General features: G+C 60.1%; 51 protein-coding genes, 2 tRNA genes and 2 pseudogenes (1 of these 55 running past the window's edge). 34 read left to right on the top strand and 21 right to left on the bottom strand.

Going from position 1 to position 57,473, the window contains the following annotated elements; all coding sequences use genetic code 11:
- Positions 1-215 precede the first annotated feature (215 nt).
- On the top strand, positions 216-758 hold the full coding sequence (locus tag ACN0SO_RS04640) for a flavin reductase family protein (protein WP_417675061.1): 543 nt from the start codon (positions 216-218) through the stop codon (positions 756-758).
- A gap of 126 nt (positions 759-884) precedes the next feature.
- Here the strand turns inward: ACN0SO_RS04640 and ACN0SO_RS04645 are convergent, their stop codons facing one another.
- From ACN0SO_RS04645 to ACN0SO_RS04660, 4 genes are all read right to left on the bottom strand, one after another.
- Positions 885-1,778 (bottom strand): hypothetical protein, encoded by an 894-nt coding sequence (locus tag ACN0SO_RS04645; protein WP_417675063.1) that lies wholly within the window; start codon positions 1,776-1,778, stop codon positions 885-887.
- Positions 1,779-1,796: 18 nt separating this feature from the next.
- A complete protein-coding gene (locus tag ACN0SO_RS04650; RefSeq protein ID WP_417675065.1) occupies positions 1,797-2,438 on the bottom strand; it encodes a hypothetical protein in 642 nt (213 codons plus the stop codon).
- Positions 2,439-2,536: 98 nt separating this feature from the next.
- Positions 2,537-3,253 carry a protein rhiA gene (locus tag ACN0SO_RS04655; RefSeq protein ID WP_417675067.1) on the bottom strand — a complete coding sequence of 239 codons (717 nt, stop codon included), beginning with the start codon at positions 3,251-3,253 and terminating at the stop codon, positions 2,537-2,539.
- Between the two features lie 143 nt (positions 3,254-3,396).
- The gene (locus tag ACN0SO_RS04660; RefSeq protein ID WP_417675069.1) at positions 3,397-3,771 is read right to left on the bottom strand and encodes a helix-turn-helix domain-containing protein; all 375 of its coding nucleotides are present in this window, start codon (positions 3,769-3,771) and stop codon (positions 3,397-3,399) included.
- 234 nt (positions 3,772-4,005) lie between these two features.
- Here ACN0SO_RS04660 and ACN0SO_RS04665 point away from each other — a divergent pair, with 234 nt between their 5' ends.
- Positions 4,006-4,704: a hypothetical protein gene (locus tag ACN0SO_RS04665; RefSeq protein WP_417675071.1), complete on the top strand. Its 699-nt coding sequence runs from the start codon at positions 4,006-4,008 to the stop codon at positions 4,702-4,704.
- Between the two features lie 793 nt (positions 4,705-5,497).
- Positions 5,498-7,213, top strand: a complete 1,716-nt coding sequence (locus ACN0SO_RS04670; protein ID WP_417675073.1) for an MASE1 domain-containing protein — start codon at positions 5,498-5,500, stop codon at positions 7,211-7,213.
- A 98-nt stretch (positions 7,214-7,311) separates the two neighbouring features.
- Here the strand turns inward: ACN0SO_RS04670 and ACN0SO_RS04675 are convergent.
- Positions 7,312-7,556, bottom strand: a pseudogene (locus ACN0SO_RS04675) (transposase); the annotation flags it as partial.
- A gap of 503 nt (positions 7,557-8,059) precedes the next feature.
- On the opposite strand from ACN0SO_RS04675, the gene ACN0SO_RS04680 reads away from it, so the two are divergent.
- A complete protein-coding gene (locus ACN0SO_RS04680) occupies positions 8,060-9,214 on the top strand; it encodes a hypothetical protein (RefSeq protein ID WP_417675075.1) in 1,155 nt (384 codons plus the stop codon).
- 334 nt (positions 9,215-9,548) lie between these two features.
- Here the strand turns inward: ACN0SO_RS04680 and ACN0SO_RS04685 are convergent, their stop codons facing one another.
- A complete protein-coding gene (locus ACN0SO_RS04685) occupies positions 9,549-10,541 on the bottom strand; it encodes a hypothetical protein (protein WP_417675077.1) in 993 nt (330 codons plus the stop codon).
- A gap of 93 nt (positions 10,542-10,634) precedes the next feature.
- Here ACN0SO_RS04685 and ACN0SO_RS04690 point away from each other — a divergent pair.
- Positions 10,635-11,176 (top strand): annotated as a pseudogene (locus tag ACN0SO_RS04690) (IS5 family transposase); the annotation flags it as partial.
- Positions 11,177-11,269: 93 nt separating this feature from the next.
- Positions 11,270-11,638: a hypothetical protein gene (locus tag ACN0SO_RS04695; RefSeq protein WP_417676427.1), complete on the top strand. Its 369-nt coding sequence runs from the start codon at positions 11,270-11,272 to the stop codon at positions 11,636-11,638.
- 106 nt (positions 11,639-11,744) lie between these two features.
- Here ACN0SO_RS04695 and ACN0SO_RS04700 read toward each other — a convergent pair whose 3' ends face one another.
- The 3 genes from ACN0SO_RS04700 to ACN0SO_RS04710 all read right to left on the bottom strand — a co-directional run bounded on the left by ACN0SO_RS04700 (position 11,745) and on the right by ACN0SO_RS04710 (position 13,906).
- On the bottom strand, positions 11,745-12,872 hold the full coding sequence (locus tag ACN0SO_RS04700; protein WP_417675079.1) for a hypothetical protein: 1,128 nt from the start codon (positions 12,870-12,872) through the stop codon (positions 11,745-11,747).
- Positions 12,873-12,935: 63 nt separating this feature from the next.
- Positions 12,936-13,139, bottom strand: a complete 204-nt coding sequence (locus ACN0SO_RS04705) for a hypothetical protein (RefSeq protein ID WP_417675081.1) — start codon at positions 13,137-13,139, stop codon at positions 12,936-12,938.
- Positions 13,140-13,306: 167 nt separating this feature from the next.
- On the bottom strand, positions 13,307-13,906 hold the full coding sequence (locus ACN0SO_RS04710; RefSeq protein ID WP_417675083.1) for a hypothetical protein: 600 nt from the start codon (positions 13,904-13,906) through the stop codon (positions 13,307-13,309).
- 119 nt (positions 13,907-14,025) lie between these two features.
- Between ACN0SO_RS04710 and ACN0SO_RS04715 the strand changes: the two genes are divergently transcribed.
- A complete protein-coding gene (locus ACN0SO_RS04715) occupies positions 14,026-14,928 on the top strand; it encodes a hypothetical protein (protein ID WP_417675085.1) in 903 nt (300 codons plus the stop codon).
- Between the two features lie 56 nt (positions 14,929-14,984).
- Positions 14,985-15,227 carry a hypothetical protein gene (locus ACN0SO_RS04720; RefSeq protein ID WP_417675087.1) on the top strand — a complete coding sequence of 81 codons (243 nt, stop codon included), beginning with the start codon at positions 14,985-14,987 and terminating at the stop codon, positions 15,225-15,227.
- Here the strand turns inward: ACN0SO_RS04720 and ACN0SO_RS04725 are convergent.
- From ACN0SO_RS04725 to ACN0SO_RS04745, 5 genes are read right to left on the bottom strand one after another with little or no spacing between them, the layout of a single operon-like run.
- Positions 15,187-15,681, bottom strand: coding sequence for a hypothetical protein (locus tag ACN0SO_RS04725; protein ID WP_417675089.1), 495 nt, complete (start codon positions 15,679-15,681; stop codon positions 15,187-15,189). The two genes, ACN0SO_RS04720 and ACN0SO_RS04725, sit on opposite strands and share 41 nt — an antisense overlap.
- Entirely contained in the window at positions 15,681-16,667 is a 987-nt protein-coding gene (locus tag ACN0SO_RS04730; RefSeq protein ID WP_417675091.1) for a DUF4424 family protein, read from the bottom strand. The genes ACN0SO_RS04725 and ACN0SO_RS04730 overlap by 1 nt, the downstream gene beginning before the upstream one ends.
- Before the next feature lie 18 nt (positions 16,668-16,685).
- Positions 16,686-17,246: an SH3 domain-containing protein gene (locus ACN0SO_RS04735; RefSeq protein ID WP_417675093.1), complete on the bottom strand. Its 561-nt coding sequence runs from the start codon at positions 17,244-17,246 to the stop codon at positions 16,686-16,688.
- A gap of 11 nt (positions 17,247-17,257) precedes the next feature.
- Positions 17,258-17,977, bottom strand: coding sequence for a hypothetical protein (locus ACN0SO_RS04740; protein WP_417675095.1), 720 nt, complete (start codon positions 17,975-17,977; stop codon positions 17,258-17,260).
- A gap of 45 nt (positions 17,978-18,022) precedes the next feature.
- On the bottom strand, positions 18,023-23,098 hold the full coding sequence (locus ACN0SO_RS04745) for a hypothetical protein (RefSeq protein ID WP_417675097.1): 5,076 nt from the start codon (positions 23,096-23,098) through the stop codon (positions 18,023-18,025).
- A gap of 147 nt (positions 23,099-23,245) precedes the next feature.
- Between ACN0SO_RS04745 and ACN0SO_RS04750 the strand changes: the two genes are divergently transcribed.
- Complete coding sequence (locus ACN0SO_RS04750) at positions 23,246-23,851, top strand: hypothetical protein (RefSeq protein WP_417675099.1); 606 nt, start codon at positions 23,246-23,248, stop codon at positions 23,849-23,851.
- 90 nt (positions 23,852-23,941) lie between these two features.
- Here the strand turns inward: ACN0SO_RS04750 and ACN0SO_RS04755 are convergent.
- Positions 23,942-24,031 (bottom strand) — tRNA-Ser (locus ACN0SO_RS04755).
- A 393-nt stretch (positions 24,032-24,424) separates the two neighbouring features.
- Here ACN0SO_RS04755 and ACN0SO_RS04760 point away from each other — a divergent pair.
- The 19 genes from ACN0SO_RS04760 to fdhF all read left to right on the top strand — a co-directional run bounded on the left by ACN0SO_RS04760 (position 24,425) and on the right by fdhF (position 43,527).
- The gene (locus ACN0SO_RS04760; RefSeq protein ID WP_417675101.1) at positions 24,425-25,048 is read left to right on the top strand and encodes a 50S ribosomal protein L21; all 624 of its coding nucleotides are present in this window, start codon (positions 24,425-24,427) and stop codon (positions 25,046-25,048) included.
- A 49-nt stretch (positions 25,049-25,097) separates the two neighbouring features.
- Positions 25,098-25,367, top strand: a complete 270-nt coding sequence (gene rpmA, locus ACN0SO_RS04765; protein WP_190293707.1) for a 50S ribosomal protein L27 — start codon at positions 25,098-25,100, stop codon at positions 25,365-25,367.
- A 129-nt stretch (positions 25,368-25,496) separates the two neighbouring features.
- Positions 25,497-26,102: a GNAT family N-acetyltransferase gene (locus ACN0SO_RS04770; RefSeq protein WP_417675103.1), complete on the top strand. Its 606-nt coding sequence runs from the start codon at positions 25,497-25,499 to the stop codon at positions 26,100-26,102.
- Positions 26,099-26,680, top strand: a complete 582-nt coding sequence (locus ACN0SO_RS04775; RefSeq protein ID WP_417675105.1) for a GNAT family N-acetyltransferase — start codon at positions 26,099-26,101, stop codon at positions 26,678-26,680. Before ACN0SO_RS04770 ends, ACN0SO_RS04775 begins: the two co-directional genes overlap by 4 nt.
- A complete protein-coding gene (locus tag ACN0SO_RS04780; protein ID WP_417675107.1) occupies positions 26,677-27,198 on the top strand; it encodes a GNAT family N-acetyltransferase in 522 nt (173 codons plus the stop codon). Before ACN0SO_RS04775 ends, ACN0SO_RS04780 begins: the two co-directional genes overlap by 4 nt.
- Positions 27,199-27,237: 39 nt before the next feature.
- Positions 27,238-28,284 (top strand): GTPase ObgE, encoded by a 1,047-nt coding sequence (gene obgE, locus ACN0SO_RS04785; RefSeq protein WP_417675109.1) that lies wholly within the window; start codon positions 27,238-27,240, stop codon positions 28,282-28,284.
- A gap of 14 nt (positions 28,285-28,298) precedes the next feature.
- Entirely contained in the window at positions 28,299-29,441 is a 1,143-nt protein-coding gene (proB, locus tag ACN0SO_RS04790; protein WP_417676379.1) for a glutamate 5-kinase, read from the top strand.
- Between the two features lie 40 nt (positions 29,442-29,481).
- Positions 29,482-30,762 carry a glutamate-5-semialdehyde dehydrogenase gene (locus ACN0SO_RS04795; protein WP_417675111.1) on the top strand — a complete coding sequence of 427 codons (1,281 nt, stop codon included), beginning with the start codon at positions 29,482-29,484 and terminating at the stop codon, positions 30,760-30,762.
- Positions 30,759-31,388: a nicotinate-nucleotide adenylyltransferase gene (locus tag ACN0SO_RS04800; protein ID WP_417675113.1), complete on the top strand. Its 630-nt coding sequence runs from the start codon at positions 30,759-30,761 to the stop codon at positions 31,386-31,388. Before ACN0SO_RS04795 ends, ACN0SO_RS04800 begins: the two co-directional genes overlap by 4 nt.
- A gap of 174 nt (positions 31,389-31,562) precedes the next feature.
- Positions 31,563-31,973: a ribosome silencing factor gene (gene rsfS, locus ACN0SO_RS04805; protein ID WP_417675115.1), complete on the top strand. Its 411-nt coding sequence runs from the start codon at positions 31,563-31,565 to the stop codon at positions 31,971-31,973.
- Positions 31,974-32,029: 56 nt separating this feature from the next.
- Positions 32,030-32,512: a 23S rRNA (pseudouridine(1915)-N(3))-methyltransferase RlmH gene (gene rlmH, locus ACN0SO_RS04810; RefSeq protein WP_417675117.1), complete on the top strand. Its 483-nt coding sequence runs from the start codon at positions 32,030-32,032 to the stop codon at positions 32,510-32,512.
- 140 nt (positions 32,513-32,652) lie between these two features.
- Positions 32,653-34,089 (top strand): murein hydrolase activator EnvC family protein, encoded by a 1,437-nt coding sequence (locus ACN0SO_RS04815; RefSeq protein WP_417675119.1) that lies wholly within the window; start codon positions 32,653-32,655, stop codon positions 34,087-34,089.
- Positions 34,086-35,426, top strand: a complete 1,341-nt coding sequence (locus ACN0SO_RS04820) for a S41 family peptidase (protein ID WP_417675121.1) — start codon at positions 34,086-34,088, stop codon at positions 35,424-35,426. The genes ACN0SO_RS04815 and ACN0SO_RS04820 overlap by 4 nt, the downstream gene beginning before the upstream one ends.
- 171 nt (positions 35,427-35,597) lie before the next feature.
- A complete protein-coding gene (locus tag ACN0SO_RS04825) occupies positions 35,598-36,644 on the top strand; it encodes a divergent polysaccharide deacetylase family protein (RefSeq protein WP_417675123.1) in 1,047 nt (348 codons plus the stop codon).
- A 19-nt stretch (positions 36,645-36,663) separates the two neighbouring features.
- Positions 36,664-37,194: an RNA pyrophosphohydrolase gene (locus tag ACN0SO_RS04830; RefSeq protein WP_417675125.1), complete on the top strand. Its 531-nt coding sequence runs from the start codon at positions 36,664-36,666 to the stop codon at positions 37,192-37,194.
- A gap of 68 nt (positions 37,195-37,262) precedes the next feature.
- Positions 37,263-38,033 (top strand): SDR family NAD(P)-dependent oxidoreductase, encoded by a 771-nt coding sequence (locus ACN0SO_RS04835; RefSeq protein ID WP_417675127.1) that lies wholly within the window; start codon positions 37,263-37,265, stop codon positions 38,031-38,033.
- Positions 38,034-38,077: 44 nt separating this feature from the next.
- The gene (locus ACN0SO_RS04840) at positions 38,078-39,001 is read left to right on the top strand and encodes a LysR family transcriptional regulator (protein ID WP_417675129.1); all 924 of its coding nucleotides are present in this window, start codon (positions 38,078-38,080) and stop codon (positions 38,999-39,001) included.
- A gap of 84 nt (positions 39,002-39,085) precedes the next feature.
- Positions 39,086-40,762, top strand: a complete 1,677-nt coding sequence (locus tag ACN0SO_RS04845) for an NAD(P)H-dependent oxidoreductase subunit E (protein ID WP_417675131.1) — start codon at positions 39,086-39,088, stop codon at positions 40,760-40,762.
- A complete protein-coding gene (gene fdhF / locus ACN0SO_RS04850; RefSeq protein ID WP_417675133.1) occupies positions 40,759-43,527 on the top strand; it encodes a formate dehydrogenase subunit alpha in 2,769 nt (922 codons plus the stop codon). The genes ACN0SO_RS04845 and fdhF overlap by 4 nt, the downstream gene beginning before the upstream one ends.
- 263 nt (positions 43,528-43,790) lie before the next feature.
- On the opposite strand, the gene ACN0SO_RS04855 is transcribed toward fdhF, so the two are convergent.
- The 4 genes from ACN0SO_RS04855 to ACN0SO_RS04870 form a co-directional block, all read right to left on the bottom strand.
- Positions 43,791-45,269, bottom strand: coding sequence for a hypothetical protein (locus tag ACN0SO_RS04855; protein WP_417675135.1), 1,479 nt, complete (start codon positions 45,267-45,269; stop codon positions 43,791-43,793).
- Between the two features lie 1,082 nt (positions 45,270-46,351).
- Positions 46,352-47,191 (bottom strand): 4-hydroxy-tetrahydrodipicolinate reductase, encoded by an 840-nt coding sequence (gene dapB / locus ACN0SO_RS04860; protein WP_417675137.1) that lies wholly within the window; start codon positions 47,189-47,191, stop codon positions 46,352-46,354.
- 34 nt (positions 47,192-47,225) lie between these two features.
- Entirely contained in the window at positions 47,226-48,323 is a 1,098-nt protein-coding gene (gene queG / locus ACN0SO_RS04865; protein ID WP_417675139.1) for a tRNA epoxyqueuosine(34) reductase QueG, read from the bottom strand.
- A gap of 47 nt (positions 48,324-48,370) precedes the next feature.
- Positions 48,371-49,063: a glutathione S-transferase family protein gene (locus ACN0SO_RS04870; RefSeq protein ID WP_417675141.1), complete on the bottom strand. Its 693-nt coding sequence runs from the start codon at positions 49,061-49,063 to the stop codon at positions 48,371-48,373.
- A 213-nt stretch (positions 49,064-49,276) separates the two neighbouring features.
- Here ACN0SO_RS04870 and ACN0SO_RS04875 point away from each other — a divergent pair, with 213 nt between their 5' ends.
- Complete coding sequence (locus ACN0SO_RS04875; RefSeq protein WP_417675143.1) at positions 49,277-50,083, top strand: undecaprenyl-diphosphate phosphatase; 807 nt, start codon at positions 49,277-49,279, stop codon at positions 50,081-50,083.
- Positions 50,084-50,090: 7 nt separating this feature from the next.
- On the opposite strand, the gene ACN0SO_RS04880 is transcribed toward ACN0SO_RS04875, so the two are convergent.
- Positions 50,091-51,113 carry a helix-turn-helix transcriptional regulator gene (locus ACN0SO_RS04880; RefSeq protein WP_417675145.1) on the bottom strand — a complete coding sequence of 341 codons (1,023 nt, stop codon included), beginning with the start codon at positions 51,111-51,113 and terminating at the stop codon, positions 50,091-50,093.
- 163 nt (positions 51,114-51,276) lie between these two features.
- On the opposite strand from ACN0SO_RS04880, the gene ACN0SO_RS04885 reads away from it, so the two are divergent.
- A complete protein-coding gene (locus ACN0SO_RS04885; RefSeq protein ID WP_417675147.1) occupies positions 51,277-51,528 on the top strand; it encodes a DUF1127 domain-containing protein in 252 nt (83 codons plus the stop codon).
- 473 nt (positions 51,529-52,001) lie between these two features.
- On the opposite strand, the gene ACN0SO_RS04890 is transcribed toward ACN0SO_RS04885, so the two are convergent.
- Complete coding sequence (locus ACN0SO_RS04890; protein ID WP_417675149.1) at positions 52,002-52,976, bottom strand: complex I NDUFA9 subunit family protein; 975 nt, start codon at positions 52,974-52,976, stop codon at positions 52,002-52,004.
- A 302-nt stretch (positions 52,977-53,278) separates the two neighbouring features.
- Between ACN0SO_RS04890 and ACN0SO_RS04895 the strand changes: the two genes are divergently transcribed.
- The 4 genes from ACN0SO_RS04895 to ACN0SO_RS04910 all read left to right on the top strand — a co-directional run.
- Positions 53,279-53,365, top strand: a tRNA-Leu gene (locus tag ACN0SO_RS04895).
- 418 nt (positions 53,366-53,783) lie between these two features.
- Positions 53,784-56,516, top strand: a complete 2,733-nt coding sequence (locus tag ACN0SO_RS04900) for a class I SAM-dependent DNA methyltransferase (RefSeq protein ID WP_417675151.1) — start codon at positions 53,784-53,786, stop codon at positions 56,514-56,516.
- The gene (locus ACN0SO_RS04905) at positions 56,516-56,857 is read left to right on the top strand and encodes a BrnT family toxin (protein WP_417675153.1); all 342 of its coding nucleotides are present in this window, start codon (positions 56,516-56,518) and stop codon (positions 56,855-56,857) included. Before ACN0SO_RS04900 ends, ACN0SO_RS04905 begins: the two co-directional genes overlap by 1 nt.
- Positions 56,829-57,473: the 5' end (the start) of a DEAD/DEAH box helicase gene (locus ACN0SO_RS04910; protein ID WP_417675155.1), read on the top strand. The gene runs 1,563 nt beyond the window's last position; only the first 645 of its 2,208 coding nucleotides appear in the window; it begins with the start codon at positions 56,829-56,831; its stop codon lies off the right edge, out of view. Before ACN0SO_RS04905 ends, ACN0SO_RS04910 begins: the two co-directional genes overlap by 29 nt.

A 57,473-nucleotide genomic window follows, 5' to 3' on the forward strand; every position in this document is an offset into this window, starting at 1 on the left:
ATGACCGCAAGCGATCCGGAACACCTGAGAACTTCAACCTTGCAACCACGGGGCCGTCCACATATGGATCCCAGCCTTCGGTGGGATGACAACACACATTCTGACTGAGCAGGTTGCCCTTTACCGCTTTCGCGAAGGCCGGCCAACGATTACCCTCCCGTCAAAGGCTGCCCGCGACCGTACCGGCCGCTATTTTCGGACAGTAGGATAATCCCATGGACGTTCTCGATCTCAACAGGGCCTTCACGCTGATCGAACCCGGGCCGGTCGTTCTGGTGACCACCCACGACGGGCGCAAGGACAACATCATGACCATCACCTGGACCTTGGTGCTGGGCTTTTCCGCCGAGTTCGCGATCACCACCGGGCCCTGGAACCATTCCTACGCGGCCCTGCGCGACACGAAGGAGTGCGTGCTCTCCATCCCTACCGTCGACATGATCGACACCGCCGTCGGCATCGGTGTCTGCTCAGGAACGGATACGGACAAGTTCGAAAAATTCGGCCTGACCCGCGTCAAGGGCAGACATGTGAGAGCGCCGCTGATCAAGGAAACCCTCGCCAACATCGAATGCCGGGTCGTCGACTTTGTCGACCGGCACAGCATCGTCATCCTCGAAGGCGTCGCCGCCTATATCGACAGCGCCCGTGAGGAGAAAAGAATGCTTCACGCGGTGGGCGACGGCACCTTCATCGTGGACGGCGACACGATCGACCGAAGAGAGATGATGCGCTCCAAACTTCCGTCCGGACTTTAGAAAAGCGGGCATCTCCCTGGGCGGCATGATACCACGCAGCATTGTTCATGCTCGGGTTGGCTTGACTGGTGCCGGAAAAAAAGCCCCCACCGCGGGGCGGGGGCAAGGTCTCCATGTGTCCTGACCTTAGAAGCTGAAGCTGGAGCCGAACGCCTCGCTGATACGCGAGAGCTTGTTGGCGAAGGTGTCCGTTGCTCCGCCCGCAAAGAGCAGACCGACCGCCTGACTGTTGGCATCCAGGACGATCGAACCGGAATCACCGGGATTGGACATGTTCGTGGTCTGGATCTGGTCTCGGAACGTGCGGGTCCCGTCCGGATAGCCGCTCACCTTCACCGTGGCATTGATGGAACGGACGGTACCAATGGTGGCTTCCGTGGTCCGGCCGCATTTCTTGACCGGATCTCCGACCTTGACCGTCGCGATCCCCTTGATCGGGCCGTAGCAGCGCGTGCCGGTCACGACGAATGTGTCAGGCGGCGACTCGATGGTCGCAATGGCCGCGTCGACATATTCGCTCAGGACGCCCTGGAGATTGGCCCCGATCGTGTCCTTGGGCGGGGTGCCGCCGTCGCCGACCGCCGGCTGGACCACCGGGTCCTTGTCCTTGCCCTTGCCGCCGTAGAGCACATGCCAGTTGGACAGGATGCATGCGCTGCCCTTGTACTGGATGCGGGCGCCCAGCGTTCCTGACCAGGTCGCCGTGGCCGGACCGCAACTGTTGCCGCCATCGGCCGGCCGGACGCGATTGGTGAAGCTCTGGGCGCGGATCTCGCCGATAACCCGTTTGCGGACCGGGATGGTCTGGCCGCCCGTCGAAAGCAGGCCGGCTGCGTCCGGGATCGCAAGTTCCTCCGGTGTAGCGGCGAGCGCACTCGTTTCCGGCCCGATCAGGCCGATCTCGATGATCATTTCACCGTTCTCGTCCTCGATCACGCTGATCGAGGTCACGTTGTCGTTGGCCAACAGGCTCGCCTCATGGTGAGCAAGTGTCCTGTCTGCTTCTTCCCTGTTTGCCATTGTCTGTCCTTCCTCCGTCTATCTTAACTCCAGAAGTCTCCTGGTCGTGAGCTTCGAGTTCGTCACCTGTTTCAAGACATTTCCCTGGTCCAGGAGCAGCACGACATCCGGTCCGGAGCCGAAATCGATCTCAAGCGATGCTTGCGACGACAGGTTCTGCGGATCGAATTCGGACTGCGTCACCTGCCCGAAATTGGCGAAATAGGTTTCGCCGGCCGTCCAGCTCCGGCTGACATTGGGTTCGGCCTGAACCACGCTGCTGCCGTTGCCGGGTTGTCCGAACCCGCTCACGATCCTGAGATTGACGCCGATCGTGAGCGTGTCCCGGGGTATGGCGCCCGCCTCGATCAGCAGGACGCCGGGCGTTCCGCCGTTCGGCGGAACAAAGGACTGAAGCCGGTAGGTGTTGCCGCGTTGTTCAAGACGGGCCGCCGGAGCCTGGTCCGTGACCGCAAGACGCTGCGCCGCGTTGACGGTCTTGCCTGAAATCAGCTTGCCCGTGTTGGCCCAGATATATTCATAGGCCGTCTTCCATTGAAACACCGTGTAGCTTCCGTCGGAAAGGAGCGCACTGAGCCAGGCAATGGGGGCCTGTTGCGGTTGTTGCTGCATCTGGACCCATATGCCAATGCTGGTCTTTGCGCCACTGGCATTGATCAAAGTGGCCGATTTCCGCTCCCCGGCAGTCATTCTCCCGGCTTTGCTCCGGGAAGCCGGATGGCCGGCCGGAACCGGCCCGCCATCCGGCTCCCGCTCCTTCATTTGAGGAGTTTGGTATCGGTCAGCAGCGCATGGGCTGCTTCCCCGCCGGACTCCAGGTAGACCGTGTTGAGGGTCTGCTGCGACGTGATCGTCCACTTGTTGTCCGCGCCAAGGATGGCGTACATGTCGTAGACATTGACCGGGAACGCCACCTGTGCCTTCTGGGCGATCTGCTGGATATCCAGGACCTGGCCGGGTGTGTACTGGCCGAAGGTGACCCAGTAGGATGGATGAGGCGTAAAGCTTGCCGTAATGTTCGGCTGGGCGGGAACGACAAACGTGCCCGAACCGGCGCCGGGAGGCGCGCCTTCGATGCCCATGTTGATGCCGACCGCCGCCGTGTTTGCGGGGATCGTGCCGTCCTGGTTGATATAGAGCGTGCCGGGGTTGCCGAACGGGGCCTGGTTTTCAAAGGTGAAGGCTTGGTTCGGCTTGCGGGTGAAGTCGACGCCGTTATTGCCCGTCAGGTTTGCGTCCCATTTCTGGCTGGCGCTGAACCTTACGCCGGCGCCCAGCTGGCCGGTCTGGCTCCAGACGAACTGGTAGTCGATGGTCCAGCTGAAACTCACCGAGGTGGTCGGCGCCACCGGATAGGCGAACCACGCCAGGGACATGACGTCCTGAGTGCTGATATTCGGGTCTTCTTGGTAGCAGCAGAAGTCCCAGTTGTTGGTGGAATTGTTCACAAAAGTAAGCGTATAGGTATTACCCATCGTTCCGGCCTCCTTGTGGCTGTCTTCTAGACGGCGGCAGCAATCCTTAGCTGCGTGCCTGCAAATTGGACAACCATAGGAAGATTATTACAACTTAAACGAGTTTAGTGACGGTTAATTCTGTTTAACCTTTTTCCCGCAGGTTAAAAGGACCGGACGTTATCGGAAGGCGGCACCTGGGGGATCTCGGCCAGGAGTGCGGCGAAAAGCTGAATGATATGGGCCGGCCGGCGGCGCAGCCTGTCGATCAAATCCGCTTCCTGTGTGTTGAGCTGGTCCGCTTGCAGCCAGTCGGGGGCATTGCGCCCCAGCATGAGCCAGTCCATGGAGACATCCAGCAGGTCCGCAAGGCGGCAGGCGTTTTCCAGGGACATCGCATGTCCCTGCTTCCACTTCGTCAGGGCGGCGGGAGAAATATCGAGTTCCGCCGCAAGCGCCATGGCCTTGCGGTGGCCACGCCTTGCCATGGCCTGCCCGATCCGTTTTCCCCGGTCCCTGTCGATTGTTTCATTCGGCATGGTGCCCCCCAACTCACTACCAAAAGGGATGCCTGTGCTCCTTCTGATTGCATATCTGCAAATCACAATTTAAAGAAAGTGACCTTAAGGAAGAAGTGGCGCATTCTGGCTATGGTTCCTGCTCATCCATCGGTCGGCGCGAAGCGGGCGCCATGCAGAAATGCGCCGCGCGGGCGGCGGAGGCGCTGGTCCGGATTTCCTGTTATCCTGAAAAAAACTGCGCGAGGAATGCCCGTGATCCAGACAAGACAACTATTCGCCGCTTTGCTGATTTTGGGATCCCTGTCGCTGACAGGGTCGCTTGCCGATGCGGCCGAGCGAAAGGCGTTGCCGGTCGACGAGGCGTCCCAGGTCCAAGGGTTCGAAACCTACAGAAGCGATCTCTTAAAGGCGATCGCCCGGCGCGATGTGGAAGCGGTCGTCGCCAGCGCAGCGCCAGACATCGAACTCAGCTTCGGCGGCGATGCCGGCCACGATGCATTGCGCTCGTTCCTGACCGTGTCGGAGGACGATCTGGCCGACGAATACAAGGACCAGGCGGCCGGCATGCGCGAGGGCTACTGGGATGCACTGGAAGAGGTGCTTCGCCTGGGCGGCAAGGCCGACGGTCCGGACGCCTTCGATGTCCCCTATACATGGACCGTGGAACTGGGCGAAAACGACGACCCTTTCACGACGTATTTCGTCATCGATCGTGACGTTCCCATGCGCGACCGCCCGAACCGGCATGGCGCGGTTGAAAAGGTCCTCGCCTACGATATCGTCGAGGTGATCGACGGCGGCGAGGGGACGAGTTTTCATAAAGTGCGCCTAGAAACCGGCGAGACCGGCTTCGTCGACAAGGTCCATCTGCGCAGTGCAATCGACTACCGCGCCCGCTTCGAACGCCGCCCCGAAGGCTGGAAGATGGTCTTCTTCCTTGCGGGCGACTGAGGCGCAACCGGTCGACTGACTTCAACCACGACCAGTCCCTGCCAGAAGCGGATCAGGAGCGGCAGAACACTCAGGAAGCGCCGAACGAGGAAGCGGCGCCCACCTTCGGCATCCCCTGCGACTGCCCAGGCGGCGACACCTGCTGAGCGAATATCACGTCATGGATCCGGAGACGAATACGGTCTGGATCAAAACCCATGATGCCCTTTTGCACTCCGGAAAATGCCGGTTCGGCGTTTTATTGGGCTGACCGGCCGTGTTCGAGGCTGACGGCTGGAAATCTGCCCTGAACCGCCCCGATCAACTGCCGGCAATAGGTAAATCAGGGCCGGCTATAGGGGACCTGAACCATTTGACCGGGTCGATTTTGTTTACTGACAAGGCGGGTTGCGCTTGTGGCGGTGCTCCCCCTGTCCAGGGTCGATTATACGATCAGGCCTGTCATCCGAAAGGCGCGGTCCCGTGCCTCCGGACAGCGCTGGAGACCTTTGAAAATCGAATGGTTCTTGCGGATATCTGCCTCTTCAGCAAACAATAAAACTCCTGCGGAATGGGCAAAAATAATGGGTGCTGACCCTACGGGTACATGTGGATTAAGTTTTCATTGACTTCGGCCAGGAAACCCTCGCGGATATAATTTTTATGAGTAAAAGATTGTATTTTCGAAATAATTAATTGTAATAAATTACAATATTTACTCTTATTTTCGAATATTAATGTGATTTAAATAATTATAAGAAAATAAAAAGAAATAATGACGTAGCGTTATAAAAATGCGTCGGGAGGGGTGACCTTGGCAATTGTTCCACCTGCTGCTCAAGGCGGTTATGCAGCATCAACCGTAACCCTGCTTTCTCCGTTTTTCAGACTTTCGCCTTTGGTGCAGTCTCTTTTGCTGGGCGTATGCTACATGGCTCTCGCGCTGTTCGGCATTCTGTTGACGCGGGAAACGGGCAGAATTGCGATGATCTGGCTGCCGAACGCGGTCTTGCTCGGCATTCTTCTGCAGTGCTCCCCGGCAAATCGCCTTTATTTCTATGTTTCCGCCTATGCCGGAAACATTGCAGCCAATCTTCTGGCCGGCGATCCCATGCATATTGCCCTGGGGCTCGCCTTGATGAATACCACCGAGGTCGCGATAGCATCCCGCTTTCTGCTCCGTCTCCGTCCCGAATTGGACATCAGCAAGCCCTCGGATGCCCTCGTATTCGTTGCGATTGCCGGAGTTGTCGCACCTGCCGTCGCGGCTATTCTGGCCGCCGTGTACCTTCATTTTGCCGTTGGAGCATCGATCCAGGGCGTTCTGAAAATCTGGTTTTGTGCTGACGCGCTGGGTTTGCTTGTCGTCACCCCGTTTCTGATCTCCAGAACAGACTTGGCCAGTAAATCGCGAGATTTCTTCGCCTTTAACGATTTCAGGTTCTGGCTTTTGCAGTCGGCGAACCTGATTGTCGGGCTTGCCATTTTTATCCAGAGCGATCTACCACTTCTGTTTTTAGCCTTCCCGCCGCTGATGATCGTCTCTTTTTACGCCGGGATTCGGGGTGCCGCCGTGGCGGGTTTGACGATTGCGGTCACGGCGATAGCGGGGACCTATTTCGGCTGGGGTCCTGTCAATCTGGTCAAGGCCGATCTCGCCGAACGGATTTTCATTCTTCAAGGCTTCATTGCGACCTGTCTCTTGTTCGCCCTGCACAGCGCGTCTCTGGTGAGCGAGCAGCGCCGTTTGGAGGCGAACCTGCGCCGGTTGGGGGAGGAAGCTGAGCGGGCGAACAATGCCAAGAGCGATTTCCTGTCGACGATGAGCCACGAACTTCGCACGCCTCTCACGTCCATCATTGGTGCCATCAAGCTGTTCGTCAAAAGTCACGAAGCCCAATTAAATACTCAGGCGAAATCGCTGCTCGATATCGCGCTGAAGAATTCGAACCGGCTGCTGCAAATGATCAACGATATCCTCGAAATCGAGAGGATCGAGGCGGGGAAGTTGAAAGTCGAAAACGTTGACACGGAACTTGCCCCGATCATTCAGTCAGCGGTCAGTGCGATCGGCAGTTATCGGCCTGAAAAGGGCGTTGAGGTCATCTGCGTCAACAACAGTCCGAATGTCCATGCATGGGTCGATCCGTTGAGGCTGGAGCAGGTTCTGTCGAATCTGCTTTCGAATGCGATCAAGGTGTCCCCCGAACAAAGCGAAGTGACCCTTTCGTGCGTCAGGCGTGGTTCGGGAAAGGTTCGTATAGAGATCGTGGACAAGGGGCCGGGTGTTCCCGAGGAACTTGTACCGCGGATGTTCCAAAAATTCGAACAAGGCGATACCGGCAACATGCGAACCTCCACCGGGTCAGGTCTGGGATTGTGCATTTCCAAGGCGCTTATCGAGGCAATGGCCGGTGACATCGGGTTCAGACGTTCGGATGCGAATGAGACCGTGTTTTATATAGACCTCCTGGAAGCTCCGCAGGTGAAGCACGAGGCGTTCCAAACGGCTGAATACGCGGCAATGTAGGTTGGACGATCAGGCTATTTTCAAGCGCACATTGGTCGCCGCGGGTCTTGGCGCTAAAAAAACGCGCTCATGCAGCATAAGGCGATGGCGCGAAAGAATAAAATGGCGTACCTCACTTTGCATCCTTGGCGAAGTACGCAGTTGCCTTTTTTAGAATGTCACGCTCCTCGGTGACGCGAGCCAGTTCCTGCTTAAGCCGCCGGATCTCCGCAGCTTGATCGGCTTCCCCTGGATCGGGTGACTTGGAGAACTTCTTCTTCCAGGCATAGAGCGAATGTGTGCTCACGCCCAAGCGCTTCGAAACCTCCGCAACCGGATAGCCGCGCTCGGTGATTTGAGCAATTTCTCTCGCACTTTGTTAGCCAAGGATGTTTGCGTATTATAAAACTCTGTCTGATCGGAAGTGATTTTTTTAGGATCGCCTACCGGCAGGTTCCCCTGATCCGACATCGCGGAAAATGTCGATAATAAACATGCCAATAAAACGAATGCCAACGTCGATATATTTATTAATAATCTTCTAACCTCAGTCAAAATCGCGCCTAATGTTAAATCTATTACTGCATCAAGTAATCATACATTTTACCGAAAACGTTATCAGCAAAACTTATAAGCAGGCGCCTGACGTCGAAAATTACCCAACGGCATTTCACCTACACCTTCTTATTCTACGGGCTGATCAACAGCGGTTTCATCATTATCCAACTTAGAAGCAGCTTAGATGAAGGACGCTTGACCGCTATCAGTCTTGCAAGCTCTCTCGAAAAATATAGAGTTGCGCCATTGAGGATGATATGGCCAACCTCACTCTATGGGGGGTGGCTTACGTTTCAGCGGGATACGCAGATGCACATTGTAAAACAATCGCTCTCTATTGTGACACTTTGCGTTTTTGGGGCACTTCCCACCACCTCTATGTCGTCCGATTTGGACCTAGGTTTTGTTGAAAATACGGTTGAGTACGATCTGGGATGTCGAACGTTATTCGTCGATGAAAAAAAGACGGAATTAAATGGATTCCGTTACCATAAGATGCATGTCGCAATGACAGCATCCGGTCAAAGTAAAGAAATGGCCAGAGCTGCAATTCTCACGGAGAAGAGGGTATGGGAAAATAATATAAACAATAGCAATGTGTGCACAGATAAAGGCAGAGACGTAAAGATATCTAATAAGTTTGAGATTATTGTCGATCTAGAACAAAATTATGCAGGATTTCCAGAAAAACCATTCGTTCTGGCTTCTAAAGAAGTTTGCTCGGGAAATCCGACATTGGTATTTGTCTCTCGCGATTCCATCTTCAGACCATTAAAGGCGAACGGATCGCTTGGTCGGAATGTGGTAACTCAACTACTAAATAAAGAATTCTACGGCAGCGATTCAAGAGCACCTACCGGCACCTCCGACTTAGCGGGATATTATGCCGATACCTACAATAAGGGTGAGCCGGGCTTCTCGGCAAAATACGATAGACTTAGAATTTATCCGCACCAGTTTTATGCATCCCCCGGAAAGGAATTAAAAATTCCGGTTACTCGTGACGAATTCGAGGAAAACGACACGAATGTATACGGAGCAAATGCTGTTATGATTGGCCTGTATTACGCGGTTGCCGCCATGAAGGCTGAATGCAATTCATTACCAAATGCGATCGATATTAAAGGACTGATGTTCATACAAAAAGACTCTATTGGAAGCATGGAATTTAAGAGCTGGAAGCAATATTTTTCAGGAAGCCTGGATTTCAGAAGCGAAAACCCAAAGATCGTCCCTGATGAAGGGTACAAAGAAACCGCGAATTTGCTTGGCAATTATTACGATGTCGCGAACAAGGCAAACGCGGAGTATAAGCCGAGCCCAAGAAGTGGATTCTCATTCAATCTAGACAACGATACCGCAGTGGCATTAGGCGCGGCATTTTTTGGTTCAATATTCGCCATAGAAATTATGGAGAACAATGAAAAATGTCGCAATGATCCTAGCAAGGATTGTTGGAACTAGATCCTGAGCAGAAAAATCTCATTGCAATTTTAATATCAGCCTCAATCTAGCAGATATTCGTTCTCGCCCATCTAGTGTTTTGTAGTTCTGTGCAATAGCATCCGGGCGGGCTCTCGTGAACCAAGCCCGCGAAACACGGTCTTGGCCGTTCGGCGTCGATCCCGGATGCAAAAAGAACATTGTATCGAAGAGCTTTGGCCTCGTCCCATTCATTCACTGCTACTTCTTGCGCCCATGAGGAGATCAAATTTTTCATGTGAACATGCTGCTAGTATATTGGCTATTTTTAACAGTCGAGGGACGATGAAGCCACCTTGTCAACCGAGGAAGGCAATCAAGGCAGCTTCATATACGCTTTCATATTTTCTTCCATATTCCGAATTCTTTTATCATCACAACCCGTTTCATGCGCGATAAAAGCTGCAATATCCGATCTGTAAACGCCCAAGACAAATGGACTTGAATTCATGATGGCGTACTCGAACTCTGGCGCATATTCGACGTATATCGAATTGCTATTTGTGGTGGAGCGGCCAGTAGTAATTCCGGACAGGACACCGCCAACAAACGTCTCTTTGTTCTCCGTTGCCCATTCAATATTCTTGCCTGCAATTCGTTCCGGGCAGGTTTTTCTGAATGCCCTTGCTTGCGACTGAGTGTAAACAGCCAAGAAATTGATCGCGCCAATCCTTTTGGCAAAAATCGCCTCATTGAGATAGATGGCATCGAGACCCTCAAAGTCACCTTCCGCAAACAATTGCATTGCCTTCCTTTCCCCACCGTTGAGAATGGAAAATGCTAGAGGTCGTTCTCCAATGAGGCGCGTACGTTCTTCCTGAACTTGCGTCAGCCAGCCAGCCGCTCCTTCATCCCCTCTCACCAGAGCCTCTGCAAAGTTGAGCTGAGCACTATCAAGGTCTTTATCTGTTCCCCAACCGCGGTAATTCAAAATACCGAGCCATTTATAGGAACGCGCATTCCCTTGACGGGCCACCTCGCTAAATAATTGGTAGGCCTTCGCTCTATCGAGCGGGAAATCGTGCGGAGTCGTTCGGCTCCAAATGGAACCTTCAATGTGGGCTTCTTCCAATTCCAATATCGCAGGCAAAAATCCACTTTCTGCGGAACCACGCAACATGGTCAATGATGTACCGAAGTCGTAACGATGGGCCATGGGCGCACCCTTTGCCCACATGCCCAAATAAACGCCTGCGTACTGGCCAATCGGTGACCCTGATGACACGGCCTCGTCAATGTATGATTTTACCCCTTCAAATTTGCCGGTAGCTATCGCGTAACGGAGCTCTGCCCACGCCTTGAAGCCCAATGCGTCATTCCGATCTCCACTAGGAGGTGTCCCCATAAACGGGGTTTCGTGTCGTCGTGAAATTTGATTCAACCTCCTGCACAGGAGGTTTGAATGCGTCGACACGAATTGAGCGATGAAGAATGGGGAATTATCGAGCCGCTCTTGCCGCAAAAGAGCCGGGGTGTAGAGCGTGTTGATGATCGCCGCGTCATCAATGGCATCCTCTGGCGGTTCCGAACGGGATCGTCCTGGCGGGATGTTCCTGAACGCTACAGTCCTCGAACAACGCTTTACAATCGGTTCACCCGATGGCGTGCATCTGGCGTCTGGGACAGTCTTTTGGCCGCAATCTCAAAAGCGTACGATGGCGATATTGTTATGATCGACAGTTCCTGTGTTCGTGTCCACCAGCATGGAGCGAGCACGAAAAAGGGGGATCTGGAGATCCGTGCATGGGACGCTCCCGGGGCGGTTTGACGACCAAGATCCATGCTGCCGTTGACGCGGAAGGCAGGCCCATACGATTGGAGCTCACCGCCGGACAGGCCGGCGATGCCCCGATGGCAGAGAGGCTTTTGTAGGAGACAGCGCCGGGCGCGACCGTTCTGGCTGACAAAGCCTATGACACCGACGGCGACGGGCACCTGTCGGCCTACACCCTCCAGGACGGCGACTGGGCGGGAGCGCACGGCGATACCGATATTCCCCGCATCCGGCCCGGCCGGATCCTCGAAGTCGAACGGATCATGCGCTTAGGGGTAGAGGAAGGCCGGTGGCCGGGTGCACAACTGATTTACGACGAACGCCAGGCCGGAACCGTCCGCGGCATCCGGATCCCGCCGGAAGCTTATGAACGGGCACGCCCCTACATGACCATCTGGCAGCGCGCCGCCGAACGGATCGCCGAACAGGACCCGGAGCGCAAACTCGCCTGGCCGGCCGGCTTCGACCACAACGTGCCCATGCACGAAACGGATCATGGAACATCGGACCCGGACGAGCCGCACGTCGTGCCGCCGACAGAGGAAGCCGCGCCGGCGGAAGAGGCCGAGGAGGCCGAACCGCCGCTCGATCTCTACGACGGGTTCCTGCGCGAAGCGATCGTGCCGTGCTGAAGGTCGAGATGCCGGGCAATGGTCTGCCCGGCACCCATGCTCAGCCATTTCCTGTCGAAAGACGTTCGATAAATTGGTCCCGGCCGCATGGGCCGGTTCGTCGATCTCAGAACTTGAACAGAACGCCGCCGAAGACAGCCTGGCCGTTTTCGTAACTGGCCGTGCTGTCGTCATACCGGTAGGTGCGCCAGGTTCCCCAGAGTTTGATGTTCTGATCGTCGAAGTTCTGAACGAGAGCGAGGCCGACAGACGTACTGTTCGGCGCCGTCGTGGCAATATCGTCGCCGAGATAGACGTCGACCGAAGCCGCGGTGGAACCGACCGGGAGGAACCTGTGTTCGTATCCGAGCTTGGCGTAGCCGTAATACCCCATGCCCCCGTCGTTCCGGCCGCCGGTGGCGAGCGTCAGGCTGACGCCGCTTTCCTTGTGCAGGCCGGATACGGAAGCTGAAAAGATGTTGGTATTGGTCCGTGTGTCGCGCGCAACGGCCGCCGCCGCACCGATGGAGAAGGCTTCCATGTCTCCGTTATAGACGGCCGCGATGTCGTAAAGCGGATTGTTCCGTTCCGCGAGCAGGTCCTGGCCCCACGAGGTATGCAGGCTGAAACCATTATAAGACGGTGTGTCGTAGCGGACGCGCACCTTGCGGCTCAGGCCGTCGAAATCCGAAAACGCCGACCCGACCCTTCGCTTCGACAGGCCCGCTCCGGAGAAACGGAAGAAGTATCCCGCCGCGGAATCCGAAACGCTCGCATAGGCAATAACCCCTGTGCCCGACTTGTCCACTTCGGCCGTGCCGTCGCTCGCCATGCTGCCCTGTCCGAAATAGAACTTGCCGTACATGTCGTTGGACAGGATGATTTCGGCCTTCCGGATGTTCGTCTTCGGGAAATTCCAGTTCGGCGTCTTGTTCAGCTGGCTGACCGTGTTCGAGGCCAATGGCTGGTATTCGGCTTCGAAAACGGATTCCAGGTTCCAGGCGCCCAGGGAAGTGAAAAGCTGGACGCGCGCGCGCGAACTGGAATTGTCGTTGTCGACGAAGGTGGTGTTCGTGGCGGCCCCGTCGTCGTAACTCAGCACGCCCACATTGAGCTGGCCGGACAGCTTGATCTTCGTGCCGTTCGCATAGACGTATTCAATAGGCTTCAGGCCTTCGGCAAGGGCTGATTGGGCAAGGAACACATTGGCGAAAGCCGCCAATGCAATGGCAGGTCTAAAGCGTCTCGCATCCAATGAATGTGTCCCCCGATGGCTCATCCCCGTCAGATGAAAAAAGCCTATCTTCAACGACTCCGATCAAAAACCCGCAAAATGTAAATCACTGTGAATAAGGTCGGGGAGGTCGGCGAGACGCTGGAGTTCCGCTTCTGGTCCGGCGGCGACGGCGGCTGTCGGGCATACACCCTCCAGCAAGGTGACTGGGCGGGAGCCCACGGCGGCGGCGATATTCTTCGCATCCGGCCCGGCCGGATTCTCGAAATCGAGCGGATCATGGAACATCGGACCCGGACGAGCCGCACGTCGTGCCGCCGACAGAGGAAGCCGCGCCGGCGGAAGAGGCCGAAGAAGCCGAGCCTTCGCTCGATCTCTACGACGGTTATTTGCGCGAACCGATCGTGCCGTGTTGAAGATCTGGCGGGAGGTAATGGTCTGGCGGCATCGTGTGTTTATCGCTCAACCTCAGCTTTTTTGCCGAGTTCCAGGCGGTGGTCTCTGACTCTTTCCTGGAACTGCTTCTCATCGCCAAAATCGATGAAGTCGGGATATCGTAAATGGGGCGCGGCCACGCGCCGGGAATGCTTGATGGGACACCAGTAGGCTTCTGTTCGCGATGCCACCTCGCGAACCCATCCGATGAGCCCGTTGGCATAACCGCAGTAGATGCAGTTCAGCTTCTGCAATCCATTCAGGTAGGCAAGGTGCTGCCGATCGATAACGATGTAGTCTCGACGCGGGACCTTCGGAATTCCATAAACCGGAAAGCAGACCGTTTGATAGGTGATGACGAAGAGATCGAGCAGGACGAGCGGCAGGATCAACGCGTAAATAAACGGTGCAGTCAGCACCACCGCAAGGCGGGTCTTGGCGAGAAAGCTCAATAGACGCTCACGCGCTGCACGATGGCGGGCAAGCACGTCCGTATCAAACACCACCCGACTGCGTTCCAGCCTGTAGCGGAACTCGCGTCTCTTCTCTTCGAGTTCGACCTCCAGGGCCTCCTCGAGATCGCGGATACGTTGCGCCAGGTTTTTGAGCTGAGTGGACATGCAAGGCTCCGGTTGACTATCATGACAAGACAGCAAAAACCGTCCGGGTCACGACAGCATGACTATCTCTGGCCGGTAAACACAGGCTGGTCGTCGGCCTGGAGCGGCTCTCCCAGATCGTGCTGGCCTTCGCCTATTCGATCTCGGTTGCCTATTATCTCGTATTGCTGGGGCATTTTTTTCTGAAAGGGACCGGCTCGGGAGACGAAATCCTGGCGAAGCTGATCGCCACGGGCATTCTCGGAATGCTCGGTCTTCTGGGTATGATGCGAGGTCTGGAACTCGTCGAAGGGATTGAGGAATACACCGTCGGGATCAATCTCGCCGTGATCATCGCGCTTTTGGCCGGCCTCATGCTCTACAACGGCAAGATCCTGTTCGCGGGGGACTGGCAGCTCACTGCGGCGACACCCGAGATCGACGGGCAGACCATTCGTGTTGTTCTTGGTCTTCTGATCGTGGTTCAGGGTTTCGAGACATCGCGCTTCATGTTCGACGAATTCGATGCGGAAACGCGCATTCGAACCATGCGCTACGCCCAGTTGATCGCGGCGGCGGTCTACCTGACCTTCTTTTCGCTCCTGACGGTGCTTTTCGGCAAACTGGGAAGCGACGAGGGAGTCGCGGCAATCGTTGGCCTCGTCGCGCATGTGGCGCCGGTTTTGCCATTGATCCTGGTGCTCAGCGCGGTGGCCAGCCAGTTCAGCGCGTCGGTCGCGGACTCGGTCGGGGGCGCAGGCCTGGTCGAGGATATCACGCGCGGCCGCGTGAGCCTGCATGTCATCTATCCGCTCATCGCGGTAGTGGCGATCGGCATCACGTGGAGCACCAATGTCTTCAGGCTGGTGACCCTCGCCTCGCAGGCATTCGCCCTTTTCTATTTCCTGCAGTGCACCGTCGCGCTGATGCGGGCCTGGGGCATGACGGATTTGCAAAGACGCCGCAGCCGCATTGTTCTCTTCCTCGCGGGAGGGCTGATTTCCATCTGCGGGACCGTCCTCGGCATACCCTCCGGAGGGTGAACACCGGAATGTCATGGAAACATGGAATGCGTCAGGCTCTGCCGGATTGAACTCGCTTGGTGCAACAAGGGCGGTGTCACCATAACCGGCATGGCGCGGTCGAAAAGGTTCTCGCCTACGATATCGTTGAGGTGATCGACGGCGGCGAGGGAACGAGTTTTCATAAATTGCCTCTTGCAACCGGCGGGACCGGCTTCGTCGACAAGGCCCACCTGCGCAGCGCCGTCGACTACCGGCCCGCTGATACAAGCCGATCGTTCAAGGACACGGTCCGTCGAGACTTTCCGCGCCATGCTTGATGAAAGACTGCCACCGTTTCTGCGCGTCGGCCGGATAGCGAAACTCGATGTGATGAAGCAGTTCAGCAGCGCAGCCAGCGCCGTGTTCCACCCGCAGAAACAGCCGCCGGTCTTCCCGCTTTGCGCTGACCATGAACCAGGTGTCACCGGAATTTTCCCGGCCGATCGTCCAGCCGCCGTCCTTGTAGATCTGAAGCAGAAAGTCGCGATAGCCGGCCAGGTCGTCACCCATGACGTTGAAGGCACCATAGACGTTGATCTCGCCATCGCTGTCGACATCGAAAAATTTCAGGCCATCGCCATTCTGCGGCTCTTCACCGGCTATGAAATCAGCCGGAACTTCGGCGACCGTTCCGAAGCGCGGGTTCTGGTAGGTTTGCCAGTCAGCTGCCAAAGGGGTGCCGATGAAGGCGAGCGAAACGGAAAGAGCGATCAGAAATTGTCTCATATGCATCAGCGAAGCTCCACGGCATCGATAAAGAGGACGTTGAGATTGTCGCGCGGCCAGAAATTCTTCCCGGAAAATTCCAGGCGCGATCGGGAAACGCGCTGAGCGCCATCGAGGCAGAGCAGGGCGAAATCGTCCGGTTTTGCGGCTTCCACCACGAGATGAAAATTGCGGATCGGTCCCGACCAGTTTCCCCCGGTTTTCAGAATGTATTCGACGGTTGAACTGAAATATGTGAAGCGAGCCTTGCCCGTACCATCCAGACGGTGGGTGGCAATTGCCTTTTCCAGATCATCGGAAATGCAATAATCCCGCTTTGCCCGAAGGGAATAGTCGTCATGCTGACCGTTGCGGGCCAGCGGCGGGGACAAACTGCGGCCGGCCACGGGCGTGTAGCTGTGTTCGATGACGACATCGCGACCGACCGGAAAGGTTTGTGTCCAGTAAAAGGTCGTTCGCATCAGCCAGCCCGGTTCTTCTCCATCGAAGCGTCGCAACAGGCCGATTTTGCGGAGCTGCTCGCGGCGCTCGGGTGCGAGCCGTAGAAAGGCGTCGCGAGTCGAAAGCAGGTACGGTTCCAGCGGGACACCGAATTCCCGAAGCAGGGCAGTCCGGTCAACGCCGAGCGCGATCGCGCGCTGGTCGACTTCCATATTGACCGTTCGACCGTTCACTTTCGTGGTGAACGCGATGAAATTGATGACGTCCTGCTGTGGCAGGATCAGGTTGTTGTAGTCGTTGAGCGCCTCGATATCGGGCAGGGGAAAGGCGACCAGCGTGGTGATGTCTTCGGTCGAAGTGTTGCGGAAAACGTAGCGGACATCGATGCGATCAGGTGAGAGGTAAAGCTCCTCCGACTGCATGACGACGTCTTTCTGGCGCACGAATTCGAGCCCGCCGCTGGCAAGATGAGCGGAGCTGTCGTTGGCCAGCGCGTTTGTCGCGACCAAGGACGCGGTCAGGACGAACAACAGCGTTGTGAAGGGTCTCATCATCAAACCTCCCGCTGACTATGGATAGTATTTGAGCGGCCCATGGAACCGCTCCAGATGACCGGCAAGCCACTCGTAAGGCCCGCCGTCCGTGCTCTGAGGCGTCGAGTTGTCGGGTGGTGGTGCTGACGGATTCACATCGCCTGCGGGCTCTGGCGAATTGTCAAATCCCGGACCGGATTGAGGCGGAATGCCCGGTTGGGCACCCGGCATCTGCCAGCCTCCAGCCGCGGGGGCTCCACCCGGGGTGCCGCTGCCGAACCCCGGTGGAGGCGGCGGAGGCGGTGCGGAGGCTCTGGGATAGCCGGAGCGGATATAGCGTCCATGCGCCCAGCCGATCCGTCCGTCGCGGGTCTGGATATAAAGCCAGGGCCCGTCACGATCGAGGACTTCGACCATCGTGTTCGGTCCCATCCGGCTCAATTCCATCGACCGGGAACTGGGATATTGACGGAGTGACAGGTAGTTGTCGCCGTAGGGATCGAGGCCGCCGACGTAGTCGGCCAGCGCCGGCAACTGCCAGGAGAAAACGGCCAGCGCGCAGGTTAGCGCGGCAGTCGTCAGTTTTAGCTTTCTCATGATCTGCCTCCTCAATTGCCGGAGCCGGCGGGCGCGGGGGAGAATTCCTGCTGCATGTCTTTCAGGAGGTCGTCTACGTTGGGTGATGTGCCATCTGCCGCAGGCACGTTTTCCGCCGGAGGGGCCGCCTCGGGCGATGCTGCAGGTGTTGTTTCCTCGGCGCCGAGGGTATTGAGGGCGCTTGCTCCCGGGCCGGACGCGCTCAAGATGGCGCCTGGACCGAACAGGGCGGCGAACGGCTGGTCGGTCAAGGACCTCAGGGAGAATGCGGTGACAAGCAGGGAGGAGGTGCCGGTGCGGATGACGACGAGGCGGGCGCTGACGGGTTTCTTCCCCTCTGCCATCATGTCGAGCGATCCGGCGAAATCCGCTCCGGCGATCTGATAGCGGCCGCTGCCGGTTTCAAATGGCTTCTTCTCGGTGACCTCTGCCAGCAGGTTATCGGATATGATCGCAGCCGCTTCATCCCGAAGAGCGGCGATATCGGGCCAGGGGTCTCCGTCGAGGAAAGTGACGGTGACGGCGATCATACCGGATTCTTCCGGTATCGGATCCCAGGTTTCCGCACGCAGGTGCCAGATCTTCATGGCCGCATCGTCGTGGTCTTCCACCTTCCAGCCGCGATCGGGAAAGTCGATGGAAACTCCGCTCTTGCCGAGGTCCAGTGCGGCAACAGGCGTTGCCATTGCAATGGCGATGGCGCCCAGGACCAGTTTTGCCAGGATACCCATATCAGTCTCGCGCTCCTCTTTGCGCTTGAGCTTTCGCAGTCGATGTCATTGCGGTCTGGCCTCCCAACGCCCATGGGCCTTCTCGTAGGCATTGCCAGCCTCCCAGTCGCCCCAATAGTTTTCATTCTTCAGACGCTTTGACCCGTGGATCTCGCCCTTGAACTGGATCGTTCCGAACTGTCCGGAACTGTCGACCAGAGTGCCGATCAGGGGCAACGTGAAGCTGCCGACCTTGTCGTACGGCCCGGAGAAGGTCGCTTCGATGCTGTCGCCGTTGTAGGCGCCCTTGATGAAACCGCTGACGATTCCATCGGCAAAGATCAGGCGGATGGTTGTTCCGGGCAATTGCATGAGCTCGCCGGCAAATGTTTTCGAAGGCCTGTCGGGGACTGGATCGCTGTCATCGACGGCTGGCGCGGTCGCGACAGGCCCGGCGGAGCCCTTTCGCTTGCCGCTGATGAGGACCTTGTACCGTCCGTCTTCGCAGTAATTGTAGTAGCCTTGGAAGGCGTCGCCCTCGAACACAAGCTCGAACCGGCCCCAACTGTGGGTGCCGTCGACCAGACGATTACATTTCTTACCAGACCAGTCGTTGGCAAAAGTGCCGGAAAAACGATTTCCTGACAGGGCGCCCCACCAGCGCGCGTTGTGCGGCTGATGGCTGGCAGTCGCCTTGTTGCCGGTCTGGCTGATCGTCAGTTCGAATTTCCGGTCCGGATGGTTCACCACCCAGACGCCTTCGATATTGACGCTCGCGGTCCCACTTGTCGGCGAAGTGCTGGTATTCTTTGGCTGGACGGTCTGTGGTTGGGTTGCCGCGATTTTCTCGCGTGCCGTTTCGTCGCGTTTCATCGAGGTTTCGGTCCGTTCGCGGGTCAGCCGGCGGCGCAGCTCGGCTACCTGCGCCGAGCGCTGATCGTCCGGACAGAGTTTCAGGCTTTTCTGCATGTCGCCGATTGCGGCCGCCAGACGCCCGGCCGAGATCTTTGCAAGCCCGGACTGCCACAGTTCCGACGCACCGGCATAGTTCGCGCCGCCCGGCGCACAGGGCGCGACCGGTTGATCCTGCGGAGTGGCCGCCGAAGACTGCGGCGGCTCCTGACCGCCCGGCTGGCGAACCTGATCGAGCCGTTGCTTCAGGGCAGCCAATTGCGCGGCGCGATTGTCGTCAGGGCAATAGGAGAGGCTCAGTTCAAGATCCATCAGACCCCTCTCGACATCTCCAGCTTTGATCTTGGCGATCCCACTGGCCCAGGCGCGGTGGGCCGCGGCAAATTTGCCGCCACCTGGAATGCATTGCTTGTCACGCCGGCTTTCGGCCAGATCAGCCTGGCGTTTGGCTTCCGCTGCCGCCTTGCGGCGGGCGATTTCAGCTTCTACCTGCGTGCGCATCTTGGCCACCTGGGCAGCCCTGCGTTCGTCCGGGCAGGTCTCGATGCTTTTTTCCAGGGACTTGATACCCTCCACCAGAACGCCCTGGGCCAGGTAGTCGAGGCCGCGCTTCCAATAGCTTCCGGCCGTCTCGTAGCTGACCGAACCGGGCGTGCAGGGCTCCGGAATTTTTGCCGCCTGCCGCTTCCGTTCCAGGTCGGCCTGTATCTGCTCCCAGGTCTCCTGCTGCTTGCGGATATCGGCAAGAAGGGACTCTGCCTGTTGTCCGGGCATGAGGGCGCGGTTCTCTTCCGCAAGGCCGATCGCTAGGTCGAAGTCCTTGCGTCCGGCCGCCTTGAGTGCTTCGACCGTCAGGCTCCGCGAACGTTCGATTTTTGCCTTTGCCAGATCGGCTTCGCGGCTGAGTTCGGCAAGCCGCCATGCACGTTCCGGATCGGGCCAAAGCCGCTGGGCCTCGGTGAGACGGCTGACCGCGGAATCAAGTTGGTCGCGGCGGACCGCCTCTTCGGCCTCTCTCGTCAGCACAGCCGCATTCTGGAACCGCATGCTGCCGTCCACGTAGCGTTCCCGCTTGCCGCGCAGCGCCGGATCGAAGCGGCGCAGCTTTACCGCTTGCGTGGCCAGGTCCGCCGCCTTGACCGGGTCGCCGGCCTGCCAGGCCGCATCTGCCTCGGCCATTTTTTCATCCGCCAGCCGCTGGTCGTCCGCTTCCCTGGTTTCATTGGCGGAGACGGTGACGGCCAGCGAGATGCGCCCTTTGCCGAGAAGGCGGCCGTCCTTGTCTTTCGCAGTGACTTCCGCCTGGATCGTGCCCGCTTCCGCCCGGGAAACCGTCGGGGTCCGGGAGGCCGCGTTGGAGATGCTGGTCCCGCTGTTGACGGTCCAGTCCCAGCGGACATCGCCGCTGCTCTTGGCCCCTTCCAGTTCAGCACTCAGCTCAATGGCCTGCCCGGCGGCATAAAGGCCTTCGGGGACGTCGATCAAACCGCCGACATTCTCGTCCCAGATCTGCGGCCTGGGACCGCGCGCTTTTGCCGTCACCCGCACAGCACCGGCCGTCGTGTCATACTGACCGCTGATCCTGCCGATCTCGTCGCCGTGAACGGGCAGGCGGACGATGGCGCTGAGGACGACAGTCCCGCCGCCCTCGACCTTGAAACCGATCTCGGAACCGTTATCGGCATATTCCCGCCGGTTGCCGGTTGCCGGATCCAACCAGCGAACGTCGATGAGGGCGTCCGGTACGCTGGGGGTGGTCACGACCTTTGCGCGGACTTCCGTGCCTGCAGCGGCGCCGCTTGGCGGATCGAAAGAGAGCGACAGTGCGGGTGGAAGCACCTCCACGGTCTGCACGTCCGTTTCCGCGACGGTCTTCGTGCCGCCGTCCTCGGTCGTAACGATCTGACCCCAGACCTTGACGGTGCCGAGCCGGTCAAACGTGACGGTGGTGTCGCCGCCGGATTCCACCGGATCGAAGGTAAGGTTCGGAGTGGCGTGCCACAGGACCCGGTAGGCGGCGCGCTGGGGCTCGGGATCACCGAACAGGTCTTCCGTGTCTCCGGCATCGTTGATGATGACTTGACCCGGCTGGGCTTCCGGAATGACCACCTTCCGGCAGTCGTCGAAGGGTCCCGAACCGGGGATGCAGTTCGGATCGGAAGCAACGGCCTCCAGGCCGGCCAGGTTTGCCCCAAGCCGCGTGGTGCTGCCGAGAAAGACCTTGCCGCTCAACCCGGTCAGGCCGATGGTTGGCAGCGATGGATCCGGTTGGGGAAGCGCCGTTTCGGCACCCTTGCCCGGTTTGCCGGACGCAGCCTTCTCATTGTCTCCGGTATCGGGGACGTTACCTGCGGTTTCCTCCTCGGCGGGGGCGCCCTTTTTGACGACTTCCGGCGTGACCGGGTTCGAGGCTGCATCGGCGTCCTGGGTCTGGTCAGGTTTGGTGCTGACCGTGTCCACAGTCTTTCCGGAGACGCTTTCTTCCCCTTTGGCAGCGCTCGGCTCATTCGGTCTATCGGTGCTTCCGTTGTCCGAAGCCCGTGTCTCCGGTACTGGCTCTCCGGTGGTTGCCGGCTGCTTTTCCTGTTCTTCGACCGGTGCTTCCGGGAGACGTTTCAGAAAAGCCGTATGGGACAACTTTCTTCCTGCTTCGAAGGTGATGTCCCGGCTGTAGCTTTCAAAGCCGGGCGCCGAGATCACGACCGCGATGGGTCTTTCCGCTTCCGCCAGCGCGTATACGGTCACGCGACCGTTGCCGCGCAGGGTGCGTTTGTCGGCCGCGAAGTCCAGCGCGGTGCCGTCGAGCCGAATCGCCGTCACGTCAGGGGTGTTGCCGCCATCAGAGGCGACGATATCCAGACGCACGACCAGCTGCCGGCCCTGCTTCTTCACCAGGTCGCTCAGGGCGGCGAACAGGCTGCTGTCGAACAGGCACAGGGCGTGGAATTCCCGCTCGCCGGTTCGGTTCAGGTCGAAAACGGATCCGCGAGCGCTGCGGATGCGCTTGGAGCGGTCGACCACATCGCTGGTTTCGAGCACCTTGCGGAACTGGCGGTCGGAAAATTTCCGGAACAGCGCCGTGCATTCGCGATCGCGGGCCGAGAAGTCCCGGCCGCTGGCGCGGATCAGAATATTGAGAAACCGGTCTTTTCCGACGAGTCCGCGGTTTTCGGGAAAATCACTGTATTTCAGCGCATTGTAGGAACCGTAAAGCTGGTCGAAAGCGGCGCCGGTCAGGCCCGCGTGCTGAGAGGCGTCGACGAAAACAAAAACGGAATCGAGCGCTGCCCTGCGGGACGTATTGCGCCAGATCCGGGCTGGCTTCAGTTCTCCTTCGGCGGCGATCAGCGGCAGGAAACTGAGACATTCGGCCTTGCCGAAATGCTGTTCGAAGGCAGCCTGATGGGGCAGCAACCGGCCGCGCTGCCCGCAAAGGGATCCGGCACGTGCTTCGGCGATCTGTTTGTCCAGCTTGGTGAGTTCCGTGCTGAAAACCTTGATGGCTTCCCGATAGAAGCCAAGCAGATGTCCGAATCCCGGTATGGCGGTGCTGACGTCCTCGATCTTGCCAATCACGCCGTCAATGGCATTGAGCGTGCTGATCGGCGAGTTCGGATCCACATTGTTCGGGTCGAACAGAGCGACGAAATCGACAAGGTCGCCGGCCTTGCCCATGTAATCCCCGGCCGTTTCGAACAAGGCTTCCGCCTTTATGAGCTTCTTGAAATAGCCCTTGTTGCGCAGGTCCCGCTCGATGGCGCTGAGCTTGTACATGTAGTCCAGCGCGTCCTTGCGCGATTTCGGGTCACGCAGGATCTTTTCCAGCGGCGGGATAGGCAGTTCCACGCCGGTAATTTCCTGGATCTTCTTGAGTTCCTTAACCGCATCTTCGCCGAACAGGCGCGTGAGCACGCCTTCTGCAGCCTTGTCGATGGTGGACTTATAGAGATCGTTGACCGATTTGATTGCCTTGTTCTGGGTCGCGTAGGTCGTGGCGTTGCGCCATGTGGTGACGGCGCTCTGGAAGGACTGGGCGGTAGTCTTGACCTCGTCGAAGTGCCCCTTGACCGTGTCGAAGGTCTGTTTGATCTCGCCGTAAGCCTGTTGGTAGACCTTTTCTTCGGCCGGATTTTCCTGGGCGAGGACGGGCGATAGGATTGCCGTTTGAAGCGCGGTCAGGACCCCGGCAAGGATTGCCGGTAGCCAATTGGAGAATTTCCGTCGCGACATCAATCACCCCTTCGATCAACGGGATAAGACTTTCGAACACAGGCAGCAACCAAGCACATCCAATTCAGAAGGCTATTGATATCGATCAAGCCGGACGACGGATTTGGCGGATAGAATTTACGCTGCGAAATCAAATGGGTGAGGCCAATGGCAATTGATGCAACCTGCGAACACGAAGTCGGTGTGGCTGACAGCCTGACGTGGGAAATCGACGTGCCGCTTCTGACAACGCCCATCGTCGTGCGACAGACTGCATTTGCCATCCTAATCCCGATTGTCATTCTCATCGCCTTTGTCGGTGGGCTTGCCTGGTGGGATGGCTATACCGATCAGATCCCGGGCATCCTCGGCGGCATGCTGGTGATCGGCGCCGGGCTGATGTTTCTTTTTGCGCTGGTCTCGCTGTTGATCTTCCGCAATCGCATGCGCATGCGGTTTCACCTCAACGATGAAGGTGTAGAGTCGGCCGTCATCGATGCAACGGCACGGACAGGGAGCACGCTGGCGATTGCCATCGGATTGCTCGCCCTCAAACCGGGAATCGCAGGCTCGGGCCTATTGGCAAAATCCGGGTCGATCCGCTTCGTGCGCTGGAAAGATGTCCGCCGGATCGGTGTGGACGAACGAAGGCATACCGTTTTCCTGAAAAGCAAATACCGGGTCCTGGCGGCCCTGTTCTGCACCCCGGAGGTTTTCCAGAACGTCCGGGCGCAGGTCGCAAAGGCGACGGGGCTTGGTGAGACACCCGAATGATGCTCGGGATCGGGCGCGGGACAGCGATAGAGCTGTTTAAGTCCGCAGAATAAAATGAAAACTTTGTGTCCGGAACGGACCAAGGAAAAATGGCGGAGAGACAGGGATTCGAACCCTGGGTACCCTTGCGGGCACAACGGTTTTCGAGACCGCCCCGTTCAACCACTCCGGCACCTCTCCGCGGTACTTGGGATAGTATGTGGTCTCAAGTGGCGCGGAACATAGACAAGGCGTTTCCGGCCTGCAAGAGGCAGTTTGACTGTTTCTGCAATTTTTATGTGCGGCTGAGAAAACGCCGCGAAGTGGCAGAAATGGCGCATTGTACCGGCACTTATTGATTGACTTGGGGGGCGTCCTGACTATATTGCCGACGCTGAACGGCGGAGTCTTTTCGAAGAGATTCCGCCTTTCCCGTTGTTTCAGGCCTGATCAGAGACTTCAAAAAAGCCTTAGATCGCAAAGACCCGGACCGCCGGTTTCCGGCAGGGCGGGCGCCGAAAACAACATAAGACAAGCGGGCTTTCCGGTGAACGGGGCGCCCGCAACAAAAACGAAAAGAAGGACGTGCGAGACATGTTCGCAGTGATCAAGACCGGCGGCAAGCAGTACACCGTTGCCGCAGACGACCTCCTGAAGGTCGAAAAACTCGATGCCGAAGCCGGCAGCACCGTCACCTTCGACGAAGTGCTCATGGTCGGAAACGGCACGGACACCACCATCGGCGCGCCGCTCGTTGACGGAGCCAGCGTCGTTGCGGAAGTGGTCGATCAGGGCCGCAACCGCAAGATCATCGTTTTCAAGAAGCGCCGCCGCCAGAATTCCCGGCGCCGCAATGGCCATCGTCAGGCTTTCACCCTCGTCAAGGTGACCGACATCCTGACCGGTGGCGCCAAGCCCGCCAAGACCGCAGCGCCGAAGAAGGCTGCCGCTCCGAAGGCCGAGGCTGAAGCAAAAGAAGAAGCAGCCGCACCGGCTGCCGCCGCCGCGCCGGCAGGCGAAGCGGACGACCTGAAGAAGCTGAACGGACTGGGTCCGGCGATTGCCAAGAAGCTTGTCGAAGCCGGCATCACCACCTTCGCCCAGATCGCAGCGATGACGGACGAAGATGTCGCCCGCGTAGAAGAAGAGCTCTCCCTGAAGGGCCGCTTCGAACGCGACAACTGGATCGAACAGGCCAAGGAACTGGCCGGCAAGTAAGCCGCCGTTCTCACCCTGATCAGAAGAACAAGCAGCGAGGAGCATCCTCATGGCACATAAAAAAGCAGGCGGTTCGTCCCGTAACGGTCGCGATTCCGCAGGTCGCCGTCTCGGCATCAAGAAGTACGGCGGCGAAGCTGTCGTCCCGGGCAACATCATTGCACGTCAACGCGGTACCAAGTGGCATCCGGGTAACGGTGTCGGTATGGGCAAGGACCATACCATTTTTGCGACCGTGGAAGGCAAGGTAGAGTTCCAGGCGAAAGCCAACAAGCGAACCTACATCAATGTACTTCCGGTAGCGGAAGCAGCGGAGTAAAGCCGACGTGAGTTCCAAACCCGCCGGCGCCCATTAAGCCCCGGCGGTTTGAGACAAAACCGGTCAAAGAAAACAGGGGAGATGGGGCGCCATCTCCCCTTTTCTTTTGAACTTTGACTGGAGAATGAAATGGTTGTCGAAAGTGATGGTCTCTTAGACGAAAGCTGTCTGGGTGCGGCCCCCGAGCCGCAGGAAGCTGTCCGGATCCGGCTCGACACGCCGCGAACGGACGATCTGGCCGACATCGTGTTCCTGGCCAACAACCACAAGATCGCTGCGAACCTGGCGAAGATGCCCCACCCGTTTTCCCTGGAAAACGCCAAGGCACTGGTCGCGCGTGCGCAAGCCTCTGACGGCAACAATGCAACCTTCGCCATCCGGATGAACACCACCGGCCGCTTCATCGGCATGGCTAAATACGGCGAGATGGAAGCTGGCAGCCCGGTTCACATCGGCTACTGGCTGGGCGAGCCCTTCTGGGGGCAGGGGTTTGCGACCGAGGCGGTCCATGCCCTGGTCGACCATGCCTTTTCCCACGGGACCATGGCGGAGCTTACGGGCGCCTGCCGGGTGACCAACCCGGCCTCGCGCCGGGTCCTGGTCAAGTCCGGCTTTCAGTACCGGGACCAGTCGATGATCCGCTCTGTGGGGGCCGGCGGTGCCGTGCCGATAGAGCGTTATTCGCTGGAACGGGCGGTCTGGTCCTCCCTGAAGGAATGGGGGAGGTCGGCATGACGCTTCCCGTTCTGAAGACCCGACGCCTGGTCCTGCGCCCGTTCCAGGAAGGGGATGCGGAGGCGATCGCCAATCTCGGCGGCCGCGATTTCGAAGTCGCCCGCTGGCTCACCGGCTGTACCTGGCCTTACGAGGACGGGGCGGCGGAAGCCTTCGTCGACAAGGTTCTGCATCAGGGGGCACTGGATCTGGAGCATATGACCGGTGAGGCGGTGTTCGCGATCACCCTCGGCGGTATCTTCATCGGCACCGTCGCAATCCAGGCGCCGGGCGATCTGGAAGAACAGCCCGATTGCCCGACACTCGGCTACTGGCTTGGCCGTCCGTTCCACGGTTTCGGTTATGCGACCGAGGCGGCGGAAGCCGTTCTTGAATGGGCGTTCGAGGCGTTCCATTGCCAGGCGATCGCTGCCCGTGCCTATGAGGACAACACCGCCTCGCGGGCGGTGCTGCGCAAGCAGGGCTTCCGGCCGGTCGGCAAGACCGTGCGCTTTGCCAAGGCGCTGGATCGCAAGGTGTCGAACATCGTCGTCCGCCTGGAGCGGTCCGAATTCGAAAGCCGGAGGGCGGCGGCATGATGCCGGTGATCAGGACCGAACGGCTGACGCTCCGTCCGCCGGAGGAACGTGACCTTGAACGGATTGTGGACCTGATCGGCGACTATGAGGTCTCCAAGATGCTCGCCCTCGTTCCCCATCCCTATACGCGGGATCACGGCATCGACTGGCTGTCGCAGGCGAATACCGGCAGGTCGGGCTGCGAAACGGTCTTTGCCCTGGATGCCGGCGACGGTTTGATCGGCTGCGTTTCGCTCGGCAAGTTGCCGAACGACCCCACTTTAGGCTATTGGCTGGGGCGGCCTTATTGGGGCCAGGGCTATATGAGCGAGGCTGCCGGTGCCGCGCTGGCCTGGTTGTTCGCCAATTACCCGATTGACGAACTGACCAGCCAGGCGATGGATGAAAACCCGGCATCGCTTAACGTCATGCGCAAGCTTGGCTTTTCGGATGACAGCAAGGGCACGTGTGCGAGCCTGGCGCGGGGTGAAGCCCGGCCGTCGACCGTGCTGCGGATAAATCGGAATGCCTTCAATTAGACGGTCACGGTCTGGGATACGGACAGAAAGACAAAAGAAATGAAATTCCTCGATCAGGCCAAGATCTACGTGCGCTCCGGCAATGGCGGGGCGGGCTGTGTGTCGTTCCGGCGCGAGAAATACATCGAATACGGCGGACCGGACGGTGGCGACGGCGGCAAGGGCGGCAACGTCTATGTCGAATGCGTCGATGGCCTGAACACGCTGATCGACTACCGCTACAAGCAGCACTTCAAGGCCGAGACCGGCATCCACGGCATGGGCAAGAACCGCACCGGCGCCGATGGCGGCGACGTGACGCTGAAAGTGCCCGTCGGGACCCAGATCCTGGAAGAGGACAACGAGACCATCATCGCCGATCTGACCGAGGTCGGCCAGAAGGTGCTGCTTTTGAAGGGCGGCAACGGCGGTTTCGGCAATGCCCATTTCAAGTCGTCGGTGAACCAGGCGCCGCGCCGGGCCAATCCGGGTCTCGAAGGCGAGGAAAAATGGATCTGGCTGCGGCTGAAGCTGATCGCCGATGCCGGCCTCGTCGGCCTGCCCAATGCGGGCAAGTCGACCTTCCTGGCGACCGTCTCTGCCGCCAAGCCGAAGATCGCCGACTATCCCTTTACGACCCTGCACCCGAACCTCGGGATCGTCGAGATCGATGGCCGCGGTTTCGCCATGGCCGATATTCCCGGACTGATCGAAGGCGCTCATGAGGGCACCGGTCTCGGCGACCGGTTCCTGGGCCACGTGGAGCGCACCCGGGTGCTCTTGCATCTGGTGGACGGCTCCGGCCAGGAGGATCCGGGCGAAGCCTACCGGATCGTGCGCGGCGAGCTGGAAGCCTATGGCCACGGCCTGGCCGAAAAGCCGGAAATCGTGGCGCTGTCGAAATGCGATGCCCTGAATGACGAACTGATCGCGGAAAAATCCGCCTCGCTGGAGGCGGCCTGCGGCCAGAAGCCCCTGATCCTGTCCTCCCAGAGCAGGCTGAATGTGGACCGGGCGCTCCGGATGATCGTGCGGGCGATCGACAAGGACAAGGAAGACGCGGCCAACGCGGTGCCCTCCAAACAGCAGGAAGGATGGCATCCCTGATGTCTTCCGGCCTGATGTCTTCCGACAAACGCCGTCTCGCCGGCCACAATCGCATCGTCGTCAAGATCGGCTCGGCGCTGCTCGTGGAAAAGGGCGAACTGAAGAAGGACTGGCTGGACGCGCTGATTTCCGACGTGGTCGATCTCGCTCGCGGCGGCGCGGAGATGCTGATCGTGTCTTCCGGCTCTATCGCCCTTGGCCGCGGGATCTTAGGCCTGCCGTCCGGACCGCTGAAGCTGGAAGAAAGCCAGGCGGCGGCCGCCGCCGGTCAGATCGCCCTTGCCAAGGCCTATGCGGAGGCGCTCGACGCCCACGGAAAGCAGGCGGGCCAGATCCTCCTGACCCTTGGCGACACGGAAGAGCGTCGACGCTATCTCAACGCGCGCGCCACCATCGGCACGCTGTTGAAGCTCGGCGCGATCCCGATCATCAACGAAAACGACTCCGTGGCCACCTCCGAGATCCGCTACGGCGACAACGACCGTCTGGCGGCCCGGGTGGCGACCATGGCAAGCGCCGACTGCCTGGTGCTTCTGTCCGACATCGACGGTCTTTACACCGCGCCGCCGGCACTCGATCCGGATGCGGTTTTCCTGCCCGAGGTTCCGAGGATCACCCCCGAGGTGGAAGCCATGGCGGGCAGCGCCGGCTCGGAACTGTCGCGCGGCGGCATGAAGACCAAGATCGACGCGGGCAAGATCGCGACCGCGGCCGGCACCACCATGGTGATCACCTCCGGCAAGGCCATGCATCCTCTGAAGAAACTGGACGAGGGCGCACGTTGCACCTGGTTCCCGGCGATCGCCTCCACGTCGAGCGCGCGCAAGGCCTGGATCGGCGGTCATCTGGAGCCGCGCGGTGAGATCCGCCTCGACATGGGCGCGGTGAAGGCGCTGCACTCCGGAAAAAGTCTGCTTCCCGCAGGTGTGACCGAGGTTCAGGGAAGCTTCTCGCGCGGAGACGCGGTGATCATGCTCGATCCGGATGGCCGCATCATCGGCCGGGGGCTGGTGGCCTATGATTATGACGAGGCGCGGCTGATCGCAGGGCGTAACAGCCGCGAGATCGAAGCCATCGTCGGCTATCCGGGGCGCGCGGAAATGATCCATCGCGACGATCTCGTGCTGGACGATGCACACGGGAACGAAAACCGTTAAGGTACGCGCGCTCTGCGCGAGAAATATGTGAGACGGAAAGATGTTGGACAAGGTTGAGATGAGTGACGTTCAGGCCCTGATGGCGGATATCGGCCGGCGGGCCCGTGCCGCCGGACGCGTGCTGGCAACGGCGCCAACCGAAGCCAAGAACCGGGCCCTTGCCGAAATGGCCAAGGCCGTCCGCGCCGCGACGCCGGAGATCCTCGCCGGCAATGCGAAAGACATCGAGGCCATGAAGGCCAACGGCCAGACGGCCGCCTTCCTGGACCGCGGCACGCTGTCGGAAGATCGGATCGAGGCTGTCACCAGGGCGCTGGAAGATATTGTCGCGCTGGACGATCCGGTCGGCTCCGTTATCGCCGCCTGGGAGCGGCCGAACGGGTTGAAGATCGAGCGCGTGCGCACGCCGCTCGGCGTTATCGGCGTTATCTACGAAAGCCGGCCGAACGTGACCGCGGATGCCGGCGCCCTGTGCCTCAAGGCGGGCAATGCGGTCATCCTGCGCGGCGGTTCCGACACGATCCATTCCAACAAGGCGATCCATGCGGCCCTGCAGAAGGGCCTGAAGGCCGCCGGTCTGCCGGAAGACGCAATCCAGATGGTTCCCGTGACCGACCGGGCCGCCGTCGGTGAAATGCTGAAAGGCCTGGACGGCAACCTCGACGTGATCGTACCGCGCGGTGGCAAGAGCCTTGTCGCCCGCGTGCAGGAGGAAGCCCGTGTGCCTGTCTTCGCGCACCTGGAAGGGCTGGTGCACATCTTCGTCGACAAGGCGGCGGATCTGGAGAAGGCGGTCGACATCGTCGTCAATTCCAAACTGCGCCGCACCGGCATCTGCGGCGCGCTGGAAACGCTGCTGGTCGACGAGGCCGTGGCGGCCTCCCACCTGCCGGCAATCGTCAAGGCGCTTCAGGACAAGGGCTGCGAGATCCGCGGCGATGCCCGGGTCGCCGAACTGTGCGACAATGTCGTGCCGGCGACCGAGCACGACTGGTCGACGGAATATCTGGAACCGATCCTCGCGGTGAAAGTGGTGTCCGGTCTGGACGCGGCCATCGAGCATATCGCCCGCTGGGGCTCTAACCACACCGACTGCATCCTCACCGAGGACGATGCGGCTGCGGCCGAGTTCTTCAAGCGGGTCGATTCGGCAATCGTACTGCACAACGCCTCCACCCAGTTCGCCGACGGCGGCGAATTCGGCATGGGCGCGGAGATCGGCATTGCGACGGGGCGCATGCATGCGCGCGGCCCGGTCGGTGTCGAACAGCTCACCAGCTTCAAATACTGCGTTCATGGCGAGGGACAGACCCGTCCATGAATTTCAGCATGGCCAGCGGGTATGCCCATGCCGAATGGATGAAGCTGCCCCATGCCGAACCGGGAAACCGGATCGGCATCTTCGGCGGCTCCTTCAATCCGCCCCATTCCGGCCACCGACTGGTGGCGCAGACGGTCTTGAACCGGCTGCAGCTCGATCAGGTGTGGTGGTTCGTGACGCCGGGCAATCCGCTGAAAGAGCACGGCGATCTTGCGCCGCTGGAAATGCGGATCCATATGACCAGTGCGCTGGCCGATCACCCGCGGATGAAGGTGACGGCCTACGAGGCTGTTCTGGGGTCGCCCTATACGGCACGGACCATCGAAATGTTGCGCCGGCGCCGGCCATCTCTGCGATTCGTCTGGGTTATGGGCGCGGACAATATGTCGGGCTTCCACCGGTGGCAGGACTGGCGCGCGATTGCCGGACTCGTTCCGATCGCCGTTGTCGACCGGCCGGGGGCATTTCTGCCGGCGATGGCGTCTCCCATGGCGAAAGCCTATGAAAAACATAGGCTTCCCGAAGACGATGCGGCCCTGCTGGCCGACCTGGAGCCGCCGGTCTGGACGTTTCTTCACGCGCCTCTCGACGAGACGTCTTCGACATTTCTACGAGGGAAGAACTGACCATGGGCGGCGGGTTTCCGGGCATTCGGGAACTCCGTCTTGAAAATGCCAAGGTCGAGGGAGTATTCTATGAGCATGGTCATCCGGACCGGATGGCCGAGGCAAGGTCAACCAGTCCTGCGTAAAGCGTAAAAGTGCGGGACGGCAACAAGGCGAAAGGCACACCATCTGACCATGACCTTTGAAAGCGAGGGGGCTGTGAAGTCCACTCCACTCCAGTCTCCCGTGAGCGCTGAACTTGCGGGTGAGCTGATCGATACGGTTCTCGCCAGTCTCGAAGACTCCAAGGCTGAGGACATTGTCACTCTCGACATCGCAGAAAAGAGTTCCCTGGCCGATCACATGGTGATTGCGTCCGGACGTTCGCACCGCCATGTCGGTGCGATCGCCGACCATCTCCTGCGCGATCTGAAAGAGGCAGGCCACGGTACTGCAGCGGTTGAAGGGCAGAGCACCTGTGACTGGGTTCTCATCGACGCCGGAGATGTGATCGTCCACATCTTCCGTCCGGAAGTCCGCGGTTTCTACAATCTTGAAAAGATGTGGGCCCCGGAAACGGATACGGCACCCCAGTATATCGGCTGATTTTCAGCCGAGGGCGTCTCTGAAGGTATCCGGGCGTTTGCCCGGATAAGGAAGTCATGCGCTTCACGATATCCTGCATCGGCCGGATGAAGGCCGGTGCCGACAAGGATCTTTTCGACCGCTATGTCGACAGAGCCCGCAAGATCGGCCGCGGGCTTGGCGTCACCGCAGTGACGCTTGCCGAATTCCCGGAGAGCCGGGCGCAGAAGCCCGACGAACGCAAGTCGGAAGAGGCCTCTGTCCTGCTAAACAGCGTGCCATCGGGGGCGAAACTTGTCGTTCTCGATGAACACGGAAAATCGCTGTCCAGTCCGGACTTCAGCCGCAAGCTGGAAGGCTGGAAGGACGAGGGCGTACAGGACGTGGTCTTCGCCATTGGCGGTGCGGATGGCCATGGCGGCGAACTGATCGCCCGGGCGGATCTGAAAATCGCCTTCGGCGCCATGACCTGGCCGCACCAGCTGGTGCGGATCCTATTGTCCGAGCAGATTTACCGGGCTTTGACCATTCAGGCAGGCCATCCCTATCATCGCGAGTAGGGATAAAGTAGGTACACGGCGGTTTTGCCCGCTTGTCGCCGCATTCAGAAGGTAGCTGAATAATCCGTCGGGATGCGTGCGAACGGTGCAAAACCCGTTTGGTAAACGATTCCTTTACGGTGGGCCGGGTACGACACCTTATGACATTGGGCGCCCTTTTGACGATGGACTGCGGAAAACCGGATCAGGCGCCTGTCTCCCGGTCCGGACGGCGTCTGGGCGCGCATCTTGCCCTGCAGGCCGGTCTTCTCGCCGGCGCCCTGACCCTGCCCTTCGCCCCGCTGTCTGCCACCGAAACCAGCGATCTTCCCGAGAAGACGGCGGTCACGCCGAAAGATGCGATCGATCCCAATGTGGAAGAGGCCCGGGTCCGCAAGCTGAAGCGCGAGGAAGAACTCGCCTCGCTGACGCAGGACATCAATGTTTCCGCGGATCGTCAGAACGCGATCGAAAAGGAAATCCGGTCCATCGACCGCGACCGGGAAACGCTCAATTCCAAGATCCTGTCATCGGCCGACAACATCAAGATTCTGGAGACCGAGATCTCCGATACCGAGCGGCGTCTGCGCAAGCTTGGCGAGAACGAGGATACGGTCCGCGTCTCGCTTGCGAGCCGGCGCGATGTGCTGTCGGAGGTGCTGGCCGCCCTGCAGCGGATCGGCCGCCGTCCGCCGCCTGCCCTTGCGGTCCGGCCGAGCGACGCGCTGGCCGCGGTTCGCAGCGCCATTCTGCTCAACGCGGTGATGCCGGAACTGCGTGTCGAAACGGAAGCGCTTGCCTCCGATCTGTCGGAACTCAGCCGGCTGAAAGAAGTCATCGCCACGGAAAAGAAGACGCTTCTCGGCGACGCCATGCGGTTGGCGGAGGAAAAGTCCCGCCTGGAACTGCTCCTGAGCGCCAAACGCCAGGAACGTGACAGGAGCGCGCAGAAGTTGGCGCAGGAAAAGCGCCGTTCGGAAGAGTTGGCCGAGAAATCCAAATCTCTCAAGGAATTGATCGCGCGGCTCGAAACCGAAATCGAAAGCGCCCGCGAGGCATCGGAAAAATCGCGCCGGGCATCGGCCTCCGCCAAACCGGGACGGGACGGGCGCTGGGATCCCTTCTCCGATCCGGGCCGGTTGTCTCCGGCATTGCCTTTCATCGAGGCAAAAGGCCAGTTGCCCTGGCCGGTTGCCGGCGAAATGATCCGGGACTTCGGCCAGGAAGACGAGTTCGGCAGCACGACCGAGGGCCAGTCGATCACGACCCGTCCGGGGTCGCGGGTCACCGCTCCGGCGGACGGCTGGGTGGTCTATGCCGGACCGTTTCGGTCCTTCGGACAGCTCTTGATCCTGAACACCGGCGACGGCTACCATGTGTTGCTGGCCGGCATGGACAGAATCGATGCGGATCTCGGGCAGTTCGTTCTCGCCGGCGAACCGGTGGGTGTTATGGGGACAACCAAGTTGGCGAGTGCGGCAACCTTGGGTCTGGGCTCGACCCAGCCCGTTCTGTATGTTGAATTTAGAAAAGACGGACGTGCAATCGATCCCACCCCGTGGTGGGCCGGCACCGAAGAAGAAAAGGCACGCGGATGATTCGGAAATCTTCTCTGCTGCTCGTTGGCGCCCTGATGGGGGCGGCTGCGATCACGACACTGTCTCAAGTCCCCATCCGTGTCTCCGACACGGCGAATGCGGCGGCATCGGACACCTATCGGCAGCTTAATCTGTTCGGCGATGTCTTTGAACGGGTTCGCTCCGACTATGTCGAGGTCCCGGACGACGCGAAACTCATCGAGAGCGCCATCAACGGCATGCTGACCTCTCTGGATCCTCATTCCAGTTACATGTCGCCGAAGAGCTTCCGTGACATGCAGGTCCAGACCCGCGGCGAATTCGGCGGTCTCGGCATCGAGGTCACCATGGAAGACGGCCTGGTCAAGGTGGTCTCGCCGATCGACGACACTCCGGCCGCCAAGGCAGGCCTTCTGGCCGGTGACCTGATCACCCAGATCGATGGCGAACAGGTCCAGGGTCTCACCCTGAACGAGGCCGTCGAAAAGATGCGCGGCCCGGTGAACACCGATATCGTCGTGACGATCCGCCGAACCGGCGTGGACGATCCCTTCGATGTCACCATCACCCGTGACGTCATCCGCATCCGGTCGGTCCGGTGGCGCGAGGAAGACGACGTCGGTTACATCCGCATCACCCAGTTCAATGAACAGACCTCGGACGGCCTGAAGAGCGGTATCGAGGAAATCAGCAAGGACATCGGCAGCGACAAGCTGAAGGGTTACATTATCGACCTGCGCAACAATCCAGGCGGTCTTCTGGATCAGGCGATTGCCGTTTCCGACGCGTTCCTGGATCGTGGAGAGATCGTCTCCACCCGTGGCCGCAATGCCGACGAAACCCAGCGCTACAATGCCCGCGCCGGCGATCTGACCGGTGGTAAGCCGGTGATCGTGCTGGTGAATGGCGGTTCGGCTTCGGCTTCGGAAATCGTGGCCGGTGCGCTTCAGGATCATCGCCGGGCGACCATCCTCGGCACCCGGTCCTTCGGCAAGGGCTCGGTGCAGACGATCATTCCGCTCGGCGCGAATGGTGCGATCCGCCTGACCACGGCACGTTATTACACGCCGTCGGGCACTTCCATTCAGGCCAAGGGCATCACGCCGGATATCGAGGCGCTCCAGGTTCTGCCCGATGACATAAAGGGTCGGGCGACGACGAAGGGTGAGGCCGGCTTGCGCGGTCACCTGGAATCCGAAGACAAGGAAGGCAAGGAAGAATCCGGCAGCCAGGCCTATGTGCCGCCGGATGCCAAAGATGACGTTCAGCTGAAGCTGGCGCTGGATCTCCTGCGCGGCGTTCAGGTGAACGGGGCTTTCCCGCCGGCCGGCGACGGTTCGGCGCCGGTGCCGAACTAAGCAAACAGGCCGCGCCGGAATTTCCGGCGCGGTTTTCGTCTGACCTGACTGCCCATCCGGGCAACACTTTGAAAACAGGACGCCATGGCGACCGACGATCTCACTGCCCCTTTAGGAATGGGGAAGCGCAGGCTTCTCCGCCTGCCATTCGGTTTGATCGGTGTCGGCATTTTGAGCGTTGTCTTTACCACCGCCCTGATCTGGATGGGTGTCGTCGATGACCCCTTCGGCGGCGAGCCGACGGCCGTGATTCCGCTGGATGCCACGGTGGAGGGTCTGTCCTCCAGGGATATCGAGGTTGTCGAAATCCGTCCGGCGCTGGACGGTGATCTGGGACCGAACCTGCGCCCGGAAGACAATCGGGACAAACAAGGTCCCCGCTACGATCTGCAGATTCCCGAGGACGGCGGCCGAACGGGCGGCCTGTCGGTCAAGCCGGATCCCCGTATCAGCGAACGCTCCGGGTACGGCTTCCTGCCGAAAATCGGGTCCGACGGCGTTCGTCCGCTGGATGCCTATGCCCGGCCGTTTTCCTCCGAATTCACCTCGATCCCGAAAATCGCCGTCATCATTCAGGGACTGGGCCTGAGCGAAACGGGAACCGACAATGCGATCGAGAGCCTTCCGGCCGATGTAACCTTCGCCATGGCGCCCTACGGCACGGATCTGGATCGGTGGATGCAGAAGGCGCGGTCACAGGGCCACGAGTTGCTGCTGCAGCTGCCGCTCGAGCCGTTCGATTTCCCCGATAACGATCCTGGACCGCATACCCTTCTGGTCAGCCTGCGGCCGGACGAAATGCTGGACCGGCTTGCCTGGCTGATGACAAGGGTGACCAACTATGTCGGCACCATCAATGAAATGGGCGCCCGCTTCACCACGACAAAGCCGTCCATGCAATTGCTCCTGGAAAAGCTGCGCGACCGCGGGCTGATGTTCGTCGACAATGGCGAATCCTCACGAAGCCTCTCGGCGGAGGTCTCTTCGGAAGTGAAGGTGCCGTTCAGCTCTGTGGACGTCGTCCTCGATGCGGTGCCCCGGGAAGATGAAATCAACGCGAACCTTCTCCGCCTGGAGGGTATCGCACGCGCCCGGGGCGTTGCCGTTGCATCCGGATCGGCCCTGCCGGTCACTGTCCGCCAGCTTGAAATCTGGTCGCGGGATCTGGAAGAGCGCGGGCTTCAGCTCGTACCGGTCAGCGCCACCATCGACAGATAAAGCGAGACGATTTTCCTTCATGAGTGCCTCAACCCTCGGTCCGGATTTTCCGCCCGCCCGCAACGGCCTGCCTTATCGCCCGTGCGTCGGCATCATGCTTTTGAATGCGCAGGGCAAGGTCTGGATCGGCAAGCGGGACGACGGGGACGGCAAGTCGGAGTATGAATACGCCTGGCAGATGCCCCAGGGCGGCATCGACAAGGGTGAAACCCCGCGTGCGGCAGCCCTTCGGGAACTTTACGAGGAAACGTCGATCCGCACTGTCAGCATCCTGGCGGAAGCGCCGGTGTGGTTCACCTACGATTACCCGCAAGACGTTCAGCAAAACACGCGGAAGGGCAAATACGGCGGTCAGGCGCAGCGCTGGTTCGCGCTCCGCTTCGAAGGCTCCGAAGACGAGATCGACGTACGCAACCTGCCCGATGGTCACGATATGGAGTTCTGCGACTGGCGCTGGGAGGACGCAGCCCGGCTGCCGGATCTGATCGTTCCCTTCAAGCGGCAGGTATATCAAGGCGTCGTGGACGCTTTTTCCGGACTGACTGCTTGACTTTCTCCTTCCGGTGCAGTGCCTTGTGGCCAATCGGCTCAGCGGGCCTATAACGACAGGGGAGAGAGATGGATCTCGGCAAGGGACTGACTGGCAAGAGAATCCTGATCACCGGGGCTTCGAGCGGGCTTGGCGCGCATTTCGCCAAAGTGGCCGCAAGGCACGGCGCCCATGTGGGGCTCGCCGCCCGCCGGACCGACCGGCTGGAACAGCTTGCCGGCGAACTCGTTGAAATGGGCGCCCCAAGCGCCAGGCCGATCGAACTCGACGTCAGTGACGGCGCCTCGATCCACCATTGCCGTGCGCAGGCGGTCGAGGCCTTCGGCGGCCTGGATATCCTGGTCAACAATGCCGGTATCGCCCGCGAAGGCGCCGCCCTCGACCAGACGGCAGAGGATTTCGACGCCGTCATGGATGTCAATCTGCGCGGTGTCTGGCTGATGGCGATCTCCTGCGGCCGTCACTGGCGGGATACCGGCCAGCCCGGCGTGATCGTCAATATCGCCTCCATCCTCGGGTTGCGGGTCGGTTCCGGGGTGGCGTCCTACGCGATTTCCAAGGCGGGAGTCGTGCAGATGACCAAGGCGCTGGCGCTCGAATTCGCCCGTCATGATGTCCGTGTCAACGCGCTTGCGCCGGGCTATTTCGAAACGGAAATCAACGAAGGTTTCTTCGATACGCCCTCGGGCGAAAAGATGGTGAGCCGGGTGCCCATGCGCCGGATCGGAGATCTGTCCGAACTCGACGGGCCGTTCCTGCTGCTTACGAGCGACGCCTCCCGCTACATGACCGGCGCGGTCATCCCGGTCGATGGCGGACATCTGGTGTCGTCCCTTTGAGGCGGCTGATGTTCCCTGCGCCCATTTCGTGAGGACAAGCGATCATGGAGAAGCTGCCGCCCTTCGATCTGATGGACCTGCGGCTGCTTCTTGCGCTCGCCGAACACCGGCATTTCGCCCACGCGGCCCGGGCCTGCAATCTGTCCCAGCCGGCCCTGTCCGGGAGGATCCGTAAACTCGAGACGGCGCTCGGGACACCGTTGGTGTTTCGCGGCAAGCGGTTCGAGGGGTTCACGCCGGAGGGCGAACGCGCTCTTGGCTGGGCCAGACTCATCCTAACCGACTGCAACGGCTTCGTTCAGGACCTCAGCGGCGACGGCGAGGGGCCCCAGGGCACCCTGCGCATCGGTGTGGTCCCTTCGGCAACGCCTTTCGCGGGGCGGCTGTGCGGAGCTCTGGCAAGCCGTTTCCCGCATCTCAAACCGCAAGCCCTGTCCATGTCGTCCGCGGCTATTGAGAAGGGCCTTCAGGAATTTGCCATTGATGCGGGCATCACCTATCTGGCCCCTGACTTGGAAAAGACGTCGCGCATCCTGCCGCTGTTTGAGGAGAAATACTGCCTGGTCGCCGATCCGGTCCTTTTGACAGGCGGGCGCAAGAGCCAGAGCCTGTCCTGGCATGACGCAGCAGACCTGCCCCTTTGCCTGCTGACGCCGGACATGCAGAACCGGCGGATCATCGACGAGACCTTCGCGGCGACCGGAAAAAGCCCCGGCCCGCGTTTCGAGACAAACAGCTTCAATGCGATCCTGTCTCTCCTGAGAGAAGGGGCTTATGCCGCTGTGCTGCCGAAGGAGCAGGCCGGCGTCGGCCAGACGGAAGGTCTTGTCGTCCTGGACCTTGTCGAGCCGGAAATCCGCTCCGTAATCGGGCTGGTGGTTCCGTCGCGGGAGCCGATGTTGCCTGTCACGTCGGCCCTTTGGGAGTTATCGAAATCGGTTGATGATGCGATTGATAACCCAGGGTGATCAAATAATCGAAAAATGCAATTTGCGTTGATCGAAACTTCGGCGTTTTCTGGCCGGAACACGTCAGTCGGGAACGCAATCATCATGACATTCGGCAAGGGGCTTTCCAGAAAGCCGTCCCAGCCAAAAGGCCGGCAAATCGAGGAAACCGCGCTTGAGGAGGTGCGGGGCCTGCTTGGCAACGAACCGCGCCGCCGCGACCTCCTGATCGAGCATCTGCACAAGATCCAGGATGCCTATGGCTGCCTTCAGGCGAAACACCTGCGCGCCCTGGCCGAGGAGATGCGCCTTTCCCAGGCGGAGGTGTTCGAGGTCGCGAGCTTCTATCACCATTTCGATATCGTACGCGAAGACGAGGCCGCGCCCGCGCCCCTGACCGTGCGTGTCTGCGACAGCATCGCCTGTTCGCTGAAAGGGGCCGACGCGCTGGCCGCCGCGCTCCAGACCGGGCTCGATCCTGCGAAGGTCAGGGTTCAGAAGGTGCCCTGCATCGGCCGCTGCGCGGCTGCCCCTGCTGTCCAGGTCGGAAAGCGGGCGGTGGACGGGGCCAGCGAACTCTCCGTTCGCGCCGCAATCTTCGAAGGAGAGACAGAGCCGCAGATGCCGGACTACATCGGTCTGGAGGCCTATCGCGCCGATGGTGGTTACAAGGTGCTTGAGCGGGTTCGAACCGGCGATCTCGATGTGGTTGCGATTGCCGATCATGCACTGGAAGCGGGCCTGCGCGGCCTCGGCGGTGCAGGCTTTCCGACCGGAACCAAGTGGCAGATCGTTCACGACCTGCCCGGCCCGAAATACCTGACGGTCAATGGCGACGAGGGCGAGCCGGGCACGTTCAAGGACCGCTACCATCTGGAACGCGATCCGCACCGGATGCTGGAAGGCGCGCTGATCGCCGCCCACGCCATTCAGGCGGAGCGGATCTATCTCTACATGCGCGACGAATACCCGGCCGTTCTGGAAATCCTGCGCCGGGAAATCGCAGCGCTGCGCGAAGCGGGTGTCATCGCCACCATCGACATCGAGCTGCGCCGGGGGGCCGGGGCCTATATCTGCGGCGAAGAAAGCGCGATGATCGAGTCGATCGAAGGCAAGCGCGGATTGCCGCGCCATCGCCCGCCCTATATCGCCCAGGTGGGCCTGTTTGGCCGCCCGACCCTCAACCACAATATCGAGACGCTCTACTGGATTCGCGACATCGTCGAAAAGGGACCGGAGTGGTTCGCAAGCCAGGGCCGGCGCGGCCATAAGGGCTTCCGCTCGTTCTCCGTCTCCGGCCGGGTGAAGGAGCCGGGGGTGAAGCTGGCACCTGCCGGCATCACCATGAACGAGCTGATCGACGAATATTGCGGCGGCATGGAAGACGGCCACACGTTCAAGGCCTATCTGCCGGGCGGTGCCTCCGGCGGCATCCTGCCGGCCTCGCTCGCCGACGAGCCGCTCGATTTCGGCACGCTGGAAAAGCACGGCTGTTTCATCGGCAGCCACGCCGTCGTCGTCTTCTCCGAACAGGACGACATGCGCGACGTGGCGCTCAATCTGATGCGCTTCTTCAGGCACGAAAGCTGCGGTCAGTGCACACCGTGCCGGTCCGGCACGGAAAAGATGGTCGCGCTTCTCCAGGACAAGACCTGGGACAAGGAGAAGATCGCCGATCTGGACGCGGTCATGCGCACCGCCTCCATCTGCGGCCTGGGCCAGGCGGCCGCCAATCCGGTCGCCTCGGTCCTGAAGTACTTTGCCGAGGAGGATCGGGCATGACCAAGAAAGTCACCTTTACCCTCGACGGACGCGAAGTCATCGCGGATGAAGGCGAAACCATCTGGCAGGTCGCCAAGCGCGAAGGCGTCGCCATCCCCCATCTCTGCCACAAGGATGCGCCGGGCTACCGCTCCGACGGCAATTGCCGCGCCTGCATGGTCGACATCGATGGCGAGCGGACGCTGACCGCTTCCTGTGTCCGCGAACCTGCCGACGGCATGGTGGTCAAGACGGCTTCGGAACGGGCGGTCAAGGCCCGCGAGATGGTGTTCGAACTGCTGGTCGCCGATCAGCCGCCACGCGAGGCCCATCCGGACCCGGAAAGCGATTTCTGGCACTGGTCGGAAAAGCTGGGTGTCACCTCCAGCCGATACGCGCCGGGCGAAAAGCCCGCCCAGGACATTTCCCATCCGGCGATCGCGGTCAATCTCGATGCCTGCATCGCCTGCAACCTGTGCGAACGGGCCTGCCGGGAGGTTCAGGTCAACGACGTGATCGGCATGGGCTGGCGCGGCCACCACGCGGCCCCGTTCTTCGATCTGGCCGATCCCATGGGCCTGTCCACCTGCGTTGCCTGCGGCGAATGCGTGTCCGCCTGCCCGACCGGCGCGCTGTTCGAAAAGAGCCTGCTGGACGAGACCGCGAAGACGCGGGCCGTCTATCCGGACGAGACCGTCGACAGCGTCTGCCCGTTCTGCGGCGTCGGCTGCCTGACCTCCGTCTCGGTCAAGGACGGCCGGATCGTCAAGGTCGAGGGCCGCAACGGTCCGGCCAACGAGAACCGGCTTTGCGTCAAGGGCCGCTTCGGCTTCGATTATGTCGCAAGCCCCGAGCGCCTGACGAAACCGCTGATCCGCCGCGACGACGCGCCCAAGCACGGCGACATGACGCTCTACCCGAAGGACTGGCGCGAGGTCTTCCGCGAAGCGACCTGGGACGAGGCGCTCGACCGGGCGGCCATCGGCCTGAAGGCAAGTTTCGAGGCCAAGGGCGGTGCCGGCATCGCCGGCTTCGGCTCGGCGAAAGGCTCCAACGAGGAGGCCTATCTGTTCCAGAAACTGATCCGCCAGGGCTTTGCCACCAACAACGTCGACCATTGCACGCGTCTCTGCCACGCCTCCTCCGTGGCCGCCCTGATGGAAGGGATTGGTTCCGGTGCGGTGACCGCGCCCTTCAACGCGGCGCTCGATGCGGATTGCATGATCGTGATCGGCGCCCGTCCGGAACAGAACCATCCCGTCGCCGCCACCTACATCAAGCAGGCGGCGAAGAACGGCGTGAAGCTGATCGTCATGGATCCACGCCGACAGGAACTGATGCGCCACGCGGACTATGGTCTCGTCTTCAAGCCCGGCACCGACGTGGCCATGCTGAACGCCATCCTCAACGTGATCATCTCCGAAGGCCTCTACGACCGGCAGTATATCGCCGCCCACGTGGACGGCTTCGAGGCGCTGAAGGCAAAGATCGCCGAATTCACGCCGGAAGCCATGGCGCCGGTCTGCGGCATCGATGCGGAGACCCTGCGCGAGGTCGCAAGGCTTTACGCCACCTCCGCCAAGTCGATCATCTTCTGGGGCATGGGCGTGTCCCAGCACGTCCACGGCACGGACAATGTGCGTGCCCTGATCGCCATGGCGCTGACCACCGGCCAGATCGGCCGTCCGGGCACCGGTCTGCATCCCTTGCGCGGTCAGAACAACGTCCAGGGCGCCTCCGACGCCGGCCTGATCCCGATGCTCTACCCTGACTATCGCTCGGTGGAAAATCCGGATATCCGGGCCGAGTTCGAGGACGCCTGGGGCCGGACGCTGGATCCGGTGCGCGGCCTGACCGTGGTCGAGATCATCGACGACATTCTCGCCGGCGGCATCGAGGCCATGTATATCCTGGGCGAGAACCCGGCCATGTCCGATCCGGACCAGGCCCATGCCCGCAAGGCGCTGGCCACCCTGAAGCATCTCGTCGTGCAGGACATCTTCCTGACCGAAACCGCCTGGCATGCGGATGTGGTTCTGCCGGCCTCGGCGCACGCGGAAAAGCTCGGCACCTACACCAACACCAACCGCCAGGTCCAGATCGGCCGGCCCTGCGTGCCCATGCCCGGAGAGGCGAGGGCGGACTGGGAGCTGATCGTGGAGCTTGCCAACCGGCTCGGTCTCGACTGGTCCTATGACAGCGTACCGGAAATCTACGAGGAAATGTGCTCGCACATGGCCTCGCTGGACCACATTTCCTGGGACCGGCTGGAGCGCGACGGCACGGTCACCTATCCGGCCGACGGCGACGACGTGCCGGGCAACGAGATCCTGTTCGGCCAGTCCTTTCCGACGGCGGACGGCCGCGGCCGTCTGGTGCCGACCGACCTTGTGCCCCCGGACGAACTGCCCGACGACGACTACCCGCTGGTGCTGACCACGGGCCGCATGCTGGAACACTGGCACACCGGCGCCATGACCCGGCGCGCGACCATCCTCGATGCCATCGAGCCGGAACCGGTGGTCTCCATGCATCCGAAGGACATCGGGCGGGCAGGGCTCACGATCGGCCAGCAGGTCACGGTGGAAACCCGGCGCGGATCGATCACCCTGACCCTGCGCGCCGACCGGGACGTGTCGTCGGGAATGCTGTTCATCCCCTTCTGCTACACCGAAGCCCCGGCGAACATGCTGACCAACCCGCAGCTCGACCCCTTCGGCAAGATCCCCGAGTTCAAGTTCTGCGCGGCCCGGATCAGACCGGCACTGGCGGAAGCCGCCGAATAGGTGCCTGAAAGACTGAGAAACGGCAGGCGGAAACGTTCCGCCTCCGACTGCTGACAAAGCCCTTCCCTCTCCATCGTCATCCCGGCCAAGCGAAGCGCGAGCCGGGACCGGGGAGGCAAAAGCCTCGCGACTTCAATAGATTATACAATCGAAGCCGTGGCTCCCCGGTCCCGGATCTCCGCTCACGCTTCGTCCGGGATGACGAAATCAGGGTTTGTCATCAACCTCAGGCGGAAAAGTTCCGCCTGCCATTCTTCAATTCGTCAATGCGACGACGTCACCTGAACGTTCAAAAGTCCCGGCAGCACCTGTGGCGTGACCATGCTGCCGACGATCTGTGCGACCGGCACCGGCTTTTGCGGCGCGAGCACGACCCTCAGCGTACCCGGATTGGCGAGGAAGTCTGCCACGGCCTCGGTCACCGTCTGCGTGAACGCCGGATCGTTGACCGGCTGCAGCGCGGCTTCCGCCTGGGCCACCAGCGCCTGGGCAAAGGCCTCTTCGGGAACGCCGGCATCCTGCGCCATCTTCTGAATGGCTTTCGTCGTCACGCCCGCATCGACGAAGCTGATCTCGGCCCCGACGAAGGCGGAGGAAACCAGCGCGATCTGCGCCTGGGTCTGCGGATTCTCGAACAGGGCCTTCGGCACATTGGCGAACCTCATCGTCGCTTCGGCGCGGCCGATACCCTGAACGTCGATCATCAGCTTTTCGAGCGTCAGTTCGAGCGTCGTCTCATCCCAGTGAAGCCGCGTCTCGTCGGACCATGCGATGGTGTCGAGGCCGAGAGCTTCGAGGAAGGCGGCGGCTTTCGGATCGTTCAGCGCGGCCACCGGGATCGACGCATTTTCCGTCTTCGTGGAAATGTCCGTCGGGATCGGGGCGATTGTGGTCGAAAAGGACTGTTCGGCCTTGCCGATGGTGACTTCGCCTTTCCCCGGCGCAACGACATGCAGGTCTTCCAGGCCATAGGAAATCGACCGGGGCGCGAACACCCGGGCGATCCGCATCGCATCCGGTTGTGACTTTCCGGCCTCCTCGATGAGGGCAGGAATGAGGTCGGCCATCGGCCCGTAGGGCGCGAAATCCAGATTGCCCATGTGGGCCTTGCCGAGACTGAATTCCGCTCCATTGGGAAGCGTGCTCGTCTTGACGTCCGATATAACGAATTCGCCGATCTTGTCGGAACTCATGTCGGACAGGCCGATCTCGCCCATGGACAAGGTCACCGGCTCCCCGGGAATTTCCGGAACCGGGACGGCCATTTCAAAGCCGCGCATCCGGACATCCGAAATGCTGAAGGATCGATATGCCTGCAGCGCGGCAGTAATCACCTGCTCAGGAGCCGGTGTGTTTCCGGAAAACAACTGATCTAGAACACCGAGGAAGTCGAAGTCCCGCTTCGTGACGGTGAAGTCCGTGGCATCCATGCTGGCCAGTTTCATGGAAACCGACTTGCCGTCCGCCAGGTCCTGGTCGATGACGTAATCTTCCGTATGTGCGGAGGCGAGGAGCGGCATCTGCTCTCCGGATTCCGCGACATCGGGATCGAGAAGCGCGAGGAAGTTCCCGAAGTTGAAGTCCTTGAAAACGGTACGGCCCTGGCTGACGCTTTGTTTCGCAATCCCCTCAACCGGACTTTCCATGTCCTGCGTCATGCTGTCGAAGGAATACTCGCCTATGGCGCCGTCCTTGAAATCGGTGACCCTGTAGCCATTCATGACGAATTTGGATTTCGCCATTGTTTTGGTCTGTTGATCGCCGGGAAGGGTATACGAAACAGTTCCGCTGACTTTATCGGCCGCAACCAGGTCAACAGAGAATTGTTTGATGATTTTGAGAAAGGACAAGAGCCGGCTGGCGGGATGCTCAGGATTGGCTGCCGGAAACTTGAGCAAGCCGACCGTGACATTATGGGCCTTGAAGTCGGAGAAGGTCAGGTCCTGTTGGAAAAAAGGGTCTCCATTGAGCTTGAATCCAAAGGTAAGGCGCGGTCCATCAATACCGGACAGGTCATCGAAATGAAGACCTTGATCGACTTTTGTGTAGCCCGTCATTGTAAGAGAGCCGGAATATGTAAATTCGTAGTCCAGCCGCTGTTTGCCGCTAGCTGCCGACCCTCCTGTCGCAGGTCCTGAGGATTTGCCCGGAATGGCGATTTCAACGGACCCGGAACTGTTCATCCGGAAATTGGGAACGGTTAGTGTGTCGGATCCGCTGTCATATTGAACCGGATCATTACTGATCTTCGCTCCGACTTTTCTCCAGCTGTCCGTAAAGGTTTTGAACGCCTCTTCGGCCCCCGTTTGCGCTGACGCGGACGTGGCTGGAACGACGAGAGCGGTGGCAATCCACAAGGCAGCTGCATAGCGTGATGGGCGATTTCCGGTTTTCCGGAACCGGTCACGCCGGCTGGCGAATACTGAGGCTGATGAGAAAAACAAACGACATCTCCCGTCTGAAATGCTGAAAAACAACAGCAGAGATTTAAGCGGCGTTCCTGACGGATTTGCAATAAGGGGTTGCGAAAAAAGACGGGGTTGGCTCCTGCTGCGGCGTTCCCCGGCTGCAAAGTGGCTTTCTCTCTCTCGTCACCCCGGCCAAGCGATAGCGCGAGCCGGGGCCTACTCATTTCCAGAGCCGTTGTTGCTTTAATCAAAGCTGCGGCAAGTGGCTTTGCGAGTAGGCCCCGGATCAAGTCCCGGGAGACGGTTGTGCAAGGGGCAAGGCCAAGCGTAGCGCTGATTGTCACTTATGGAAGGGAAGAGGAATTCACCCATCAGAGTCGACGACGAAATCGGGCTTTGTCCTCAGCCTCAGACCCTTACCCGAGCCCGTTCCCTCCCGCAAAGAGCAGCGTGTCCAGACCGCGCACGATGCCGGTGATCCGGGTCTTGCCCGGTTCGGCAAGCCTGCGGGCCGCCAGGAGCGAGCCTTTGACGAAGGGTTCGCCGTGGGTGATGGCCTCGTGGCAGAGGGTCAAGCGTTCCGTGCCCGTGCCGAAGATCGCCTCAACACGGCTGGCAAAGCCCGGCAGCCGCAGCGAGTGGCATTGCACGCCGTCGACGGTCGCCCCCCGTGCGGCCGGTGCGCCGTGGACCTGATCGATCGGAACCTCTTGTCTGGGCCTTTTCACCTCGGCGAGCTTTTCCGCCAGTTCCCGCGCCGTTCCGCTCGGTGCGTCCGGCTTGGTGGGTTTGCAGGTGTCGATGACCTCGAAATGATCCAGGTGCTTTGCGGCGAACAGCGCGAAATGCTGCAGGAGGGCGGCGGTCAGCGAGAAGTTGCCGGTGACGATGCCGATGCCCGCCTGCCGCGCCGGTCCGTCGAGGGCTTCCAGCTCGCCCGCGCTGAAGCCGGTGGTGCCGAGAACCACAGGCACCTTGTTTGCAATCGCCTTGGCGAGGTTCTCTTTCGTGACGTCATAGGCGGAGTAGTCGATCAGGACATCGATACCGCTCTTGAAGGCCTCTTCCACATCCGTGACGACGGTGACGCCCGTTGCCGGCTGGCCGATCGCCTCGCCCGCATCCCGGCCGGCCGCGCCCCTGGAAACCGCGCCGGCGAGTTCCAGGTCCGGTTCCGCCATGATGGCCGGCAGCAGCGCCCGGCCGACACCGCCGGTGACGCCTGAAATACAGATACGGAGCGGCGGTTTCGTCATGGGAAGGGTCCTTGTCGAGAGCGGGTGAGGGCAGCTATTGCCATTCGGCGCGTACGTCCGGGTCGGGTTCCCCGGCCAGCCGTGCGCCTCTTTCTGCCTCAACGACGTCGGCCGGGGCAAGCCGCTTCAGCGCCCAGACTGCTGCACCTCTGACAACCGGATCCTCGTCGGAAAGGTGGGGCCGGACCACCGGCAGCAGGCCCGCATCGTCCGCATTGCCGGCGGCGATCAGAACATTGCGCAGGAACCGGTTGCGGCCGATGCGCTTGACCGGAGAGCCGGAGAAAAGTGTGCGGAAGGCGGCGTCGTCGAGGGTGAGCAAGTCGGCAAGCCTCGGCGCCCTCAGGTCGTCGCGGGCAATCAGCTTGGCTTCGCGCGCTGCGGAGGCGAATTTGTTCCAGGGGCAGGCGGCAAGACAATCGTCGCAGCCATAGATGCGATTGCCCATCGGCTCACGAAACTCTTCCGGGATCGGCCCGGCATGTTCGATGGTGAGATAGGAAATGCAGCGGCGCGCGTCGAGCCGGTAGGGGGCCGGGAAGGCATCGGTCGGGCAGCTGTCGAGGCAGGCCCGGCACGAGCCGCAGTGATCGATTTCCGCGCCTGACGGCGGCAGCTCCAGGGTGGTAAAGATTGCACCGAGGAAGAACCAGGAGCCGAGGTCCCGCGACACCAGGTTGGTATGCTTGCCCTGCCAGCCGAGCCCGGCGGCCTCCGCCAGCGGCTTTTCCATCACAGGCGCCGTGTCGACGAAGACCTTCACGTCGCCGCCGGCCCGCGAAACCAGAAAGCTTGCCAGTTCCTTCAGCCGGCCCTTGATGACGTCGTGATAGTCCCGGTTGCGCGCATAGACCGAAATGCCGCCGGTCGACGGATCCTTCAGATGCGCCAGCGGATGGTTTTCCGGCCTGTCGTCCGGTCCGTAATTCATGGCGAGCATGATCACGGATCGGGCCTCCGGCCAGAGCACCTTCGGATCGGCGCGGCGCTCTTCCGTTTCCGCCATCCAGCCCATGGTGCCGTGATAACCGGCGCTCAGGAATTGCCGCAGCCGCTCCGGCGCTTGCGGGATCGCATCGGCGGGGGCGATTTTCAGGTCGTCGAAGCCAAGGGAGGCGGCCTTCTCGCGCACCCGTTCGAGAAGCTTGTTCGTCTTTGGGGCTGTTCGGTCCTTGGAAGTCAGAAGTCCAGGTCCGCGTAGCTCGCTGCCGGCGGCATGCCGAGGATCTTCTCGCCGAGCATCGGACGCATGCTCGGGCGCGACTTCATTCGCGCGTACCAGCTCTTCACGTTTTCCTCTTCCGCCCATTTCACTTCGCCCAGATAGTCCGCGCAGGAAAGCTCGGCCGCCAGCGCGAAATCGGCAAAGGACAGCCGGTCGCCCGCAAGCCAGCGGCGCGAGGCGACAAGATAGCCGAAATAGCGCAGGTGATGGGGAATGTTCGCGCGGGCGACCCGCAGCACGGCGGAATCCGGCTCGCCGCCGCCGGCAGAGCGCGGCATGGCCTGCTTGTAGATCCGCTCGCGCACCAGATGGCCGACCACCTCGTGATCGAATTTGCCCAGCGACCAGTCCACCAGCCGGCGGGTTTCCGCACGCGCCTCCGGGTGGTCGGGCATCAGCCGCCGGTCGCCGACCGCATAGCCGCGGGTCTCGTCCAGATATTCCATGATCGGCCCGGGACCGCAGATCGCCGGCCCGCCGTTTTCCACCAGCACCGGCACCGTGCCGGCGGCGTTCAGCTCCAGCAGTTCCCGCGGCCGTTCCCAGGGGTTGACCTGCACTTCCTCGAAGGCGGCCTGGTACTCGGCAAGCACGAGGCGGACAAAACGCGACGACGGCGAAAACGAATGGTGATACAGCGTGAGCATATGGGCTTCTGACAGGGCCTTGAAACGGGCGGGAAAGGGGACTGGCCTTTTAGGCCAGCCCCGGTTATGCGCCTAGTTGTCAATTATGACTGGAACAAGGTTATCAAGGGATTGATGCACCCCTGTCGACAACGATTTGACATGTCGCGTGCTTATGCAGAGCTATGATTGCAGGGGTTTGCTTTATCGATTGATTCGGAGTGACAAGCGGTTATGGACGGACAAACTTTTTTCGATGCACTGATCCTCGGGATCGTGGAAGGGCTGACGGAATTCATTCCCGTTTCCTCCACCGGGCACATTCTCCTGCTGGGGCATTTCTTGGGCTTCGAAAGCACCGGCAAGACCTTCGAGGTGCTGATCCAGCTCGGCGCCATCCTGGCCATCCTGACCGTCTATTCCGCGCGCCTGTGGAAGATCGCCGTGGCCCTGCCCAGCGACCAGAACGCCCGCCGCTTCGTTTTCGGCATTCTGCTCGCCTTCCTGCCGGCCGCCGTGATCGGCGTCATGGCGCACAAATACATCAAGGAAGTGCTGTTCGAATCGCCGGCTCTGATCTGCTCCACGCTGCTGATCGGCGGCATCATCCTTCTGTGGATCGACCGCCTGCCGCTGAAACCCCGCTACACCAACGTGATGGACTACCCGCTCTGGCTCTGCTTCGTCATCGGCGTGTTCCAGTGCCTGGCCATGGTGCCCGGCGTGTCCCGCTCCGGCTCGACCATCGCGGGCTCCCTGCTGCTCGGCACGGACAAGCGCTCGGCGGCGGAATTCTCCTTCTTCCTTGCCATGCCGACCATGGTCGGTGCGTTCTCCTACGACCTCTACAAGAACCGCAACGTGCTGTCCGTCGACGATGCGGCGATCATCACGGTCGGCTTTATCGCCTCCTTCATCGCCGGCGTGTTCGTGGTCCGGGGCCTGCTCGATTTCGTCAGCCGCCACGGTTTCGCGCCCTTCGCCTACTGGCGGATCTTCGTCGGTCTCGCGGGCTTTGCCGGGCTTTACCTGGTCGGCTGAGAAACGCTCAGCCGCCGCCGGTACCGCTGGCTTCATGTGCGGCGGCCATGCCGTTGAGTTCCGCGATCAGCTCCCGCCGGAGCTCGACCGGCTCGAGGATTTCCGCCCCCGGGCCGAGCCAGCGCACCAGCGGCAGGATGCGCTCCCGGCTGGCGTTGGGAATGCCGATGACGATGCTGCCGTCGTCTGCCGGGGTAAACGCCGCGTGCTTGTAGTACCAGTCGGCGCTGAGCCTGCGGGCCTGATCGGCTGTGATCCGGATCCGGGCGACCGGCCCCTCCCGTTCCCAGCGGCGCATGGCGCGAGACAGCCAGACGCCGCCGAGCAGGGACTGGACGGTGAAGTCCTTCGGCGGGCGGAAACGAAAGCCGCTGACCTCCGGATTGCTTGCCCGGTCGGCCCGGTAGATCTTCAGAATATCCGTGTCGACGCAGCGCCCGGCCAGATACCACAGGTCCCGGTCGAACAGGATGCCGTAGGGCTCCACGTCATGGGCTTTCAGCTCCTGCCGGCTCGGGTTGGCATAGTCGAACCGCACCCGCCGGCTTTCCAGAAGACCGAGCATGAATCCGTCCAGCGCCCGCTGCCATGCGCCGGTCGGCTCCGCCTTGGTGCCCGCGTGAAAGATATCGGCCGGCACCGGCTCGATGCCGATGATGCGGTCCGCCTGGCTGAGCAGGTCATGGACGGCCTTCGGCAGGGAAGCCACCAGCTTGCGTTCCGCCGCGTCCAGATCGGCGGCCAACGGCGTGGTGCGGATGGAGCGGATCAGGGCAAGGGCGGACAGGAGCGCGGCCGTCTCGTTGCGGGTAAGCGCCACCGGCGGATGCAGATACCCCTTGGCGAGGCGATAGCCCCCTTCCGCCCCGCGTTCCGCATCGACGGGAACCCCGAGCGCGATCAGCCGGTCGATGTCCCGGTAGACGGTCCTGAGCGACACGTCGAACCGTTCCGCCAGCGTGGTCGCGCTCACCAGCTTGCCGCTGCTCAGGAGCAGCAGGATGCCAAGCGCGCGCTCGATCGGATTCATGGGGGATCTCCTTCCGCCTGACCTTCCATACCGTAAAAAATGACATACTGGAACAGAACAGGATCAAACCTGACTCACTGCTGTCAGGTATGCCCTGTCAAAGTCTCCTCAAGCCCGGAAAATCAACAGGTTTCAGAGCCCCGGGAATGACAGGAGACAGGACATGACACTGACACTGGAAACCGCCTTCGGCCGCCGCCTGCGCCGCCGCTCGATCGCACTCCGCATGCTGCAGGCAATCACGACAGCCCTCTATCAGGCCCACCGCCGGCGCGTGACCGAAAAGGCGCTGAGCCAGTTGAGCGACCGCGAGCTGGAAGACATCGGCGTCACCCGGACGTCCCGCGGCCACATTCTCGCCCCCTGGCACCCGGACCGGGGGTCTTCCGACTGGCGTTACCGGGAAAGGAGATGACAGGCCGGGCCGTCAGGCTCCGGAGAAATCCGGGGCCTGGGGAGATCGGCGCCTCTGTCAGGTGAATTGATGTCAGCGTGACCGCTTGCACCCTTCTCCCCCCTTGAGGGGGAGATGTCCGCGATCGCGGACAGAGGGGGGTGTCGGGCCTCACGGCATGAACCGGCGCCGGAGGTTGATACCACTGCTGTTACCCCCCTCTGTCACCTGCGGTGACATCTCCCCCTCAAGGGGGGAGAGGGGCGCAAGAGGCACCGTCCAGCCAGTGCCACGGACAAAAAGTTACCTCTCCCATGGGGAGAGGTCGGAGCGAAGCTCCGGGTGAGGGGGTTCAAACTCTTCGTATTCCGCAAACGCTATATCCCCTCACCCCGACCCTCTCCCCATGGGAGAGGGAGTCAGGTGGTGCCATAGGCAATTGCCCTGCCCTCAAGGGAGGGAGAGGGCGTATGCGGCTTGGCCTTGCCCGCCCCTCAGGCGATGCGGTGGGCGTCGTATTGGCCGTGTTCGCGGAAGCGGTCCAGGTAGGTGGGCAGGATCGTCGCCAGCGTCGTCGGGGCGATGCCCATGCCGGTCAGGGTCCGGCCTTCGGATGCGGCGGCCTCCGACACCACGTTGTCGGTCTTCAACAGCGCCACCTGGTCGGCCGTCAGCATCGGCTTGGGCAGCATCTGCAGGATCTTGCCCATGACGGAGGCGATCTCGAACGGCAGCGGCAGCAGAAGGCGCTCGCGGCGGGTCACCGCCAGCATTTCTTCCAGGCACTCGCGGAACGTGCGGACTTCCGGTCCGCCCAGCTCATAGACCGTGCCCGGCTTCAAGTCGCCGTCGACGGCCTTGGCCACGGCTTCGGCCACGTCGCAGACATAGACCGGCTGGAACTTCGTGTGGCCGCCGCCGATCAGCGGCAGGGCAGGCGCAAAGCGCGCCATGTCGGCGAACCGGTTGAAGAAGTCGTCTTCCGGCCCGAAGATGATCGACGGGCGCAGGATGATGCTGTCCGGCAGGGTTTCCATCACGCCGGCCTCGCCGGCCGCCTTGGACCGGGCATAGGCCGAAGCGCTCTCGGGATCCGCGCCGATGGCCGAAACATGGGTGATGGCGGAAAGCCCGGCGCCCCGCGCAGCCTCTGCGATGGCGCGCGGGCCGAAGTCCTGGATCGCGTCGAAGCTCTGCTTGCCGCTCTGGGCCAGGATGCCGACCGCATTGACGACCGCGTCCGCGCCCTGCACGGCCCGGTCGACGGACCAGCGGTAGCGCAGGTTGGCCTGAACCGCCATGATCTGTCCCGGCACGCCGAGCGGCTGCAGGTGGGTCGCCAGATCCGGCCGGCGCACGGCGGCGCGCACCCGGTAGCCGCGCTTTGCCAGCGCCTGCACCACATGGCGCCCGACGAAACCGGAAGCGCCGAAGACCGTGACGAGTTTTCCATTCAAAGCCGTGGACATTGCCGCTTGCCTCTCACGTCTTGCATGTCTGCCGCGTGCCTCAAAGGCCGCGGCCTGCAGAATAAATCTGTGCCCTGCCGGCTCGAAACCGGGGAACCTACAGTCTCTTAGCCCTTTGCCGGCCGCGTGTGAAGGGGCATGTGAAGACCCCTGCGAAGACAGTTGCGCACAGGAATGAAATTGTCTGCAAAAGGGTGATTGACAACTCCCCGGCAGACCCTTACAAGCGCCCACCTGAGCCGACATTGCAGGTCGGCGGCGGCGGTCTCCGGACCGCGCCGGCGTCTTCAAAACAGGCTCATGCCCAGGTGGCGGAATTGGTAGACGCGCCAGCTTCAGGTGCTGGTGCTCGCAAGGGCGTGGAGGTTCGAGTCCTCTCCTGGGCACCAAATTCCGGTTTCGGATCGTTTAAAATGATCCCGAAACACGACAAAAAGCTCCGGTTCGCCGGGGCTTTTTTCGTTTTGGGGATGTATGATTTTCGGCTCTGCAGGATTACACGTCTCAACCTGTATCAGTCACTTTGATATACTCACACTGAAACCCATCCGCGAACTGCAAATTGCAGACGGGTGCCCGAAAGAGCCATATTCGTCGAGCCTTAGCTCTTAAAAAGTTTGCCCAATTTCAAAAAGAAACCGTTCAAAGCTTCAGTCAATTGATGGCGAACAGCTCGTAAATCTCGTTCTGGGGAATTACGATAGAATTCCAGCGCGTTATTGGAGATTGATTTCCCTCCAGCGGATCTATGCCACTAACGTGTAACAAGCTATTCGAAGAACCATAAAATCGGCCATAACACCCGCCATGAACGCCGTTGAAATTGAAGAAGCGATTTCTGCCCTCGCTGAGCAGCCATTCGATGCTCAGGAGTTTCCTTTTGCATTCCTGGAGGCATTTGGTGCAAAGAAAACGACGATAAAACGACTTAGAGACGGGGCGACCAACAAATCCGATCTCGGCGGGGTCCTGCAGACAAGCAATATCCACATCAAGGCAAGCGATAAAGGGGCCGTCACAGACACGCTTCGGGCTCTCAAAGAGAGCCCGGCCACAGCACGTGCCAAGGCAAAATTCGTTCTCGCAACCGATGGAAAAACCTTAGAGGCGGAAGACCTGAATTCAGGCGAAACCGTTGCCTGCGAATACAAAGACTTCCCCGATCACTTCGGTTTCTTTCTTCCGCTGGCCGGCATCAGCACCGTCAAGCAAATCCGCGAAAGCGCCTTTGATATCAAGGCGACTGGTCGCCTCAATCGGCTTTATGTCGAATTGTTAAAGAACAATCCTGAGTGGGGAGTCGCCGAGCGCCGTCACGACATGAACCATTTCATGGCGCGGCTGATCTTCTGCTTCTTTGCCGAAGACACGGATATCTTTAACGGCAATGACCTTTTTACCGCGACCATCGATCAGATGAGCGCGAAGGACAGCTCCAATACCCATGAGGTAATTAGCGAGTTGTTCCGCGCCATGGATACTCAGATTGAGGATCGCAAGCGATCAAAATTACCGCGCTGGGCAGATGTTTTTCCATATGTGAATGGAGGGCTTTTTTCAGGTTCGACCGAAGTGCCGCGCTTCAGCCGCATCGCGCGGTCCTACCTCCTGCATATCGGCAATCTCGACTGGCAAAAGATCAATCCGGATATCTTCGGTTCCATGATTCAGGCGGTGGCGGATGATGAGGAACGCGGCGCGCTGGGCATGCATTACACCAGTGTTCCTAACATCCTCAAGGTGCTCAATCCGCTCTTCCTGGATGACCTCCGTGACGCCCTGGAAGAAGCGGGAGACAATGCGCGCAAGCTTTTGAACCTGCGCAACCGGATAGCCAAGATCAGGGTTTTCGATCCGGCTTGTGGCTCAGGCAATTTTCTGGTCATCGCATACAAGCAAATGCGTGAGATCGAGGCCGAAATCAACAGAAGGCGTGGCGAAGCCGACCGGCGTACGGACATCCCGTTGACGAATTTCCGGGGCATTGAGTTTCGCGACTTTCCAGCCGAGATTGCGCGGCTCGCGCTGATCATTGCCGAGTATCAGTGCGATGTGACCTATCGCGGGCAGAAGGAGGCGATGGCCGAGTTCCTGCCGCTGGATGCGATGAACTGGATTACCTGCGGCAATGCTATGGAGGTCGATTGGGAGAGCATATGTCCGCCAACTGGCGGAGACGTCAAATTCACTTCGGATGATCTCTTTCACGCGCCCTTGGATCGAGCGCAGATCGATTTCAAAAATGCAGGTGGGGAAACTTATCTTTGCGGAAATCCGCCATATCTAGGCGGGAAAAGCCAATCTTCCGTACAAAAAAAGGAATTATCTAAAGTATTCTTCGGTGAAAAAAAGATTGGAGAGCTTGACTATGTTTCGGGGTGGTTCTTAAAAGCCGCAAGATACATATCTAAATATAGTTCTTCTGCTGCCTTCGTTTCAACGAACTCTGTGAATCAAGGATCTCAAGTCCATCAACTTTGGCCACATATCTTTGGGCTTGGAGTAGAAATCTTTTTTGCTCACAAGGATTTAGTTTGGCGAAATAATGCATCAAATGTTGCCGCTGTAATATGCTCCGTCATCGGGCTCAAGGTTCGGAACCATGAAAAAAAGCATCTCTTCTATGATGGAATTGTAAGGGAGGTAGGCATCATCGGTCCATATTTGGTTCCGGGAAATGAGACAATCGTCTACCAATCGCTGGCACCAATTTCTGAAATGCAGCCGATAATTACCGGCAATAGTCCGTATGACGGCGGCTACTTGCTACTTTCGAACGACGAACGACAAGCACTTTTAGCCCAACACCCAATGGCAGAAAGGCTAGTCCAGAAAATATTTGGGTCTAAAAACTACCTAAATGGTGATGAGAGGTATTGCCTGTGGATTAGTGACGACGATCTTCCTTTCGCAAAAGGAATACCGGAAGTCTCGGAAAGAATAGAAGCCGTCCGGAAATTCCGCTTGGAGGGTGGTCAAGTAGCTCAAGGCCTAGCCAATAAGCCTCATCAATTCCGCTACACGCATAAAGCAAGGAAGCATCTGATTATTGCCCCGCGAGTTTCATCGGAACGGAGGTTGTACATCCCATTCGGACTTCTTTCCAAGGACGTCATTGTAAGTGATTCCGCGCAAGCGATTTACGATGGAGACCTTTGGAATCTGGCCATAATTTTAAGCTTGCTGCACATGAGTTGGGTGCGTGCGGTTGCGGGAAGATTGACTACTCGGATTCGGTATTCTTCGGCGCTTTGTTACAACACGTTCCCTGTCCCGAAGCTTACCGAGAAGAACAAGGCCGACCTAACCCGCTGCGCGGAAGATATTCTTCTGGCGCGCGAGGCACATTTCCCCGAGACTGTTGCCGATCTCTATGATCCTGAAAAGATGCCGGAAGACCTCCGCGCGGCACATGACCGCAATGACGAGGTGCTGGAGCGCATCTACATCGGTCGCCGTTTCCGGAACGACACCGAGCGCCTGGAAAAGCTTTTCGAGATGTACACCAAAATGACATCGGCCAAGGAGAGGAAGGCCTGATGAACGTTGAATATGATTTGGTGTTGGAGGACGGCAGCGGGACGCTTACCTTTGAATGGGACGCGGAAAAAGACGCTGCGAACCTTAGGAAGCATGGTATTAGTTTTTCTGAGGCCGCAACCATATTTCAGAATGATGTCCTCACGAATGAGGATACGAGCGCCTACGGCGAGATGCGTGAAATCAGCTTTGGACGGCTGGGGGACAATCCAGGTACGACAGTGATCCTCTGCGTCGTACACACTGAGCGCAACGGAAATATCCGCATCATAAGCGCCCGCAAAGCAACGCCTCATGAACGGAAACTCTTCGATGTCTATATCCAAAAAACGTATCACTGAGATCGCCGCGATCCCGGATGATGACATAGACCTCTCGGATATTCCGGAGGTAGGCGAAAATTTCTTCCTGCATGCGAAGAAGAAAAAGGTTCGGCGCCAGCCCAGTCAGCCAGGTTTGGCTGAAGCTGCCGCAGCGTATCACGTTCCAGCGGTGTCGGTTACTTACGCGCGAAATGGCCGCTCGACCAAGTCGAACGAGCTTGGGATGCGTCCGATGCAGGAACGCGCCTTCGAAAAGCGTGGAGAACAATATCTTCTGATCAAGTCGCCGCCGGCCTCTGGCAAGAGCCGTGCGCTCATGTTCATTGCACTGGACAAGCTTCGCAATCAGGGTCTTAAGCAGGCCATTGTTGTGGTGCCGGAAAGATCCATCGGTTCCAGCTTCAATGACGAACCGCTTTCTAAGTTCGGGTTTTATTGGGACTGGTCGGTGGGGCCGAGGTGGAATCTCTGTAATGCACCCGGCACAGATGGCGGTAAGGTCAATTCAGTTGGCGCTTTCCTGGAAAGCGATGCGGAGGTGCTTGTTTGCACCCATGCGACTTTTCGGTTCGCAGTAGATAAATTCGGCGTTGAGGCATTCGATAATCGCTTGATCGCTATCGATGAATTCCAT

Source organism: Roseibium sp. (genome assembly GCF_048260565.1).
In the GTDB taxonomy this organism is placed as follows: Bacteria; Pseudomonadota; Alphaproteobacteria; order Rhizobiales; family Stappiaceae; genus Roseibium.

Coding starts and splice junctions, on each gene's coding strand:
- ACN0SO_RS04640 (WP_417675061.1), top strand. CDS start 216: ATGGACGTTCTCGATCTCAACAGGGCCTTCACGCTGATCGAACCCGGG.
- ACN0SO_RS04645 (WP_417675063.1), bottom strand. CDS start 1,778: ATGGCAAACAGGGAAGAAGCAGACAGGACACTTGCTCACCATGAGGCG.
- ACN0SO_RS04655 (WP_417675067.1), bottom strand. CDS start 3,253: ATGGGTAATACCTATACGCTTACTTTTGTGAACAATTCCACCAACAAC.
- ACN0SO_RS04660 (WP_417675069.1), bottom strand. CDS start 3,771: ATGCCGAATGAAACAATCGACAGGGACCGGGGAAAACGGATCGGGCAG.
- ACN0SO_RS04680 (WP_417675075.1), top strand. CDS start 8,060: ATGCACATTGTAAAACAATCGCTCTCTATTGTGACACTTTGCGTTTTT.
- ACN0SO_RS04695 (WP_417676427.1), top strand. CDS start 11,270: ATGCGCTTAGGGGTAGAGGAAGGCCGGTGGCCGGGTGCACAACTGATT.
- ACN0SO_RS04705 (WP_417675081.1), bottom strand. CDS start 13,139: ATGTTCCATGATCCGCTCGATTTCGAGAATCCGGCCGGGCCGGATGCG.
- ACN0SO_RS04710 (WP_417675083.1), bottom strand. CDS start 13,906: ATGTCCACTCAGCTCAAAAACCTGGCGCAACGTATCCGCGATCTCGAG.
- ACN0SO_RS04725 (WP_417675089.1), bottom strand. CDS start 15,681: ATGCATATGAGACAATTTCTGATCGCTCTTTCCGTTTCGCTCGCCTTC.
- ACN0SO_RS04730 (WP_417675091.1), bottom strand. CDS start 16,667: ATGAGACCCTTCACAACGCTGTTGTTCGTCCTGACCGCGTCCTTGGTC.
- ACN0SO_RS04735 (WP_417675093.1), bottom strand. CDS start 17,246: ATGAGAAAGCTAAAACTGACGACTGCCGCGCTAACCTGCGCGCTGGCC.
- ACN0SO_RS04740 (WP_417675095.1), bottom strand. CDS start 17,977: ATGGGTATCCTGGCAAAACTGGTCCTGGGCGCCATCGCCATTGCAATG.
- ACN0SO_RS04745 (WP_417675097.1), bottom strand. CDS start 23,098: ATGTCGCGACGGAAATTCTCCAATTGGCTACCGGCAATCCTTGCCGGG.
- ACN0SO_RS04750 (WP_417675099.1), top strand. CDS start 23,246: ATGGCAATTGATGCAACCTGCGAACACGAAGTCGGTGTGGCTGACAGC.
- ACN0SO_RS04760 (WP_417675101.1), top strand. CDS start 24,425: ATGTTCGCAGTGATCAAGACCGGCGGCAAGCAGTACACCGTTGCCGCA.
- rpmA (WP_190293707.1), top strand. CDS start 25,098: ATGGCACATAAAAAAGCAGGCGGTTCGTCCCGTAACGGTCGCGATTCC.
- ACN0SO_RS04770 (WP_417675103.1), top strand. CDS start 25,497: ATGGTTGTCGAAAGTGATGGTCTCTTAGACGAAAGCTGTCTGGGTGCG.
- ACN0SO_RS04775 (WP_417675105.1), top strand. CDS start 26,099: ATGACGCTTCCCGTTCTGAAGACCCGACGCCTGGTCCTGCGCCCGTTC.
- ACN0SO_RS04780 (WP_417675107.1), top strand. CDS start 26,677: ATGATGCCGGTGATCAGGACCGAACGGCTGACGCTCCGTCCGCCGGAG.
- obgE (WP_417675109.1), top strand. CDS start 27,238: ATGAAATTCCTCGATCAGGCCAAGATCTACGTGCGCTCCGGCAATGGC.
- proB (WP_417676379.1), top strand. CDS start 28,299: ATGTCTTCCGACAAACGCCGTCTCGCCGGCCACAATCGCATCGTCGTC.
- ACN0SO_RS04795 (WP_417675111.1), top strand. CDS start 29,482: ATGTTGGACAAGGTTGAGATGAGTGACGTTCAGGCCCTGATGGCGGAT.
- ACN0SO_RS04800 (WP_417675113.1), top strand. CDS start 30,759: ATGAATTTCAGCATGGCCAGCGGGTATGCCCATGCCGAATGGATGAAG.
- rsfS (WP_417675115.1), top strand. CDS start 31,563: ATGACCTTTGAAAGCGAGGGGGCTGTGAAGTCCACTCCACTCCAGTCT.
- rlmH (WP_417675117.1), top strand. CDS start 32,030: ATGCGCTTCACGATATCCTGCATCGGCCGGATGAAGGCCGGTGCCGAC.
- ACN0SO_RS04815 (WP_417675119.1), top strand. CDS start 32,653: ATGACATTGGGCGCCCTTTTGACGATGGACTGCGGAAAACCGGATCAG.
- ACN0SO_RS04820 (WP_417675121.1), top strand. CDS start 34,086: ATGATTCGGAAATCTTCTCTGCTGCTCGTTGGCGCCCTGATGGGGGCG.
- ACN0SO_RS04830 (WP_417675125.1), top strand. CDS start 36,664: ATGAGTGCCTCAACCCTCGGTCCGGATTTTCCGCCCGCCCGCAACGGC.
- ACN0SO_RS04835 (WP_417675127.1), top strand. CDS start 37,263: ATGGATCTCGGCAAGGGACTGACTGGCAAGAGAATCCTGATCACCGGG.
- ACN0SO_RS04840 (WP_417675129.1), top strand. CDS start 38,078: ATGGAGAAGCTGCCGCCCTTCGATCTGATGGACCTGCGGCTGCTTCTT.
- ACN0SO_RS04845 (WP_417675131.1), top strand. CDS start 39,086: ATGACATTCGGCAAGGGGCTTTCCAGAAAGCCGTCCCAGCCAAAAGGC.
- fdhF (WP_417675133.1), top strand. CDS start 40,759: ATGACCAAGAAAGTCACCTTTACCCTCGACGGACGCGAAGTCATCGCG.
- ACN0SO_RS04855 (WP_417675135.1), bottom strand. CDS start 45,269: ATGGCGAAATCCAAATTCGTCATGAATGGCTACAGGGTCACCGATTTC.
- dapB (WP_417675137.1), bottom strand. CDS start 47,191: ATGACGAAACCGCCGCTCCGTATCTGTATTTCAGGCGTCACCGGCGGT.
- ACN0SO_RS04870 (WP_417675141.1), bottom strand. CDS start 49,063: ATGCTCACGCTGTATCACCATTCGTTTTCGCCGTCGTCGCGTTTTGTC.
- ACN0SO_RS04875 (WP_417675143.1), top strand. CDS start 49,277: ATGGACGGACAAACTTTTTTCGATGCACTGATCCTCGGGATCGTGGAA.
- ACN0SO_RS04880 (WP_417675145.1), bottom strand. CDS start 51,113: ATGAATCCGATCGAGCGCGCGCTTGGCATCCTGCTGCTCCTGAGCAGC.
- ACN0SO_RS04885 (WP_417675147.1), top strand. CDS start 51,277: ATGACACTGACACTGGAAACCGCCTTCGGCCGCCGCCTGCGCCGCCGC.
- ACN0SO_RS04890 (WP_417675149.1), bottom strand. CDS start 52,976: ATGTCCACGGCTTTGAATGGAAAACTCGTCACGGTCTTCGGCGCTTCC.
- ACN0SO_RS04900 (WP_417675151.1), top strand. CDS start 53,784: ATGAACGCCGTTGAAATTGAAGAAGCGATTTCTGCCCTCGCTGAGCAG.
- ACN0SO_RS04905 (WP_417675153.1), top strand. CDS start 56,516: ATGAACGTTGAATATGATTTGGTGTTGGAGGACGGCAGCGGGACGCTT.